Source organism: Bacteroidales bacterium, assembly GCA_031275285.1.
GTDB lineage: Bacteria > Bacteroidota > Bacteroidia > Bacteroidales > UBA4181 > JAIRLS01.
This window is the reverse complement of record JAISOY010000170.1, coordinates 1-51,915: the sequence shown is the minus strand read 5'-3', so window position 1 is coordinate 51,915 and position 51,915 is coordinate 1. Positions and strand designations below refer to the sequence as shown.

General features: G+C 40.9%; 47 protein-coding genes and 1 tRNA gene. 21 read left to right on the top strand and 27 right to left on the bottom strand.

All coding sequences use genetic code 11. The features are described from left to right. Window positions 1–321: 321 nt before the first annotated feature. Window positions 322–2,343, bottom strand: a complete 2,022-nt coding sequence (uvrB, locus tag LBQ60_17105) for an excinuclease ABC subunit UvrB (GenBank protein ID MDR2039640.1) — start codon at window positions 2,341–2,343, stop codon at window positions 322–324. Between the two features lie 249 nt (window positions 2,344–2,592). On the opposite strand from uvrB, the gene rplM reads away from it, so the two are divergent. From rplM to rfbD, 8 genes are all read left to right on the top strand, one after another. Beyond that, on the top strand, window positions 2,593–3,048 hold the full coding sequence (rplM, locus tag LBQ60_17100; GenBank protein ID MDR2039639.1) for a 50S ribosomal protein L13: 456 nt from the start codon (window positions 2,593–2,595) through the stop codon (window positions 3,046–3,048). A gap of 3 nt (window positions 3,049–3,051) precedes the next feature. After that, complete coding sequence (gene rpsI, locus LBQ60_17095; GenBank protein ID MDR2039638.1) at window positions 3,052–3,438, top strand: 30S ribosomal protein S9; 387 nt, start codon at window positions 3,052–3,054, stop codon at window positions 3,436–3,438. 173 nt (window positions 3,439–3,611) lie between these two features. Then, window positions 3,612–4,463, top strand: a complete 852-nt coding sequence (rpsB, locus tag LBQ60_17090) for a 30S ribosomal protein S2 (GenBank protein MDR2039637.1) — start codon at window positions 3,612–3,614, stop codon at window positions 4,461–4,463. A gap of 30 nt (window positions 4,464–4,493) precedes the next feature. Further along, window positions 4,494–5,333: a translation elongation factor Ts gene (tsf, locus tag LBQ60_17085; protein ID MDR2039636.1), complete on the top strand. Its 840-nt coding sequence runs from the start codon at window positions 4,494–4,496 to the stop codon at window positions 5,331–5,333. 134 nt (window positions 5,334–5,467) lie between these two features. Continuing rightward, window positions 5,468–6,418: an SDR family oxidoreductase gene (locus tag LBQ60_17080; protein ID MDR2039635.1), complete on the top strand. Its 951-nt coding sequence runs from the start codon at window positions 5,468–5,470 to the stop codon at window positions 6,416–6,418. Beyond that, window positions 6,415–7,281, top strand: a complete 867-nt coding sequence (gene rfbA / locus LBQ60_17075; protein MDR2039634.1) for a glucose-1-phosphate thymidylyltransferase RfbA — start codon at window positions 6,415–6,417, stop codon at window positions 7,279–7,281. Before LBQ60_17080 ends, rfbA begins: the two co-directional genes overlap by 4 nt. Before the next feature lie 8 nt (window positions 7,282–7,289). Continuing rightward, window positions 7,290–7,847, top strand: coding sequence for a dTDP-4-dehydrorhamnose 3,5-epimerase (gene rfbC, locus LBQ60_17070; GenBank protein MDR2039633.1), 558 nt, complete (start codon window positions 7,290–7,292; stop codon window positions 7,845–7,847). A gap of 8 nt (window positions 7,848–7,855) precedes the next feature. Next, window positions 7,856–8,722, top strand: coding sequence for a dTDP-4-dehydrorhamnose reductase (gene rfbD / locus LBQ60_17065; protein ID MDR2039632.1), 867 nt, complete (start codon window positions 7,856–7,858; stop codon window positions 8,720–8,722). A gap of 374 nt (window positions 8,723–9,096) precedes the next feature. On the opposite strand, the gene LBQ60_17060 is transcribed toward rfbD, so the two are convergent. The 5 genes from LBQ60_17060 to LBQ60_17040 are packed head-to-tail and all read right to left on the bottom strand — an operon-like array spanning window position 9,097 to window position 12,516. Beyond that, window positions 9,097–9,768 (bottom strand): DUF2490 domain-containing protein, encoded by a 672-nt coding sequence (locus tag LBQ60_17060; GenBank protein ID MDR2039631.1) that lies wholly within the window; start codon window positions 9,766–9,768, stop codon window positions 9,097–9,099. A 25-nt stretch (window positions 9,769–9,793) separates the two neighbouring features. Further along, window positions 9,794–10,501, bottom strand: a complete 708-nt coding sequence (locus LBQ60_17055; GenBank protein ID MDR2039630.1) for a DUF4956 domain-containing protein — start codon at window positions 10,499–10,501, stop codon at window positions 9,794–9,796. A gap of 7 nt (window positions 10,502–10,508) precedes the next feature. After that, window positions 10,509–11,237 carry a polyphosphate polymerase domain-containing protein gene (locus tag LBQ60_17050; GenBank protein MDR2039629.1) on the bottom strand — a complete coding sequence of 243 codons (729 nt, stop codon included), beginning with the start codon at window positions 11,235–11,237 and terminating at the stop codon, window positions 10,509–10,511. A 58-nt stretch (window positions 11,238–11,295) separates the two neighbouring features. Further along, the gene (locus tag LBQ60_17045; GenBank protein ID MDR2039628.1) at window positions 11,296–11,796 is read right to left on the bottom strand and encodes a hypothetical protein; all 501 of its coding nucleotides are present in this window, start codon (window positions 11,794–11,796) and stop codon (window positions 11,296–11,298) included. Between the two features lie 15 nt (window positions 11,797–11,811). After that, entirely contained in the window at window positions 11,812–12,516 is a 705-nt protein-coding gene (locus LBQ60_17040) for a carboxypeptidase-like regulatory domain-containing protein (GenBank protein MDR2039627.1), read from the bottom strand. A 293-nt stretch (window positions 12,517–12,809) separates the two neighbouring features. Here LBQ60_17040 and LBQ60_17035 point away from each other — a divergent pair, with 293 nt between their 5' ends. Further along, window positions 12,810–14,834, top strand: coding sequence for a CotH kinase family protein (locus tag LBQ60_17035; protein ID MDR2039626.1), 2,025 nt, complete (start codon window positions 12,810–12,812; stop codon window positions 14,832–14,834). Between the two features lie 11 nt (window positions 14,835–14,845). Here the strand turns inward: LBQ60_17035 and LBQ60_17030 are convergent, their stop codons facing one another. The 8 genes from LBQ60_17030 to LBQ60_16995 all read right to left on the bottom strand — a co-directional run bounded on the left by LBQ60_17030 (window position 14,846) and on the right by LBQ60_16995 (window position 27,354). Next, the gene (locus tag LBQ60_17030) at window positions 14,846–17,080 is read right to left on the bottom strand and encodes a GH92 family glycosyl hydrolase (GenBank protein MDR2039625.1); all 2,235 of its coding nucleotides are present in this window, start codon (window positions 17,078–17,080) and stop codon (window positions 14,846–14,848) included. A 126-nt stretch (window positions 17,081–17,206) separates the two neighbouring features. Then, window positions 17,207–17,962: a sulfite exporter TauE/SafE family protein gene (locus LBQ60_17025; GenBank protein MDR2039624.1), complete on the bottom strand. Its 756-nt coding sequence runs from the start codon at window positions 17,960–17,962 to the stop codon at window positions 17,207–17,209. A gap of 32 nt (window positions 17,963–17,994) precedes the next feature. Continuing rightward, window positions 17,995–18,309 (bottom strand): chaperone modulator CbpM, encoded by a 315-nt coding sequence (locus LBQ60_17020; GenBank protein MDR2039623.1) that lies wholly within the window; start codon window positions 18,307–18,309, stop codon window positions 17,995–17,997. A gap of 18 nt (window positions 18,310–18,327) precedes the next feature. Then, entirely contained in the window at window positions 18,328–19,233 is a 906-nt protein-coding gene (locus tag LBQ60_17015) for a J domain-containing protein (GenBank protein ID MDR2039622.1), read from the bottom strand. Window positions 19,234–19,522: 289 nt separating this feature from the next. Then, window positions 19,523–22,390, bottom strand: coding sequence for a M60 family metallopeptidase (locus tag LBQ60_17010; GenBank protein ID MDR2039621.1), 2,868 nt, complete (start codon window positions 22,388–22,390; stop codon window positions 19,523–19,525). A gap of 302 nt (window positions 22,391–22,692) precedes the next feature. Next, entirely contained in the window at window positions 22,693–23,781 is a 1,089-nt protein-coding gene (locus LBQ60_17005; protein ID MDR2039620.1) for a geranylgeranylglycerol-phosphate geranylgeranyltransferase, read from the bottom strand. A 129-nt stretch (window positions 23,782–23,910) separates the two neighbouring features. Continuing rightward, a complete protein-coding gene (locus LBQ60_17000; GenBank protein ID MDR2039619.1) occupies window positions 23,911–25,152 on the bottom strand; it encodes a glutamate-5-semialdehyde dehydrogenase in 1,242 nt (413 codons plus the stop codon). 60 nt (window positions 25,153–25,212) lie between these two features. Next, window positions 25,213–27,354 carry an RNA-binding transcriptional accessory protein gene (locus LBQ60_16995; protein ID MDR2039618.1) on the bottom strand — a complete coding sequence of 714 codons (2,142 nt, stop codon included), beginning with the start codon at window positions 27,352–27,354 and terminating at the stop codon, window positions 25,213–25,215. A 127-nt stretch (window positions 27,355–27,481) separates the two neighbouring features. Here LBQ60_16995 and LBQ60_16990 point away from each other — a divergent pair, with 127 nt between their 5' ends. Further along, window positions 27,482–27,880 carry a hypothetical protein gene (locus LBQ60_16990; GenBank protein MDR2039617.1) on the top strand — a complete coding sequence of 133 codons (399 nt, stop codon included), beginning with the start codon at window positions 27,482–27,484 and terminating at the stop codon, window positions 27,878–27,880. Between the two features lie 93 nt (window positions 27,881–27,973). Here the strand turns inward: LBQ60_16990 and LBQ60_16985 are convergent, their stop codons facing one another. The 3 genes from LBQ60_16985 to LBQ60_16975 form a co-directional block, all read right to left on the bottom strand. Next, entirely contained in the window at window positions 27,974–29,014 is a 1,041-nt protein-coding gene (locus LBQ60_16985; GenBank protein MDR2039616.1) for an alpha/beta hydrolase, read from the bottom strand. A gap of 196 nt (window positions 29,015–29,210) precedes the next feature. Then, window positions 29,211–29,798: a hypothetical protein gene (locus LBQ60_16980; GenBank protein MDR2039615.1), complete on the bottom strand. Its 588-nt coding sequence runs from the start codon at window positions 29,796–29,798 to the stop codon at window positions 29,211–29,213. Between the two features lie 5 nt (window positions 29,799–29,803). Then, window positions 29,804–30,265: an RNA polymerase sigma factor gene (locus tag LBQ60_16975; GenBank protein ID MDR2039614.1), complete on the bottom strand. Its 462-nt coding sequence runs from the start codon at window positions 30,263–30,265 to the stop codon at window positions 29,804–29,806. Between the two features lie 344 nt (window positions 30,266–30,609). On the opposite strand from LBQ60_16975, the gene dinB reads away from it, so the two are divergent. Beyond that, window positions 30,610–31,698 (top strand): DNA polymerase IV, encoded by a 1,089-nt coding sequence (gene dinB, locus LBQ60_16970; GenBank protein ID MDR2039613.1) that lies wholly within the window; start codon window positions 30,610–30,612, stop codon window positions 31,696–31,698. Window positions 31,699–31,761: 63 nt separating this feature from the next. Here dinB and LBQ60_16965 read toward each other — a convergent pair whose 3' ends face one another. From LBQ60_16965 to LBQ60_16955, 3 genes are all read right to left on the bottom strand, one after another. Beyond that, window positions 31,762–32,139 carry a VOC family protein gene (locus LBQ60_16965; GenBank protein MDR2039612.1) on the bottom strand — a complete coding sequence of 126 codons (378 nt, stop codon included), beginning with the start codon at window positions 32,137–32,139 and terminating at the stop codon, window positions 31,762–31,764. A 69-nt stretch (window positions 32,140–32,208) separates the two neighbouring features. Beyond that, window positions 32,209–32,829, bottom strand: a complete 621-nt coding sequence (locus LBQ60_16960) for a WbqC family protein (GenBank protein ID MDR2039611.1) — start codon at window positions 32,827–32,829, stop codon at window positions 32,209–32,211. Between the two features lie 76 nt (window positions 32,830–32,905). Then, window positions 32,906–33,538, bottom strand: a complete 633-nt coding sequence (locus LBQ60_16955; protein ID MDR2039610.1) for an OmpH family outer membrane protein — start codon at window positions 33,536–33,538, stop codon at window positions 32,906–32,908. A 511-nt stretch (window positions 33,539–34,049) separates the two neighbouring features. Here LBQ60_16955 and LBQ60_16950 point away from each other — a divergent pair. Together LBQ60_16950 and LBQ60_16945 are read left to right on the top strand one after the other, a co-directional pair. Next, window positions 34,050–35,420: an MFS transporter gene (locus LBQ60_16950; GenBank protein ID MDR2039609.1), complete on the top strand. Its 1,371-nt coding sequence runs from the start codon at window positions 34,050–34,052 to the stop codon at window positions 35,418–35,420. A 43-nt stretch (window positions 35,421–35,463) separates the two neighbouring features. Next, window positions 35,464–35,823: a cupin domain-containing protein gene (locus LBQ60_16945; protein ID MDR2039608.1), complete on the top strand. Its 360-nt coding sequence runs from the start codon at window positions 35,464–35,466 to the stop codon at window positions 35,821–35,823. Window positions 35,824–35,963: 140 nt separating this feature from the next. Here the strand turns inward: LBQ60_16945 and gltA are convergent, their stop codons facing one another. From gltA to LBQ60_16910, 7 genes are all read right to left on the bottom strand, one after another. Continuing rightward, a complete protein-coding gene (gltA, locus tag LBQ60_16940) occupies window positions 35,964–37,433 on the bottom strand; it encodes an NADPH-dependent glutamate synthase (GenBank protein MDR2039607.1) in 1,470 nt (489 codons plus the stop codon). Between the two features lie 30 nt (window positions 37,434–37,463). Then, on the bottom strand, window positions 37,464–38,291 hold the full coding sequence (locus tag LBQ60_16935) for a sulfide/dihydroorotate dehydrogenase-like FAD/NAD-binding protein (protein ID MDR2039606.1): 828 nt from the start codon (window positions 38,289–38,291) through the stop codon (window positions 37,464–37,466). Window positions 38,292–38,757: 466 nt separating this feature from the next. Continuing rightward, window positions 38,758–38,839, bottom strand: a tRNA-Leu gene (locus LBQ60_16930). 52 nt (window positions 38,840–38,891) lie between these two features. After that, complete coding sequence (locus tag LBQ60_16925; GenBank protein MDR2039605.1) at window positions 38,892–39,887, bottom strand: ketoacyl-ACP synthase III; 996 nt, start codon at window positions 39,885–39,887, stop codon at window positions 38,892–38,894. Beyond that, on the bottom strand, window positions 39,874–40,827 hold the full coding sequence (plsX, locus tag LBQ60_16920; protein ID MDR2039604.1) for a phosphate acyltransferase PlsX: 954 nt from the start codon (window positions 40,825–40,827) through the stop codon (window positions 39,874–39,876). Before plsX ends, LBQ60_16925 begins: the two co-directional genes overlap by 14 nt. Window positions 40,828–40,907: 80 nt before the next feature. After that, entirely contained in the window at window positions 40,908–41,096 is a 189-nt protein-coding gene (gene rpmF, locus LBQ60_16915) for a 50S ribosomal protein L32 (protein ID MDR2039603.1), read from the bottom strand. Window positions 41,097–41,113: 17 nt separating this feature from the next. Then, a complete protein-coding gene (locus tag LBQ60_16910; GenBank protein ID MDR2039602.1) occupies window positions 41,114–41,659 on the bottom strand; it encodes a DUF177 domain-containing protein in 546 nt (181 codons plus the stop codon). A 584-nt stretch (window positions 41,660–42,243) separates the two neighbouring features. Here LBQ60_16910 and LBQ60_16905 point away from each other — a divergent pair. The 8 genes from LBQ60_16905 to LBQ60_16870 all read left to right on the top strand — a co-directional run. Beyond that, window positions 42,244–43,101: a CPBP family intramembrane metalloprotease gene (locus LBQ60_16905; protein MDR2039601.1), complete on the top strand. Its 858-nt coding sequence runs from the start codon at window positions 42,244–42,246 to the stop codon at window positions 43,099–43,101. 37 nt (window positions 43,102–43,138) lie between these two features. Further along, window positions 43,139–43,741 (top strand): PorT family protein, encoded by a 603-nt coding sequence (locus LBQ60_16900; GenBank protein ID MDR2039600.1) that lies wholly within the window; start codon window positions 43,139–43,141, stop codon window positions 43,739–43,741. Window positions 43,742–44,159: 418 nt separating this feature from the next. Further along, window positions 44,160–45,197 carry a histidine kinase gene (locus LBQ60_16895; GenBank protein MDR2039599.1) on the top strand — a complete coding sequence of 346 codons (1,038 nt, stop codon included), beginning with the start codon at window positions 44,160–44,162 and terminating at the stop codon, window positions 45,195–45,197. Further along, window positions 45,194–46,255, top strand: a complete 1,062-nt coding sequence (locus tag LBQ60_16890; protein ID MDR2039598.1) for a histidine kinase — start codon at window positions 45,194–45,196, stop codon at window positions 46,253–46,255. Before LBQ60_16895 ends, LBQ60_16890 begins: the two co-directional genes overlap by 4 nt. Beyond that, window positions 46,252–46,965 (top strand): LytTR family DNA-binding domain-containing protein, encoded by a 714-nt coding sequence (locus LBQ60_16885; protein ID MDR2039597.1) that lies wholly within the window; start codon window positions 46,252–46,254, stop codon window positions 46,963–46,965. Before LBQ60_16890 ends, LBQ60_16885 begins: the two co-directional genes overlap by 4 nt. A gap of 257 nt (window positions 46,966–47,222) precedes the next feature. Then, window positions 47,223–50,468: a PDZ domain-containing protein gene (locus LBQ60_16880; GenBank protein ID MDR2039596.1), complete on the top strand. Its 3,246-nt coding sequence runs from the start codon at window positions 47,223–47,225 to the stop codon at window positions 50,466–50,468. Window positions 50,469–50,651: 183 nt separating this feature from the next. Continuing rightward, a complete protein-coding gene (gene ruvA / locus LBQ60_16875) occupies window positions 50,652–51,248 on the top strand; it encodes a Holliday junction branch migration protein RuvA (GenBank protein ID MDR2039595.1) in 597 nt (198 codons plus the stop codon). A 62-nt stretch (window positions 51,249–51,310) separates the two neighbouring features. Next, window positions 51,311–51,915: hypothetical protein (locus tag LBQ60_16870; protein MDR2039594.1), on the top strand; the 605-nt coding region annotated here is incomplete at its 3' end.

Below are 51,915 nucleotides of genomic sequence, written 5' to 3'. Positions count from 1 at the left end.
AAAATCAAATTGATAATTAACAATGTAAGAAATAAGCTTTTACAGATCATCTTCGCTTTAGTGCAAAAAGGACAGATTTATATAAATGATTACCAAAATCAGTTGGATATAAAATTTGGATAAATAATAATGAAATAATTTGGTTTTTAACATAGAATTCGGTCTCATAAGCGATAGCGAATAACAAAAAGAGTAATTAAGGTGTACTAATTTTATTCACATGAAAAACAGAACAAAAAGAGATGTAAAATATTTTCAAAAAAGCTATTATAACCTACTTTTTGACTTTATGAACATTCATGCTTTCCTACTTGTATGAGATCACTTTTTCTCATTCAATAATTTTTGCAAAGCGTACATCTCATCACGCAATCTGGCAGCCTCCATAAAGTCGAGTTCCTTGGCGGCTTTCTGCATATTTTTTTTGGTATGGAGAATCGTCTTTTCCAGCGCCTCACGAGTCATATATTTCACCACAGGTTCTGCAGCCATATTACTAATATCCTGTTCAACATAAGCGCGCGTTTTCCCTTCCTGGGATTCTATGTTTCTTTCCCCTCCCATGATAGATCCCAATGCTTTGACGATCTGCTTGGGTGTGATATGGTGCTCCTCATTATAGTCCAGTTGCTTTTTACGACGACGATCCGTTTCATCAATGGTTCGTTGCATACTCTCTGTGATGGTGTCGGCATACATGATCACCTTACCGTTGATGTTCCGTGCAGCACGTCCGGCTGTCTGCGTAAGTGAACGTTCGGAACGGAGGAATCCTTCTTTATCAGCATCCAGAATAGCGACCAACGATACCTCAGGTAAGTCGAGACCCTCACGTAAAAGGTTTACCCCTACCAATACGTCGAAACGTCCTGCGCGCAAGTCTTCCATGATCTCAACACGTTCGAGTGTATCCACATCGGAATGAATATAGCGGCAACGGACTCCCGCTTTTGCTAAGTACTTGGATAATTCCTCAGCCATGCGCTTGGTCAGTGTGGTCACTAATACCCTCTCATCACGCTCTTCACACTGACGTATATTTTCCAGCAGATCATCAATCTGATTCAGGCTGGGCTTTATCTCAATTACAGGATCCAACAGGCCGGTCGGACGAATCACCTGTTCAACGATAACTCCCTCACTTTTTTCCAGTTCGTAGTCAGCCGGTGTGGCACTCACGTATATTGCCTGACCAATCAAGGACTCGAATTCTTCAAATTTCAGGGGACGATTATCAATCGCTGCAGGAAGACGAAACCCGTATTCCACCAGATTCAGTTTCCGGGAATGGTCGCCTCCATACATGGCCCGTATTTGGGGTATAGTGACATGACTCTCGTCTATAACGGTTACAAAATCATCAGGAAAATAATCCAGCAGGCAAAATGGCCGCGTCCCGGGCAAGCGATTGTCAAAATACCGGGAATAATTCTCTATTCCGGAACAATATCCTAACTCCCGCATCATCTCAAGATCATATGTCACCCTGTTTTCTAAACGTTTAGCCTCCAGATGCCGCCCATTGGATTTGAAATAATCCAGTTGTTTCACCATATCATCCTGAATATGGTTGAATGCAGACTGTTGCCTATCTTTTGTTGTTACGAAAATATTGGCAGGAAAAATCCGGATTTCCTCAAAACGGTCTTCTATATGATTGTTGATGGGGTCGAATGTATATATTTCCTCTATCTCATCACCCCAAAAAACCACACGGCACCCCACATCGTTATATGCCAGAAAAATATCTACCGTATCCCCTTTTACGCGGAAGGTACCACGTTTGAAATCCTGTTCGCTTCGGAAATAAAGGCTTGATACCAACTGATGCAGGAATTTATTACGGCTGATAGACATCCCCTGTTTAATAAAGATCGTATTCTCATGAAAATCATTAGGGTTACCAATACCATACAGACAGGAGACAGAAGATACCACAATCACATCCCTCCTTCCTGAAAGTAAGGATGAGGTGGTGCTTAGCCTCAACTTCTCTATTTCCTCATTGATAGATAGATCCTTTTCTATATAGGTATCTGTTGTAGGCAGATATGCTTCCGGCTGGTAGTAGTCATAATAGGATACAAAATATTCGACTGCATTGTTCGGGAAAAAAGTTTTAAACTCACCGTAAAGCTGAGCTGCCAAAGTCTTATTATGGCTCAGGATCAATGCTGGGCGTTGTATATTGGCCAAAACATTAGCAATGGTAAAGGTTTTTCCGGAACCGGTCACCCCAAGCAATGTATGATGCGGCGATCCGGATTCCAAACCTTCTGTTAATTGCTGGATAGCCTCTGGCTGATCACCACTGGGAACAAAATCGGATATTAACTGATACAATTTTTTATAATATTAATTTAGGACATTGGCATATCTTATGCAATAATTGTGCAATAAGCATCCGCTATATTTCAAAACTGCCAAATTGACGATTATTTCTAAACGAACATTTTCCGACCATAAATTCTTACTGAAAAATACAAAAAAAATAGTTAATTACAAAATTAATTGTACCTTTGCATTCCATATTTTCAAGAGGAAAGTATGCTATTTTGTTGTTTTTTAAATAGTTAAATCAATAATTAATCAGTGGATACTTTAAGCTACAAAACAGTTTCGGCCAATAAAGCAACTGTTAATAAAGAATGGGTGATCGTAGATGCCCAGAATGAAGTAGTGGGTCGCTTATGTGCCAAAATAGCCATGGTGCTTAGGGGCAAACATAAACCCAGCTTCACGCCGCATGTTGATTGTGGCGATAATGTCATTGTGATCAATGCCGATAAGGTTCGTTTCACCGGAAACAAATGGGCGGAAAAAGAATATGTACGCCATACAGGATATCCGGGAGGACAACGTGTCATTACTGCAGAACAATTACTGCGTAAGAATCCTATAGCGGTAGTTGAAAAATCTGTCAAAGGAATGTTACCTAAAAACAGATTAGGAGCTGCCCTTTTCCGGAATCTTCATGTATATGCCGGAACCGAACATCCGCATGAAGCCCAACAACCTAAAGCTATCAACCTTAATTCTATCAAATAATTCATGGAAGTAATCAACGCCATTGGAAGAAGAAAAGCAGCCATCGCTCGCGTATATCTCAGTGAAGGTAAAGGAAATATTACGATTAACGATAAGGATTTGAAGACTTATTTTCCGCTTGGAACTCTTCAATACATTGTGGAACAACCCATCAATGTTCTTGAAGTAGCCGGACAATATGATATCAAAGTTAATCTGAATGGTGGGGGAATCAAAGGCCAGGCCGAAGCTTTACGTTTGGCTATCTCACGAGCTTTTGTAAAATTAGATGAAACCAATAAGCCCAAATTAAAAGCGGCTGGTTTCATGACACGTGATCCCCGTGAAGTGGAACGTAAAAAACCAGGTAGACCTAAAGCACGTAAACGCTTCCAGTTCAGTAAACGTTAATCCTGTTGCACTGAATGGTCTTCATCAAATAATTCCATAAACAATTCAAAGAATTATTGGTGTATTCGTTTAGTATCTAAATCCCCGAGACGTTTCATGTTTTTTGAAAGCTACTTCGGGATTGCATCGGAAAGTATGTAAAAAGAATGTAAACAATTGATAAAAGTAAATAAATGTCTAAAGTAACGATTCAACAATTATTAGATGCAGGTTGCCACTTTGGCCACTTGAAAAGAAAATGGAATCCTCATATGGCTCCTTATATTTTTATGGAACGTAACGGGATTCATATTATTGATTTACAAAAAACACAAGCAAAGCTTGAGGAAGCAGCCCAGGCTTTGAAACAAATAGCAAAATCAGGCAGGAAAGTATTATTTGTAGCTACCAAGAAACAAGCAAAGGATATTGTTGCCGAAAAAGTAAAACCGGCAGGAATGCCGTATGTGACAGAACGTTGGCCTGGTGGAATGTTGACCAACTTTCCCACTATCCGGAAAGCTGTCAAAAAAATGTCTACTATCGACAAGATGGTCACCGATGGCACATTTGACAATATGGCTAAAAGGGAGAAACTCCAGGTCAGCCGCCAGCGTGCCAAACTGGAAAAAAACCTGGGTAGTATTGCTGATATGGCACGGCTCCCGGCAGCGCTTTTCGTTATAGATATCATGAAAGAACGAATTGCCGTAAATGAAGCACGCCGTTTGAACATACCTGTATTCGGAATGGTAGATACCAATTCTGATCCCGAACTGATTGATTTCCCGATCCCTGCCAATGACGATGCGGCCAACTCCATCGCTATTATTGTGGACACCGTTGTTTCCGCTATTCAGGAAGGGAGCAATGAACGCAAACTGGAAAAAGGAAATGAAGATCAGGCTCCTCAACAGAAAAAAACAAAGAAAACAGCAAAACGTAATGTTGCTGAAGATGAGGATGAAGTTGTAGAAGATAAAAAATCTGCAAAAAAGATCACAAAAAAGCCAGCCAAAAAAAATGTAGCTGAAGACGAAGAATAAAAATTTTAAACAGATTATAAAATATTACACATGGCTATAAGTGCAGCAGAAGTAGCAAAACTTAGGAAAATGACGGGTGCAGGAATGATGGACTGTAAAAAAGCATTGGAAGAAACCAATGGCGATTATGAGCAGGCCGTTGCTGTTATCCGTAAAAAAGGACAATTAGTGGCTAGCAAACGTGCTGACCGTGAGGCTTCAGAAGGTTGTGTCATTGCTAAAGTATCTGATGACGCCACTAAGGGTGTTTTAACAGTATTGAGTTGTGAAACCGACTTCGTAGCAAAAGGAGCTGATTTCATTAAATTTACAGAAGATATTGCCAGCGCGGCATTGAAAGAAAATGCAGCCGATCTGGAAGCTGTGAAGAGTTTAAATGTAAACGGAATTACAGTTGCCGAAGGAGTGAATGAAAAAGTGGCTGTTATCGGAGAAAAAATAGATCTCACATTTTTTGATCGTCTAGAAGCTGCTGAAGTGGTAGCATATATCCATCCTGGAAACAAACTGGCATGTCTGGTGGGTTTTAATAAGGTGTTGGCAGACAAACAAGTCGGTCGTGATATCGCTATGCAGGTAGCAGCCATGAATCCTGTAGCAGTTGATAAGGAAAACGTTCCGGAAGATGTTGTTAAAAAAGAATTGGAAATTGCCCTGGATCAAACCAAAAATGACCCTAAAAATGCAGGTAAACCGAGTGATTTGTTGGAAAAAATTGCCAACGGTAAATTAGAGAAGTTTTTCAAAGAAATGACCCTGGTCAATCAGGACTTTATTAAAGACGGAAAGAAAAAGGTAAGTGATTACCTTAAGGAACAGGACAAAGATCTCACAGTTGTGAAATTTGTCAGGTTTTCACTTGCTGTATAGTACCCAATAAGGTTTTTAAGATTAAAGAGCCCGTGGTTTTCCACCATAGGCTCTTTTTATTTATCTGATATACCTTCAAAGATATTTTGTACTTTTGTTGTTTGGTAAATTATTGACACCCATGTTTAACTGATATGAAAAGAATTTTAGTTACCGGTGGCGCCGGTTTTATAGGATCTCATCTATGTGAAAGGCTTTTAAACGAGAAAAATGAAGTAATCTGTGTGGATAATTTTTTCACAGGAGCTAAAGAGAATATCATCCATTTAATAGGAAATCCTTATTTTGAATTGGTCCGGCATGATGTGGTCAGTCCTTTTTTTGCAGAAGTAGACGAGATCTATAATCTGGCCTGCCCTGCTTCTCCGATACATTACCAGTACAATGGGATAAAAACCATCAAGACATCTGTAATGGGAGCCATCAATATGTTAGGATTGGCCAAACGTACACGTGCAAAGATCTTACAGGCGTCTACCAGTGAAGTATATGGTGATCCGCAGATCCACCCGCAGACCGAATCATACTGGGGACATGTAAATCCTATCGGGATCCGTTCCTGTTATGATGAAGGGAAACGTTGCGCTGAATCCCTGTTCATGAATTACCATCAGCAAAATAATGTCCGAATCAAGATTATCCGCATTTTTAATACTTACGGACCAAAAATGCATCCAAATGACGGACGGGTAGTCTCCAATTTCATTGTCCAGGCATTACAGGGAAAAGATATTACCATCTACGGTGATGGCCTTCAAACCAGAAGTTTCCAATATGTGGACGATCTGGTTGAAGGAATGATCCGTTTGATGAACACCTCTGATGATTTCACTGGACCGGTCAATGTGGGTAATCCTGGTGAATTCACCATCAAGCAACTGGCAGAAATGGTGATCCGTTTAACAGGTTCAAAATCAAAATTGATATATTTACCTTTGCCTCAGGATGATCCGATCCAAAGACAACCAAATATTCAGCTGGCCAAAGATAAACTCGGGTGGCAACCGTTAGTACCCCTGGAAGATGGTTTGCTAAAAACCATCGGCTATTTTGAAAAAAAATTAAACTCATCAGATTCCTTATGAAAGGTATTATCCTGGCAGGTGGCTCCGGAACCCGCCTTTATCCTATTACTAAAAGTATTTCGAAGCAAATTATCCCGGTATATGACAAGCCGATGATTTATTATCCCTTGTCTGTTTTGATGTTGGCCGGTATTCGTGAAATATTGATCATTTCCACCCCGAAAGATATTCACTTATATGAGGATTTATTAGGGGATGGAGGGCATCTCGGACTAAAACTGACATATAAGATACAGCCTTCACCTGACGGATTGGCTCAAGCATTCATTCTGGGCGAAGAATTTATCGGAAACGATAATGTTTGCCTGGTACTTGGAGATAACATCTTCTATGGGTATGGTTTCGGACAAATGTTACTGGAAACAGCCAAAATAGAAGATGGTGCCATAGTCTTTGGCTATTATGTAAAAGATCCTGAACGATATGGTGTTGTCGAATTTGATTCAAATGGAAATGTTTTAAGCCTGGAAGAAAAACCTGAAAAGCCAAAATCGAATTATGCCGTTACAGGATTGTACTTTTATTCAAATGATGTAGTAGAAAAAGCAAAATCGTTAAAACCTTCCCTGAGAGGAGAATTAGAGATCACGGACTTAAATAAACTCTACTTGCAGGAAAATCGTTTAAAAGTGCAACTTTTGGGAAGAGGATTTGCCTGGTTGGATACAGGAACACATGACAGTTTGTTACAGGCCTCAAATTATATTTCCACCATTGAACACCGCCAGGGATTAAAAGTATCCTGCATTGAAGAAATTGCTTACCGGCGGGGATTTATCAACCAATCGCAACTCTTGCTTTTGGCTGGTGAATACAAAAACAATTCATATGGTACTTATCTGAAAACCATTGCAAATCTTTAATAGCTTTTATGAATATTATTCAAACTGATTTCCCCGGGTTAAAAATTATAGAGCCGAAAGTCTTTGGTGATTCCCGTGGATATTTCTTCGAGAGTTATAATCAGAAAGCCTTATCCGAAGCTGGAATCCAAACAATATTTTGCCAGGACAACCAATCATCATCAAAATATGGGGTGATAAGGGGATTACATTTCCAGAAAAATCCCCATGCACAGACCAAACTGATACGTGTACTTGATGGTATTATATATGATGTGGTAGTGGATCTGCGCAAAGGTTCACCAACATTCGGCAAATGGATGGGCACAGAATTATCTGCAGATAATAAACGACAGTTGTATATTCCGGGCGGATTCGCCCATGGTTTTTCAGTGCTAAGCGAGCAGGCTACGATCATGTATAAGTGCGATCAGTTTTACCATCCCGCCTCAGAAGGTGGAATTATCTATAATGATCCGGAACTGAATATTGATTGGAAAGTAGATATGAACAGGGCCACGATTTCTGATAAGGACCGTTCATTACCGGAATTAAGTAAGATAGACAGTGATTTTACCTTTGAATAACCTTGACTATGAGTAAAATATTAGTTACGGGAGCCAACGGGCAATTAGGTAATGAACTCCGGTTATTGTCGGAAAAGCATATCCCACATCATTTCTTTTTCACTGATGTGGAAGAGTTAGATATTACTGATTATGCAGCTGTTGAACATTTTTTCCTGCAGCATCACATAGAAATAGTCATCAATTGTGCGGCTTATACAGCCGTTGATAAGGCCGAAGAAGATAAAAAAGCGGCATTTTCCATTAATGCGACAGCAGTAGAGAATCTGGCCCGGGCTTGTATTCAAAGGAAGGCAAAATTGATCCATATATCTACCGACTATGTATATGATGGCACCGCCTATCTACCGTATAAAGAGGATCATCCTACAGCGCCGGTTTCAGTATACGGACAAAGTAAACTGGCCGGAGAAACAGCCGCATTGACGGTGTCTGACTGCATCATTATACGGACATCCTGGCTATACTCCTCATTTGGGAATAACTTTGTGAAAACCATGCTACGGTTGGGAAAAGAAAGGGAAGTATTAAATGTTGTCTCCGATCAGGTAGGAACCCCCACTTATGCTGCAGATCTGGCAGCCACCATTATGGTTATTGTTGAAAAAGCTGCTGCAAACCAAATGAAACTTGGGGTCTTCAATTTTTCTAACGAAGGCGTATGTAGCTGGTACGATTTTGCTCATGAAATCATGCGGTTATCCGGATTAAAATGCATGGTGCAACCTATCGAGACAAAAGATTATCCTGCTGCTGCCACCCGGCCATATTACAGCGTCCTTAACAAAACTGCTATCAAGACGGCATACGGTATAAAGATCAATCATTGGCAGGACAGTCTGGAAAAATGCTTATCAAAATTATTGGATAAATAGCGTAAATAAACTAATGTGCGTTCGAACATAATCAATGTTCATCGAAATACCGTAAGTGATTGATTCTTCATTCTTTTTATTCCCTTTGGTCATGAGATCGGCTTCACCTAAGTTGATGCCGCAAAAAGAATCAAAAACGGCTTGACGCTAAGAACTCGGTTACTTCCTCCGGTCGTGAGGGCTTCGCCGTTCGCCTAACGGCTTTGCTCAAACAGCTTAGCGTCGATAAGGTGCCTCAGGCAATTATTTACGGGCAAAATAGCCCGGCCACTTTGCGAACGGAAAGTGATATTATCCTTATTCGGTGCATAATTAATCTTTATCCTTAAGTAGAACTTAGGTTAATATATTCCCTTTTGTATGGTCGGTTAGTACTATAATTTAACTTTATAAGCAACCCCGATAGAAAAGACCCGGGGATCCTTTCCGGAAAAATATTCATCAAAACGCAAAAAAAGATCCAAAGAAGTAGCTCTGCTCAGGCGGTAATTAGTTCCACCCTGAAACCTGGCCCTATATATCTCATTCACTATCGGATCATTTATGGTGTTAGACAGGTCACAGGATAAAAAAGGCCTCCATCGGGAACCTAAGATGTGGTATTCAAGCTCCAGTTTATTTTTCAAAATATATTTGGGGTTGACCTTGTACTCACCTTTATTTTCATTCCGGTAAGTCCTTTGCAACCTTCCCCGCCAACTTAAAATAAAGTTTCCCAAAGGTTGCTTATAGGATAAAGAAAGATAAACACGGTGTCTGCTTTCATAATAAAAATCACTATTGTACACATACATATAACAATAATACAACCCAACTTTCATTCTTCTATTGAACAGGGAATAATCCGCACCTAAAGTGGTCATGCTCCTGTTAAAACCTGTATTATTCGTTATCAGGCGTACTTCTTCTTCAACAGACAAATCTAAATTCCGTGTTATTCCTTTCTTGACTTCTACAGCCAAACAGGCTCCCCCATCCATTTCCCGCTGTTGAGCAATCACAGAGACAGAAAACAAGAGTAAAATCAAAAGTAATAAACGAAACACAATATATTGATTATTCAAAAATAAATCATGTCCACCGGGTAATATTATCGATGGTATTGATCTCATCAGAATCCGGATGGTAGTATACTTTAAGATATGCCACATCACGCAGGAAATCAATATGACCAACTTCTACTTTAATGATATCCAAACCTGTCCTCTCTTTCAGATCTTCCATTAACTCTGTTTGATTTTCAGGTTTGATCAATTGTATTTTTTCATAAAGGATGATCTTGTTGGAAGTATGTTTCAGGAACTTATTGCTTTCAAGTATCCATATAATCACGACAAAAAGAACATTAGCCGTAATTACGGATGCATAAGGTACATCCATCGACAAACCATTAACAACAGAAATCCCGATGATCACAAACAGATAGGTCATTTCCCTGATTTGTACGGTTTCCGTTCGATACCGGATCATACCGAAAATGGCAAAAAGTCCCAATGCAAAACCGATTTGCATGGGAATGCTTTGTAAAAGAAAAAGCAAAAAGAATATGGTTACCCCAAAAAGCATAAATGTAAAATAATAATCTTTCCTCCGGCTTTTCCTGTAATAAAAAAACTGAATAATGATCCAACATATCAATAAGTTGAACGCAAAACGCATCAACAACATCCAAAAATTAGTAGGATCAAAAACATCGACCCCCATAAAGGTTAATCCTTTCCCTGCCAATTCCTGTGCATATTCTGCACCAATCTCCGGATCGTAATCTGCCTGAATCATATGTGTATTATATAATTTTATTAATTAAAGTCCATCTACCTTTAAACCGGTTATATTTAACATCCGGATTGGTTAAAACCGTTCCCATACAATATTTACTAAAAGAGAACTGCTTGATACGTAACCTGTTCAATATATCCCTGAAATCAGACTGTTGCCATCCATCCTGTTTCAACTCCAGGATCATCATGTTATCAAGTATTTCCTTACATTTTGTCTGATAATTGTAAAATGATAAATGAATATCTATGGTGATGCGTTCCGTTTTACGGTCATTAACCAAAGTAATGCGTTCAAATTCATTTGCCAAAGTCGGCTTCAATCCGGAAGTCTGAAAAATCGAGTTTTCATCCAGAAAACATCTTTCATCTCCTAAATCATTCACAGAATTAATATGGGTCATATTCACCGGAACCCGCATCTTCCTCGTCCTGCCCTTATTGTTCTTATTTTTCACTTCCAAAAAAGACAGGTTAGAATCAACATAGGAACGGATCCTTACCTTTTGCCGGTTAAGCTTTCCGTTCTGATGCATGACAAACATCTCAAGGCCTGATGTATCCAGATATTGTGTGGCATAAGAAGAAATACGCTGATTATCGACCTCTTGTACCTTAAAGTATGGAAGCATTTCATCTAAAAGCTGAGGGAGAACAGATATAGAAGATACAAATTTCATATCTATCCGGTCCATCAAACGGATACCTGACATTTCATCAAGTGTGATCGATTCCATATCATTTAAGACAGTATTTATCCTGGTCAGCATTTGCTTCTATACTCTATTATTGCAGTTATTTATATGAATATTCAAAAATCTTTGTTGAAAATAATTTCCCATCAGGATTATAATTGTATTGTATTTTCTTTCTCCCGGCTTCATTATATTCATACTTCCGGATACGGTACAACTTATCTTTATCATTGTATACATTTTCCCTGATACATTTCCCGTTCTCATCGTATTCAAAAGTTACCCTTTCTCTCTGGCCATAAACAGCATACTCAATTTCTTCCAGCTTAAGCCCGTTTTCGTCCCATACTGTCAAATGATCCAACCATTGCCGCTTACCTTTACTGTCGGTATTCACTTCTTTTACTACCAGATTCTTCCTCCTGTCTCTCTTTTCTTCAGTAGTAAGGAAGGATGTTTTAATCTCACGCTGCGGCAATTGAACACTTGTGTCCGGTTGCTGTTTATGTCCTTCCGGTATATTTTTCGGCGTCTGGGCATCTATATCGAACAAAGCTATCCATAGAAGCAGCGTAACAATAGCGCAAAATATTTTCTTCATGTTATTTTATCAATCTTATACCGTTGTTATGATCACGAATCTCCTGGGTAACTCATAAATTTTACCCGTCTCATCCACCTCAATCTCCATCTTGACAGGAGATAGTTTTTCCGTATCAGGGTCTTCGGTAGGAACCCATATTTCATATTTACCGGGTAGTATCTTCTGAAAGATAAAAACCCCCTGATCACCCACACGAACATCATCAAAGTGGGTTTCCTCTCCAAAATTCTTAATGTAGACACGGGTCGATATAGCCGGCCCCTCATCTACTTTTGATCCTTTATCATAATAATGCATATAAACGGAACCTTTGATCATAGAGGTTCCATTGGCTTTCCCTGTGTGAATATATATATTTTCAACACGTTCCGTACCTGAACGGACCTTTATATCTTTACTAATAGCATCCCTACTACCATCGGCATATTCGGAATAAGCATAAACGGTATAATTTCCTTTTCTCAGATAATTAAACCTATATAAGCCATTCCTGTCGGTTTCCACATCATCACCAAAATATCCATCATCACCAAATACCAAAAAAACATCTTCCTTTATTGCAGGAACAGTATCCACAGTAAAAGAAAAATTGTCATCCCTATGAACAACATTATAGACATAACCCTCTATGGAAGAAGAACCTCCCGGTCCCTCATCTTTATTACACGAAGATATTGTGACTAAAAATAATAACAGTACATAAAAAATATTCCTCATACAAATATCATTTTGATGCTCTTTGTAAAACAAGCAAATATAAATATTTTTTTCACAGAAAGACAGGTCTGAAAAAATTGACGTAACAAACTGTATGAAAGTATATCATATTACTCATCCTGATCATTAATTGATCCAATAACTAATTAAGCACTCAGTGCTATTTATTATTTCATTAAGTCACATTGAGAAAGTTGATTACGTTCAGGAAGTATAACATTAATTGTTTTATATTACTTGTATTTTCTAAAAATACGAAAAAAAATTGTATACTTGAACAAAAAAATGATTGTATGAGCAGATCCTTGAGCAAGATAAACTTAATCATTTTCCTGATTGCTGCTGGTTCGATATTGGGTATAAAGGGACAGAATACTCCGGAAAAACTCAACGGAAGGATTATCGGGACAGCTGAATGTGTAGATTATAGTACCGGGCAACAGTCTTATACGGTCAATACAGCTGCCAATGCTTTTGACGGGGATCTGCAAAACATGTTTGCTACTTATCAGAGAAGCGGAGGATGGGCTGGAATGGATCTGGGTGAAAAACACATCATCACACAAATCGCCTATTGTCCACGACCGGAATGGGGTAAGAGACTGGTACTGGGTGTCTTTGAAGGGGCCAATCACCCCGATTTCGGTGATGCCGTACCTTTATTCATGATATCGTCACGCCCTGAGGACAACCGGATGACGGCACAAAGTATCAACTGCTCCAGAGGATTCAGGTATGTCAGGTATGTCGGACCGAATGACGTCAGGTGTAATATCGCTGAAATCGAATTCTACGGACATCCGGGACAGGGAGATGATTCAAAATTAATACAGATCACTAACCTGCCAACCATCAGCATCCATACAACCAATGCAGATGATATTGTTGAAAAGGAAAAATACCTGAAAGGAATTGTATCCGTTATATCTGAAAACGGAACCCAAATATACACCGATAGCCTCAACATCCGGGGTCGTGGAAATGCCAGTTGGAATTTTCCCAAAAAACCCTACCGGATGAAGTTATATGAAAAAGCTAGTTTACTGGGACTCCCGGCTAAAGAAAAGAACTGGACCCTGATCAATAATTATGGTGACAAAACGTTGATGAGAAACCTGTTGGCTTTTGATTTGAGCAGACGGTTGGAAATGCCCTACACACCTGCGGGAGTAGCGGTAGATGTATTATTAAACGGCGAATACAAAGGGACTTATCAACTTTGTGACCAGATTGAAGTAGCTGATAAACGTGTCGAAGTGGAAAAGATGAAAAAAACAGATACTTCCCTACCCAAACTTTCTGGAGGATATCTGATAGAAATCGACGCATATGCCTCGGGTGAAACATCAAAGTTTTACTCTAAGCTAAAAAATATCCCGGTCACCATTCAATATCCGAAAGATGATGAGATTGTAAGCGCACAAAGCAGTTATATTAAATCACACTTTGAAGCCATGGAAAGTGCATTATTTTCCAGTAATTTCAGGGATCCAAATAACGGTTACAGAAAATATCTGGATATGGAAACCTTCATCCGGCATTTCCTGGTAGGCGAAATAAGTGGAAATACAGATACCTATTGGAGCGTGTATATGTATAAACAAAGGAACGAAGATATATTCCGCTTCGGCCCGGTATGGGATTTCGATCTTGCCTACGAAAACGACAACCGGACCTTCCCTATCAACAGCAATCCGGCATGGATATATAACAGTAAAGGAAGCGCGGCAACCGGGGCAAGAGATCTGGTAAACAGGATATTCTCCGACATTTTATTCCAGAATCAGTTGCGTTCTGTATATTCCCATTACCGGGATAAAGGGATATTGTCAGAAGAAGCCCTGTTAAAGGTAGTAGATGAATATGCCGAACAAATGAACCAATCCCAAATGCTTAACTTTATGCGCTGGGATATATTGAATAAAATGGTACATCAGAACTCACAAGCTTTAGGAAGTTATCAGGCCGAAGTAAACAATGTGAAGAACTATATCAGGGAACGGATAAAATGGATGGATAAGAAATTAAATTACCAGCCTGATTCTAATCCAGACCCTAACCCGGATCCCGGTCCGACTACTTCTGCTGAAGAAAAATACGGTATCGATACGTTTGTCTGGGTAGATTACAATACTGTTTATCTTAAAGGGCTGACGGATCCTGTCAAAATCGAAGTATTTGATACCACCGGACGCCTTATTTCAAGCAAACATACTTCCGACCATCAATTTTCCGTTTCCCTGAACAGAGGACTATATCTCATTCGATCCACCAACTCATCCGGAAAACACCAGACATTTAAATGCATTGTTCCGTAAAAGGAATGATATTATTCAAGGTATTTTATCTCTATTCCCTCTGATGGCGGAACAGCATCGGGAGCAATACCCCATTGCTTGTTGGGACGATCTGCCATTTCCAGCTCAAGAACACCACCACTGACAATATCATCATGGACAAACCATGGCCGGTCCAGTGATTTTTCGTTCATTTTGGCTGATATAATGTATTTATTGCTCCATGATGATCCGGGAGCTTTGATGATAAACTTCTTCCCGTTATCCAGATGAATGGTCACCTCTTCAAATATAGGACTTCCGATATTATAGGCAGGTATTCCCGCCGACACAGGATAAAAGCCCATGGCTGAAAAAACATAAAAAGCCGTCATTCCACCTCCGTCTTCATCACCGGGGATACCCATCAGGTCATTCCTGAACCAGCTTTCCATCAGCATCCGGATTCTTTTTTGTGTTTTCCAGGGTTGTCCGGCATAATTGTACAAATAAGGTATATGAAAACTGGGTTCATTTCCCATGACAAATTGCCCGACATTTCCGGTGGCATCAGGCTGCACTGCATAATACTGCCATTTCGATATTTTCAGGTCTTCGACAAACAACCGGTCCAATTTATCGATAAAAGGCTGACGGCCTCCGAAAAGATCGATCAGATCAGCAATATTGTGGTGTACATCCCATATATATGTCCAGGCGTTATTTTCATCATAGTAGGCCCTGGATCCGATCCCTCCCGAGAAAATATAATCAAAAGGCTCTATGAACTTTCCATGTTTGTCTTTAGGATGGAAAAAACCTGTTTCCTTATTGAAAAGATGGCGATAATTAAACGCCCGTTTGATGAAGAAGTTATAATCCTCCTTTTTTCCAAGATGTTTTGCCATTTGTGCAATACTCCAATCATCATACGAAGCAGCCTGTGTCACTGCAACGGCATTGCGTTGTTCAAAAGCATCGACAAGTGCCACTGTCTCTTTTTCATCAGGATGTAATGCCGGAAACCAGCCGTTTTTATGGTAAAAATCATCCAGTTCTGTTTTAGGCGCCCTTCTCCAGGGTATCATGGTTTCGGTCATCACCGTATTTTTCATTCCTTCGAATGCTTTTTCCAGGTCAAATTTAATTCCTTTGTTCCACGCATCAATAAACATGACTGCAGCATGATTACCATTCATACAATGCGCATCTCCAAAAACACCTGGAAAAGTAGGCATCCACTTCTCAGGAGATTGTTCGCACATACGGATATAGGAAGTCATCTTTTCCGCTTGATCAGCCGGATTTAAAATCGTTTGCAAAGGATGTAACGCATGGTAGTTATCCCAGATCCAATCATCTGTCCAGAAAGCAATCCCTTCGTCATCATGTACTTTTCCATCAAAACCGTTATAGTATTTACCATCTTCAGATATGTGTATCATCCGTTCATGGGCGCGGTACAAAGCGGTGTAAAAAGTTGTTTTCTGATCTTCCGTACCTCCTTTCACTTCTATTTTTCCAAGTGTTTTGTTCCATACTGAACGGGCCTGCTGGGCCAGGTTCGCTACATCATAATCCCGGATCTCCTTTTCAAGGTTCTTTTTTGCCTGCTCAACACTGATATAGGATATCCCATACCTTAATTTCACGGTTGTTACCTCATCGGAAAAACGGGCATAAGGAACAGAACGGTTTCCTGCCTCTACCTTTCCCGTTTCCACCGGCGATTGTTCAAATTCAAGATAGAAATAATGTTTGGTACCCCTGTAATTTTCATATCCGGTCATTACATTTTTTTCAATACTAAGCTCCCCGTTACGCACCGTACGAAGCATCACATACCGGGGACCTTCCTTTTCATAGGTAAAAGTATAGATGGCCGATTTCGAAGCCGGCGCAAAATCTACATAAATATCAAAATCATCCAGTAAGACAGAGTAACGGTATGGCGTAGATATCTCCTGATCATAACGATACTGGATATTGACCGGCAACGGATCGGAAGAACCGCAAAAAGGCATCAGATGCAAAACATCTCCCTGCCTGTGTGAAGGAACATTCAACGGTAAACCCGGCATACGGTCAGTCACAAATTCCGTATGAGGCGGGATCATGCGCAACATACTATTGGGTAAATGCGTGGTCGGAAAAGTAGGTACCAGCAAAATACTTATATTGCCTATTCGGGTATTTACATAGTCGACAAGTTCTTTTTCCGTAGTTTTATTTACCGTACACCCAACCAGGCAAAACAGAAGGATGAACACAAAAAAATTATTTTTCATATAATCTCAGTTAAAATAATAAAATAAAGTATTGGCCTCTCTTATTTTTAATCCTGGTCAGGATTAAAATCCCATCCTGCCAAAGATACAAAATATCTTAAGAATTCGCCTATTTTCCTGTTGCTGCTATATAAATAATAACAACGTGGATAATAATGTCAGTACATACACGACTAACCTGTAATTTTTCTCTGAAATTTTTCTCACGAAAACAATTCCCATCCAGGCGCCCACCGCAATAAAAGGTAAGACAGTCAGGTTAAACAATAAACTATCGGCGGAAATATTGTGCCAAACAAAATACTGAAGAGGAAGTTTCAGGTAGTTCACAATTAAAAAAAACCAGGCAGCTGTTCCTACAAAAGATTTTTTTGGTAACCGTACTGAAAGAAGAAAAACAGACATAATAGGCCCTGCTGCATTTCCAATCATGGTTGAAAAGCCTCCTGCTATTCCGAATAAAGCGGTAAACCACCAGGTCGAAGGGATCACTGCATCTCTGCGATGACGGTCGTTCCAAAGCATCACCACCAGCCCTGAAAGGATACATATCCCGATAAGTATTTTAAACCCTTTTTCCGGTATCAAGTGGTCTGTAAATATAGCCAGGGCAAATCCGGCCAGTGCCCACGGAAGCAACCGGATGATGTATTTCCATTCCGCATTGCGCCGATAATAAATCACAGCAAATAAGTCCGCTGCACAAAGCATTGGAAGCAACACCCCTGTAGAAAGTCTTGCACCAAATATCAGGGCCAATACCGGAACAACAACGGTTCCCAGTCCATTGATCCCTGTCTTGGACATGCCGATACACAATCCACAAAATATGATTACCCCCCATTGCCATAATGAGAACTGATAGGGAAAAAGATAATCCAATAAATCCAATTATACCGGGAATATACAGGTAATTACCAATTTTCTATTCTGGAATCAGGAGTACCTAACAAGGCCAGTTGTTGTCTCAACCGGGATATCTCCAGCTGCATTTCATCCATTTTCAGCAATAAATGCCTGATCGTATCTATTCCTTCAATATTGATGGATAAGTCGTAATGCCAGCGAACATACCGGTTCAGATCGGGTATTTGATCTGTCAGGATATAGGACACACCTTCTACGATCTGCAATTCGATGAGCCCTTCATCTGCAAGAAGCTCGATAAAAGAAGATTCCACATGGAACTCCTGACAATACTCACTAGCTATGATTAAATCGGTTTGCATAACTTAAGAAGGTTTTTGTTAAGACTTGGATAATTGGGCAAAGAGTTCTTTCTGTTTGTCGGTCAATCCTGTCGGGATTTTGATAGAAAAAGTGACAATCAGATCCCCGAATTGTCCTTCTTTCCTGTATACAGGAAACCCTTTCCCTTTAAGCCGTACCTTTGTTCCGTTCTGGGTTTCAGGCTTCACCTTCACTTTCACTTTTCCCTGCAGGGTATCCACCGTCTGTTCCCCTCCCAGCACCGCAGTATAAAGGTCAAGCGGCGCATCTACATACAAGTCGTCCCCGGCCCGCTTAAATTCCCGATCTTCTGCAATCACAAACGTTATATAGAGGTCTCCTGCCTGTCCGCCATTGGCGCCCGGAGCTCCCTGCCCGGCCAACCTGATGACCTGCCCGTTGGTAATCCCGGCAGGCACGGTAATACGTATTTTTCTACCGTTCACTTCCAATGTCTGCTTATGGGTAGTTGCTGCATCCCGGAAAGCCAGATGCAATTCGGCATTATAATCCTGCCCCCTGAAAGAGTTACTCCGGTGACTGCTTCTACCGGATCCCCTGTTTCCAAACAAAGACTCAAAGAAATCGGAAAATCCGTCGGCACCCATTCCTGAAAAATCCCCGGTAGACCAAAAATCTCCTCCCCCACCCGGCTGGGAATAAGACTGCTGGCGACGTGCTTCCTCATACTGGTCAGCATGTTTCCAGTTCTCTCCATACTGGTCGTACTTTTTCCTTTTTTCAGGATCACTTAATACTTCATTCGCCTCATTAATGGCCTGAAATTTTTTATCCGCTTCCGGATCATTGGGGTTCATGTCCGGATGGTGCTTTCTGGCCAGTTTCCTGTATGCCTTCTTTATATCGCTTTCCGAAGCATTTTTATCGAGACCCAATACCTTGTAATAATCTATAAAAGCCATAGTATAAAATTATGACACATTCATCTCTGGTTATGCATCCTTATTTTAGGTTGCTGAAACAAAGATATTCATTTTATATTTTTGAAAGACAAATTCCATAAAAATATTCCTTACCTGATATGATCAGTGCTCAATCACAGCAAGTTTATAGTATTCATGATAAAGACAGACCGAAAAAGTCCAATGTTCCGGGTTCAAAGTTCAAAGTTCACGCTACCCCCTTCCAGATCAGCATGAGGCCAGGATTTTTCACATAACATTCTAACACACCATGGCGACCGTATTTGTTTTAAGGCTGATACACCGTTGTACGGGTTCCATCCCATGCTACAGCCACGATTTTCGTTGCGCCGGCCGGATAAGGCACTTTAGTGGATGAATTATCAGTGGTCCCTGTTCCGGCCATTGTGATCCTTACCACCTCTTCACCGGCATAGGTTTCATAAACTACGGCGTTTTTCCACGTATGATGAGAGACGACCCGTGATGTACCCGAACCATTTATCCCCTGATTAATAACACCTTGTACCGGTAATCTGTTTTCATATATTTTAATGGTATTGCCACTAATATAATTGATGATCCCATCCGGTTTTTGCCACCCGTTGTCACGGACATATTTCACCACTTCATCACACATGGCCTGGGTAATTTTCAGGTTTTGTTTTCCATAATCATCAATTTCCACGTCAATCGGCTTCAACATACCTGCTTTTTCAAAAAAATCAATCAGGTCGGTTTTCGTATATTTACAGGCACGTTTCATAAAATTGATCTGATGCTGACCATTTGTAAAGCCGGCATCATTTGTAGTGCGTGTTTCTTCACAAATATCCCCAAACCAGTCAGGACGGTACCATGGAGCTTCTTTTGCCACTTTAAAATACAGGTTCAGCTGCCACATCGGAACCAGTTTGACAAAATGATCGCTTGTTCCGTCCTGACCCTGCTGGAACAACCAGTTATTACCTTTGAGGACTCCATAATGAAGATGGGAATTGAATCTGCCTCCAATCACCTTCTCTCCCCCTTCAATATCCAGGCAATTTTCATGTTCCAGCCTCAGGTGAAGGGTTGCATATTTTGATGTCAACAAGTATTGGATATAAGAAGAATAGATATTATTGGTACACTCGGCAGTTCCGACCCATTTCAAACCCGGCCTTATCTGGTTTACATGGCCATATTCATGCGCAATACCCCAACTATTATCTCCGGTTACAATAACATCCGGATTTCCGACACTGTTCATGGTATTGTTGTGAAATGCCGCTCCCAATCCGTCTGCATGCATGTAACCGCTGGGCATATTTCTTCCGAGCATATGATTTTTGGGAACTTTCTGGTACTTGAATAATCCCATTTGTTCGAACTCTATTTCTATGATCTCGTCATATAATTGGATCAGCCTCATCCCATCCCTCGGACAATTGGTTTTCAATGAAGGAATATGAAATACACAATTGGTATAATTACCCACGATATCGAGGTGGTCACCTGCCGCGTCATTCAGTATGACCTGCCATTCTTCAGCGGTATGTTTGTTACGGTCGAAATAACCGTTGATCTTCCCTCCGGCAATATGTATTTTGACGGGTAAAGCAGTTTTATAATTCCCGGTAAAATAACTGATATAGGCTTGTCCAGTGGAAGTAGGTTTGATCTGGTTCATCCCCGTCTTCAGCAGATAATTCCCTGTCTGGTCGGTAGTCCAATTCCGCGAGATCAGGCTGACTTTCTCTCCCCGGGTATCATCAACAAATACATACATCTCTTTCCCCTCTTCCATCCATATACCTGTCGGATTTTCATATTTATTGTATTCACTGGTTTTAAATTCTTTGGCCAGATCGGCAACCGGACGATAGGCTTCGTAATCCTGGATACGGAACGGAGAATAGTTCCCGGCTAATAACTGAAGCGCTAGGTTTTTGAAAAAAGGCGGTATCTCGGAATCATTTAATATATCTGACTCTGTTATTCCCGGTTTTATTCCGGAAAAAAGATGATCCGTAAAAATATGGCTCAGGTCAAGACTTAACGGGTTGTTCCTGTAGAATTCCATTTCCGCACAACTGGCAAAGCCGTTTTCATTGTCACCCGTACCCGAAAGTACTTCAAATTTAATAGCTGTCGGATTTTCCAATGCAGGGCTAAAAGTAATGTCTGTTGGTGAAGCACTTCCGGAAAAGTCATATTGTCCGTAAAGTTCCCAATCTGCTGCTGCATCACGGTTCGGATTTTCTTTATAGGATATATACAGGTTAAATTCTTTGAAATTTCCATTAGAGCCGCCGTCAGAGCGTGGATAATAAATCAGGTAGTCCATCTCACCTGCATTTTCAAAATAAAATACGGCAGTAATAGGCCATGTCGAAGTACCCCATGTAGAATGCCATATCGTTTCCATATCGCCATCAATGGCCTTCGTTACCGGATCCTGTCCATGTGCTGAGCTGGCCCACGCATTCTTCACAGGTATTTTGATATCACCTTGTAATGATGGATCCGGTTCCGAACCGTAAGATTTTTGCTGTACCTTTACCGTGGCCGTTATTTCCCCATCGGTTTGAATAAAATCAATGGTTGTTTCACGTAATGCTCCGGTATAATTAGGGGTACATTCGAAATAATGAGTTTTGTCCGTGAGGCCAGAAGTTTTTCTATCAGGAACATTCACTTCCTTCAGCCAATCAACATCATCATCGATCACTACTTTGTAGGCTACATTGCTGGAGACCAACAATTCATAAGTATTTTTTTCATAATCCATTTGAAGCACAGATATAGAAGGAATAATCCCGGCAGCAAGCCCGAACTGCGTGATATCTACGTTTTCGGAAAGGCCTCCCGAAGTAATGGTAACTGTTGTTTTCCGGATATCATCCCCTGTATGCTCCCTGGCGGTTATTGATAATAAATTATCCGATCCGGATGATGATAGCCATTCTTTCGCTTCGTTGGGAATACCGGCAGACCATTCATTATTGGCAACAATAACCACGGTTTTTGTTTCACCTTTTTGCACAAAAGAAACAGCAGTTGGTTCCACTTCAAGAACCGGCGGACGATCTTCGTTGGTTTTTGAACATTGGGTAGATGAAAGAAGCACAGATAACAGGAAAAGTCCCAGTATTTTTTTTATTACATTTCTCATAATGCTGATATTTAAATAATTGAAAACTGACAATGGGAAATTAAAAATTGGTATAATCAATATAATTATGCGGCAATGTATATATATTATTGATTTCACAAAATGATAAATCCCCATTCCGGATCAAAGGCCGGTATATCAGTAGTTATTCGAGGATATGATTTTTAATGATTGATTTTCAAAAGGATATTTTCTCCTCCTTTCACTGGATTTTCAAGCAGTCTTCCATATTTTCACCATGATCACATGTTTCATGAATGAAATATCCTCCCTGGCTTTAATTGCTGGTTTTACCAGATATTTCAGATTCCAATAACGCTACTTACAGAACCAGGTTGGTCGATATCATATAGATTCGCCGGAGTACGATTATATCCCTGTTTATCATTAGGTACGGAAATTCCGGATGTGGCACGGGTATGATGAGTATTGGCCTGTTGACACAATACACCAGGTATACTGTATAATATTCCCGCCAGCATGATCCATTTCATCCAATTGCTGATTTTCCGGTAATCATTACTGTCATTGGCTTTGCATACGTTCCGGTTTACCCAGAGAAGGGGGAAAATGATAAGTACAAGCAGGTAAAAAAAGGATAAATAATTAAAAGTACCATCTGGATCGTATCTTAGGAATTTCCAGAAAACATATCCGAGCGTAACCACCATCACCATATTGATAGAGATAATGATCCATTTGGTAGCAGATGTTCCCAACACAATGGAAACAGAGCGGCAACCATACGCTTTGTCGCCTTCGAAATCCTCCGTATCCTTGACAATCTCCCGGGATAGCGTACTCAGAAATGCAAAAATAGAAAATCCGAATATCCAGAAAATAACCATGTTCAGATTGGTACCGGCATCTAATAATTCCTGACGATAAACACGATTCAGCGAAGGAATATCCAATAGCACCATCATCGGCACCAACGATGTAAACAATGAAACGATCAAATTACCGATCAGGAATTGCCGTTTGTAAATAAACGAATATAACCAAAGCATTCCGGCAACAACGATAAACAAGATCACTAATTGGGGAACTCCTGCCCGCCATGTAACATAGCCACCCAATACAATACCGGCTATACAAAAGATAATGTGGATCATCATCACCCTTCTCCTGTTGATACTTTTTCCCACGATTACTTTGTCAGGACGGTTAATCATGTCCGTTTTCACATCAAAATAATCGTTAATGGCATATCCGGCTGCAGCAGTACATATAGTAGCTACAACAAGACAAAAAAAAGTAAAATCACTCAATTGGAATTCAAATCCGTACTGCCGGATCAAAGGCTGTACAACAGCATACCGCATCATATATTCCGTGAATGCGATGATCAACAAGTTAGGAAGACGGATTAAAGTAAGAAAAGGACGCATGAGACTGGATTTTAAGCACTCAGTGCTATTTATTGTTTTCCTTAAGTCACATTGATCAAAGGGATTACACCCAGCAAATATGACATTAAATTTTTTATATTACTTATAATATGAAGCAGATCATCGGCATCATGATCTTATCTGTCCGTTTCCTCTGACTACCCATTTATAACTGGTTAGTTCTTTCAATCCCATGGGTCCGCGTGCGTGGAGCTTTTGTGTACTGATCCCGATCTCCGCTCCCATCCCGAATTGGGCTCCGTCTGTAAAAGCGGTAGAAACATTATTGTATACAGCCGCCGCATCTACCCGGTTCAGGAAAAGTTCAATATTCTGGGCATCCTCACTGATGATGGCTTCACTATGCCTGGAACTGTAACGTTCGATATGCTCAAGCGCTTCTTCAATATTATCGACTGTCTTTACGGACATTTTATAATCAAGAAACTCCGTTCCGAACGAATTTTCATCGGCAGGGTGCAATAAATCAGCAGGATAACGTCCTTTTAACATCTGGTAAGATCGTTCATCCGCGTAGATCATGACATGTGCATCTGCCAATGGGTTCAGTAAATATGGCAGATCGGTCAGTTTTTTACTATGTATGATCAGACAATCCAAAGCATTACATACGCTCACCCTCCGGGTCTTTGCATTGTTGATGATGGCAGAACCTTTGTCGCGGTTACCCGTTTTGTCAAAATACGTATGTACGATCCCTGCACCTGTTTCTATGACCGGCACTTTGGCATTTTCACAAACAAAATCAATCAGTCCCTGGCTGCCTCTTGGTATGACAATATCCACCGATCCCCGGGCATTTAATAATGCAAAGGTCGCATCACGTTCAGGAGGTAACAAGGCGATCATATCAGGGCTGATGTTAAAATGATCCAATGCCTGATGTATCAGCGTAACAATCGCTTCATTAGAATTCTGGGCATCACTGCCTCCTTTCAGAATGCAGGCATTGCCGGATTTAATGCATAATGAAAAAACATCACAGGTAACATTCGGGCGCGCCTCATAGATGATCCCGATCACACCAATGGGTACTGATATTTTCTGAATCTGTAAACCATTAGGTCTTATTGTTTCTTCAAGTATCCGGTTCAGGGGTGAAGGTAACAGGGCAACATTCCGCATGTCGCCGGCAATATCCGTGATGCGTCTGTCCGTAAGTTTTAACCGGTCATATTTAGGATCGGTTTTTTCCATTTTATCCAGGTCCTTCTGGTTGGCATCCAATAAATCCTGTACATTTTTCTCCAGCAAATCTGCAAGATATACCAATAAGTCGTTGACTTTATCAGATTCCTGAAAAGAACGGGAAGCCTGTTTAACTTTGGAAAAAATAATAGAATAATCCATATGGTTCAATCTTTAATCGATATTTAGGTGAGCTCAAAAATACATTAAATTGAGGCAATATTATCCTGCCTGTTCTTTACCCAGTTTCATGGTGAATGCGATTCTACTGCGCGACATATCAACATCCAGCACTTTTACCTTTACCTGTTGATTTAGCTTCACCACTTCCGACGGGTGTGATACATATTTATCCGCCAACTGGGAAATATGCACCAGACCGTCCTGTTTTACACCAACATCGACAAAGCATCCGAAATTGGTAATGTTGGTGACAATCCCGGGCAATATCATGCCGGGTTTCAGGTCTTCAAGACGATGTACGTCCTGTGCAAATTCAAATACTTTTGCCTGTGACCGGGGATCGAGACCGGGTTTGGCCAATTCTTTCATGATATCGTTCAGGGTAGGTAATCCTACGGTATCTGAGATATATTTCTCCGGACGTATCTGTTTCCTAAGGTGCTCTTCTTTTAACAATTCATGGACCGAAGTGTTCAGGTCTTTTGCCATTTGTTCAACGATATGATAACTTTCCGGATGGACGGCACTATTGTCCAGCGGATTCTCTGCTTGGGGAATACGGAGGAATCCGGCACATTGCTCAAATGCCTTATCGCCCATTCTGGCTACCTTTTTTAATGCCTTTCTGGATGGGAACGGTCCGTTTTCCTTCCGGTAATTGATGATATTCTGTGCCAGTTGTGGCCCTAATCCGGATACATAGACCAATAAATGCTTACTGGATGTATTGAGATTCACACCTACCAGGTTGACACAACTTTCCACGACCGTATCCAGACTTTTTTTGAGTTTATTCTGGTCCACATCATGTTGGTACTGCCCCACCCCGATCGATTTCGGATCGATTTTTACCAATTCGGCCAACGGGTCCATCAAACGACGGCCAATGGACACGGCTCCACGCACGGTTACATCGTATTCGGGAAATTCTTCCCTGGCTACAGCCGAAGCGGAATAGATAGACGCCCCGCTTTCATTGACGATAAAGACCTGTATGTTACGGTCAAAAGCCATACTCTGGATAAAACGTTCGGTTTCACGTCCGGCAGTACCGTTACCGATAGCGATGGCTTCGATCTTATAAGCACCAACCAGAGACATGATCTTCCGTTTGGCAGCAACGATCTCACTCTGTGGCTGGTGAGGATATATGGTTTCGTTGTGTAATAAGTTACCCTGGGCATCCAGGCAAACGACCTTACATCCTGTACGGAATCCGGGATCGATGGCCAGAACATTCTTTTGTCCCAATGGGGAAGCCAGCAACAACTGACGTAGGTTATCCGCAAAAACAGTGATGGATTCATCATCCGCTTTTTCTTTGGCCAGGGCCTCAAACTCCGTTTCAATAGAGGGGCAGAGCAACCGTTTATATCCGTCTTTTACAGCGTCTTTTACTTCATCAGACGCTTCTGTCCGGCCTTTTACAAATATTTTATTCAGGATATCCAATGCTTTTTCTTCATCAGGTTCTATACTGATCCGGAGAAAAGCCTCATCCTTACCTCTCAGCATGGCCAGCAAACGGTGTGACGGACAACGGCGCAAAGGTTCGGAAAAATCAAAATAATCACGGTATTTTTCTCCATCGCTCTCCTTGTTCTTGATCACTTTGGAATAAATGACGGCATCCCTGGAAAATAATTTACGGATAGCATCACGGGCATGAATATTTTCGTTCATTTGTTCCGCAATGATATCCCGGGCCCCTTGCAATGCATCTTCAACAGTTTCCACCTGGTCATTCAGGAATTTCTGCGCAATGGCTTCCACATCATTATCCGTCTGTTTCATCAACCGGAGGGCCAAAGGTTCCAGTCCGTGCTCCCGGGCAATGGAAGCGCGGGTTTTCCGCTTGGGTTTATAAGGAAGGTAGAGGTCTTCAAGTTCCGAAAGGCTTTCAGCCGCTTCTATCTTTGATTTCAATTCGCCGGTAAGTTTACCCTGTTCCTCAATCGACCGGAGGATCGCTTCCCGGCGTTTGTCGGTCTCCAGCAACTTTTCATAACGGGACTTGATCGCTGCGATCTGGACTTCATCAAGGCTTCCGGTAGCCTCTTTACGGTAACGGCTGATAAATGGGACTGTCGCTCCGTCTGCCAGTAATTCCAGCGTATTACGTACCTGATTTTCCTGTAATCCTAATTCTTTTGAAATAACTAAAATATGTGATTCCTTCATTTTCCCGATTCTTTTGAAATGCAAAATAAACCAAAAACAGGTAACGAAACAATTATCTTGAACATCTAATTAAACCTTTTTACTTTTACATGGTCTACCATTTATAACCCTTAAAAATAATATTCGTATGAAAAAGTTTTTAGCAATCGCTACATTATTGGTAGTTACACTTACTTTTGCAACAGCGCAGGAGCGCCGGGGCGGCGGCAGGAATATGGGCACACCTGAAGAACGTGCCAAAGCGCAGACGGATCGTTTGAACGAATTGGTAAAACTAACGGATGACCAGAAAACCAAGATACAAGCTTTCGAACTGGAACAGGCCAAGAAAATGAGTACTGTGATGCAGGAAAACAGGGAAGATCGCGAGGCGATGCGGACCAAAATGCAGGAAATGGATAAGGAACGGGATAAAAAATACAAGGAAATCCTGACTGCAGACCAGTATAAAAAATATACGGAAGATAAAGCCAAACGTGAAAAAGAAAGGCAGGAACGCCAGGCACAAAGGCAAAGACAGAACTAAAATAATGTAAGGTTTATGAAAAACCGGGCAAAAAGCCCGGTTTTTTTTGCTTATTAAGGCATATGTTGCGGGCAACACGACCGGATAAAGAATTTATAATTCCTTTGCAGTATTGAAAATTTCTTGAAATCCTTCCGACCATTTTTTATGAACCAGCCAATCATGGAAATTTAAATCATGATTGTGTTTCTCGAAAATATGAACCGTAAGATTGGTCTTATTACTTACATTAAATCTCGATTGTAAATCCCGTACGCTTTCTTCCGGAACACTGGCATCATCTTCTCCATGAAAAACATATATAGGAATATTAACCCTTAGAAGCCTTGTCTTATTCGGCTCAAGCCGAAAATGCGCTTTGAACCACTGGGGTGTTACGTTAAAATAATTACTCCGTATCCACATCCAATTATTCTCTGTGATACATTTCATTAAATGATCATGAAACGGTGCTCTCATTTTCTGGATGTCCTGAACATCGATAAGGCCATTTTTAACAACATCTAAGGTATCAAACGGCATATTCCGGAATAAATATGACCTGTAAGCGGAAAGCTGTTCTACGGGATTTTCATATTCTTCACGGCTTATTGCTTTATCCCCGTTTTGATCGAAAACAGCATTGGCCATGTTCATGACCCCATGGCCTTCGTTTTGCCATTTAATAATATCGAACATATTATCATGTGCATAGCCATGTAACAATAAAGCATCAATCCTGACATTTCCCCTCTCTGCTACTATCGGAGCGATAATACTTCCCTCACTTATTCCATATAATACTATTTTACATTTATTAAACCTTTGATCTTCAGTAAGGAAATTTATCATGATTTCAATATCTTCAGCTTCCTGTAACGGGGTGTATTTTACATATTTTCCGGAATCAACTTCAGTAAAAAAAGGAGGATCATTCCCCAATTCGCAACCTCTCCGGTTATAAGTAAAAAAAGCCATACCCTGTTCACAAAATCCGTTAGCAAGCTCATCATAATAGTTGAATGTTTGTCTTTTGGTCAGATAAGTGCTGGGACCTGTTCCCGGAATACAAAAAACAATCGTCCCTGCATGGTTATCCGGCAGGCATAATCTGGCATTAATATATTCCCCGTCCACTAGTTTTATGCATTTCATTTCCGGTATAAATGCTAAAATATTTATACACATCAGGCTTATGAACAAACAAAAACAAAATCTTTTCATCTGTATAAAATTATTTTTAATGGTTAGATGAACCCCGAAGGGCTCAGTGAAACTAAATGTCCAATTTTGTTCATGACGGTGGATATACCGCTATGTTTATGGACATTTCATCATTTCTTTTTATTGATTATTCTTCTAATTGTTGGTGTATTTCTTTCAATCCCATTAATGTCTTATGGTAGTTTTTATTATCGTTATACTTGATAATCAAGATAATTACGAGTATTACGACAAAGGATACGATGGATGCTACTATGTTAAATGAATTTACCAAAAGCTGGGAAATTAAAGAAAAGCTAAATCCCAGAAGAATTGCTCCGCCATAAATGAGAAAATCGTACTTATGTTTAAACCTGATGCTTCTTTCAACCTGATCGATACGATATTCCAACCATTCTTTCACCGGTGAGCCCAGTATATATTGATTCATTTTCCGGGAAGCACGTTCATAAAGGAAATACGATCCCGATAAGATCAATAAGCCGATAAAATACAACATACGCATTTCCCATGTACTATCACCTGCCGTTATTATTATGATGAAGTAAATAATGGAGGCTACGACGACAACACGCAGAATTCCTCCCGGTTGAATGATCTTCATTGATTTTCGGGCTGATTTGACGACAATGTCATTCAGTTCGGATTCAGAATAAGGGTTGATATCTGCGTCAACTCCCGATTTCCAGATATTCTTTATATCATTGTTATTCATATTGTTTAACCTTTAAATTGTTTGTGTAACTGATTTTTTAAACGATGTATTTTTACACCCACATTTGAAATATCGATACCGATAATCCCAGCTATTTCCTCGTAAATGAAATCTTCCATATACAGCAACATGATAGATCTATCGATTTCATTTAGTTGATACAACGCCTGAATGAGCCTTTGGTAGTTTTTACTGTACTCATCATCTTCAGGTTGTTCAACAATATCAAAATCCGGAACGGAATCACAAAATTCCAGTTTACTGTCCTTTCTGATCTTTGAAATGGAAGTGTTGATCGCAACTGAATAGATCCAGGAGGCCGGTTTATCCTTATTCCTTATTGAAGGAAACGACCTCCAGAGTTGATATACTATCTCCTGAAAATTATCCTGCTTATCCACATCAGATCTGAAGTAAATCAAATTTACTTTATGGATGATTCCCTGGTAATCTGACAATATTTTCAAAAATTCCTTTTGAATAAGATCCATTTTCGTTTTTCTATATAGTCGGACTTATGATCGATTTATTACAAAATAAAAGAAAAAAATCAATACGATAAGAATAAAGTCTTAAGACAGAATACTTTTCATTATCTTGTCCGGACAATCAGCACTCAATGATATTTATTGTTCTCTTAAGTCAGGTTGACCGGATTGATTACGTTGATCAAATGTGGCATTGTATCAATTCCAATAAATATTTACACATATATCATATAAGTCACTTAAAAATATTCAATGATCAACTATCAATTATCAATTATATAATCGATGAGTATTACTTATATGTTTTTCTGTAATTTTGCCGGATGTTGTCCCGCAAAATTATCCATATTGATATGGATGCTTTCTATGCGTCTATCGAACAACGTGATTTTCCCGAACTTCAAGGTAAACCGGTGGCAGTCGGCTGGGCTGCATCCCGGGGAGTAGTGGCGGCAGCCAGTTACGAAGCCAGGAAATACGGTGTACGTTCCGCTATGCCTTCTGTAGTAGCATTGCGTAAATGTCCGCACCTTATCTTCCAGCCACATCGTTTTCATGTATATAAGTCGGTATCGGCACAAATAAGGGATATTTTCCGGGAATATACGGATCTGGTCGAGCCGTTATCACTGGATGAAGCCTATCTGGATGTCTCCTCCAACAAGAAAAACATAGCTTCTGCTACACATATTGCATTGGAAATCAAACAACGTATCCGGGAAGCGACACAACTGACCGCTTCGGCAGGAGTTTCCTACAATAAATTCCTGGCAAAGATGGCCTCTGATGTCAATAAGCCCGATGGACTGTTCGTGATAAAGCCACACCAGGCAGTTGGCTTCCTAAAGGCTTTGGATGTAGGAAAGCTTTATGGTATAGGGGAAGTCACAGCCGAAAAACTCAGGAAGATGGGTATACATACGGGCGGAGACCTTCAGGCGCTAACGCTGGATGCGATGATCAAAATATTCGGAAAGAAAGGACTCTTCTTTTATGACATCGTTCGTGGTACTGATCGCCGTGAGGTGGAACCCGAACGCATCAGGAAATCACTGAGCGTGGAAAATACCTTTGAAACGGACCTGACCTCCCGTTTTTCCGTGATTACGGAATTGTACCATCTGGAAAAACGACTTTTCGAACAGATGCAACGGCTACAGCAAACAGCCCGGACTGTGACATTAAAAGTACGGTTCAATGATTTTCAAACCATTACCCGTAGCCGGACATTGAATACCCTGATCGATAATTATCCGCTTTTACAACAAACATCCCGAAGCCTTCTCAATGAGGTCTCACTGGAAGGAAAGGGAATACGCCTGCTGGGGATCGGGCTGTCCAACCTGCATGACCCCAATGAGTCAAGGCAATTGGAATTGGATCTGATCTGGCCGGTAGACCCGAAATACTGATCCGGTTTACCCAAAAAAAAAGCGGACAATACCTGCCCGCTTTTCGCTTATATTTTTCAGCATTTATCTTTGAACGATTTGTACCATATTTCCTTCCGGATCGAAGAAATTACGGATACGGCCACCACCTACGGCTTCAAATTCAGGACCTTCCCAGGGAACATTATGTTTGTCCAGTTCAGCCATGGCTTTATCCATGTCGGCCACCCGAAATGCGAGATGTGACCAGCCGGGAGTACATACTGTACGTTGGGGACGGGCATTTTCATCTTTGGGCATCATCTCGATATAAGTGCCGTCAGCCGCTTTGATAATATATACCGGTTTATCGGTACGTGCCATAATTTCATATCCTAACACATCACAATACCATTTGGTCAGTGTTTCCACATTTTCAGCAGCCAAAGCCGGATGATCGATCCCGAGAATTACATTCTTCATATTGTACAATTTTAATGATTACCAAACATTACACATGACAAAGATAATGATTGTTGCTTCATATCCAAATCAGCCGGCCAATAATTCAACGGTTTCCGGTCCTACGTTGAACAACATATCCAGAATACTTAAATTAGGAATAAAGCCGAACCTGTCTTCAAATACCTGTGTATAAACCGGAGGAATAAAGCCGGGATCCGGTACTTGCCGGTTCACTTTGGGATGTATGCCGTCACGCAGATCGACGATATTTTCCCCGTTTCCCATATATGCTTCACTTTCCTGTACCTTTAACGGTAGACCGATCAATTGGCATACCGTGTGCATGATCCGGGTATTGAAATCGTATAAATACCGATAATGACCGGTAAAAAAGGGTATCAGGTCATCGACATAATATTCGAAAAAGGGCGATCTGCGGTAAGCAGATTCAATGGCTTTAAAATGAAGTTTCTGCCATAAAGTATCATAAGCAATTTCCACCTGTGTAACCGGGATCTTCGGATTTTCCGCTCGGACAACCGGCACGACCAGGTCAAGCGGGCCATTGGCAGTATATATGCGGCAACGATTCCGGTATGACTGCTTATTGTAATGCTCATGTTTTTCTATAATAATATTCCCCGACAGCAATTTTGAATAGTATTGTACCGGAGCAAAGTAAGCGGTGGATAACAGGATGTGTTTCATCAAACAAATATTCGTCAATAAAAAACCAGCTTAAAGCGCATTGCCCAAAGCTGGTCTTTTCCTATAATGGTAAATACTATTTTTTCTTTCCCGGGTTTTCCGCTGTGTATTTGGCATTGATCCCTTCCAGTACAGATGCGGTAACATCCAGTCCCTGATTAGCGAATAAAAGGACTCCTCCGAATGAATTACCCAGGATATATTGATATCCTTTGCTTTTATTGTACTCTTTGAGATAATCCATGATGGCCTGTAATACTTTCCGCTGAAGTACAACCTGCTCCTCTCCCAGCTGCATCCGGTAATTTTCGCTTAGTTGCATCAGGGCTTGTTCATCAGCCGCAAGCTGTTGTTGTATCTCACCAAGTTTGGTACGTGTCTCAAGGCCTTTCTGCGCCTTATTTTGAAAATCTGCAAAATCCTGCTGAAGTTTCTTTTGCTTATTGGTTAGTTCGGCATCCAGCTTTTCACCCTTTGCCTCCAATTCTTTTGCCAGTTCCTGAAAATACAGGTAATTTTGCATCAATGAGTCGATATTGACATATACAATATCCCCACTTGCGATGGCATTCACTTCTCCGCCGGATGTTATTGTTTCGATACCAGAACCAGAAGGCGATCCTTTTTTGGTAAAAACCAGGACAAAAAGTACTATTACTGCAACCAGCAGTACGCCCTCAAGCACTAAAACCAAATTGAGTTTTTTCATGGATATAAAATAAAATTAAGATTCATAAAACGGGACAAAGATATATAACCAATTGAAATATTAAAGGTAAAAAGACTGATATTAATCAAAAAAAGTCTTAAAATATATCTGATTCACCGGTATTTTTTTCGATTAAATAACATACGGTTATCGTAAATCAATAAAAAAAACGTGTAGTTTTGTTCTTTATTATATAAATTCATGTCAAAAGATATTTTATTTTATTATTTTAATCTTCTTTGGCTTGACCCAAAGAAGCAAAAGTCAAGGCTACCGACAGGCCTGACTAAAAATCCTCCATTACGGGCAAAACAAAAAATTACCTGCGGTGAGAACGCTAACGCTAAGTTCGCTATCGCTCAAACAGATTTTGTTTTTATGCCCTGCACTATGGATTTTCTTAACGCCGCCTGTCGAAGGCCGTTCGGCTTACACATGATTACACGATATGGATAAAATTTTATATAAACTATTTTTGTTACATACTTATCAATGTTAAATAACGACTAAAATGACAACAGCCATAAGAAAAAGCCTGCGAGATTCAAAATTTGCCCGTTGGACAATCCTGATATTCGTAGCATTTACCATGTTTTGCGGATATTTCATTTCAGATGTGATGGCTCCGTTGATGGAGCTGTTAAAAGATGAATTCGGCTGGAGTGCCACTGAATACGGCACATTCAACATGGCATACGGATGGCTGAATGTCGCCCTTTTTATGTTGATCATCAGCGGATTAATCCTGGACAAGGTAGGTGTACGTATCACCGGGGTAGGCGCCTGTATTTTGATGATCATCGGTTGCGGATTAAAATATTATGCGGTATCAAATGCTTTTGAAGGACATATCTTCGGTCTCAGGACACAGGTTTTTCTGGCAAGTATCGGCTTCGCCATCTTTGCCCTGGGTATAGAATCTGCCGGGATCACAGTCACCAAGGTAATTGTAAGGTGGTTCAAAGGATATGAAATGGCCCTGGCAATGGGTATCCAGGTAGCTGTAGCGCGTCTGGGCACCGGATTGGCCATGGCGACCACGATTCCCCTGGCCAAACATTTTCAGAGCTTATCGGCTCCTATATTGCTGGGATTGGTCGCGTTATGTATCGGACTGATCGCCTACCTCGTCTTTTGTGTGATGGACCGCAAACTGGATGCTTCGGATGCCGGAATAGAAGAAGAAAAAGAAGAGCCTTTCCGCGTCAGGGACATATTGTCCATTATTTCCAACAGGGGATTCTGGCTGATCGCCCTGCTTTGTGTATTGTTTTATTCCGCAGTATTCCCCTTTCTGAAATACGCTACATCACTGATGATCAACAAATATAATGTAGTTCCTGAATGGGCCGGGAATATTCCGGCGATACTGCCGTTCGGAACCATACTGCTGACCCCCCTCTTTGGCGGCATCTATGATAAAAAGGGAAAAGGAGCCACGATCATGATGATCGGAGCGACCATGCTGATAGGCATCCATTTCCTGTTTTCACTACCGGTACTGAATGTCTGGTGGTTTGCGGCATTCCTGATGATACTGCTGGGTATCGCATTTTCGCTGGTACCATCCGCAATGTGGCCTTCGGTACCCAAAATCATTCCCGAGAACAAAATAGGCACTGCTTACGCCCTGATCTTCTGGGTACAGAATATCGGATTGAGCCTGGTACCTTTTATTATCGGACTGGTGCTGGACAAATTCTGCATCATAGGGGAAAGGATCACAGAAAAAGGAGAAGCAGTAGCGCTTTACGACTACACCCTTCCCATGATCATTTTCACCTGTCTGGGGGTACTGGCCCTTATAGTCTCCGTTATGCTGAAACGTGAAGACAAAAGAAAGGGATACGGCCTGGAATTACCGAATATCAGGAAAGGGTAATTTTCATTTGTAGTTTTGCGAATTTTGATATAAAATATAATATTTGATCACAATTATGTTTGGCAACCATTCACAAAAAGGTTATACGGAGATCGCCAAGGGCATCAGGATAAAAACACTGGTCTATGGAAAAAATATGCTGATGACCGAGTTTCAGATGAATCAGGGCGCGGCTTTACCCGGACATGCACATCCGCATGAACAAACAGGGTATCTGGTTAAAGGCTGTATTAAGCTGTACATCGGAGAACAAAGTCAAATGTTAAAACAGGGCGACAGTTGGAGCATCCCTTCGGATGTAGCTCATAAAGCGGAAATCATTGAAGATTCGGTAGCTATTGAGGTTTTTCAGCCTGTCAGGGAGGATTATCTGAAGTATGTCAATGAAAATGACATCAGGTAAGATGTTTTGATTTGTCTATCTGTCAATAAGATATTTTAAATAACGAATTTATTCCGTTTGCTGGCGGACAATCATCCCCAATAAAAAACCACCAGTAATGCTGATGATCGGGTATTTCGTTTCCTGTATGTTTTCCGGTATTACTTCTGCAGGTATCCATGTATCCCGGCGGCGGCTTTTCTTCCGTCTCCCATGGCCAGGATAACGGTGGCTCCTCCCCTGACAATATCGCCACCTGCAAACAGATCAGGTACAGATGACTGCATGGTATCCTGATCGACCACCAACGTCCCCCAACGGGACACATCGAGTGAGGGCATCGTTTGAGAGATCAAAGGATTAGGGGACACACCGACACTGACGATCACCGTATCCACATCAATCAAAAATTCCGATCCTTCAATAGGTATCGGACGTCTGCGTCCTGAAGCATCGGGCTCGCCAAGGTCCATTTTCTGGACACGCATCTGGGTTACCCGTCCTTTTTTATCGGCCAGATATTCCACGGGATTGTGAAGGCACATGAATTCGACTCCCTCCTGCTGGGCATGATGTATCTCCTCCTTACGGGCAGGCATCTCTTCCATAGAGCGGCGATAGATGATCATTGCCCGTTCGGCACCTAAGCGCTTGGCGGTACGTACACTATCCATGGCTGTATTACCACCACCGATCACGGCTACATGCTTACCACTCAGGACAGGTGTGTCACACTCGGGTTTTGCCGCACCCATGAGGTTCACACGGGTCAGGTATTCATTGGAAGAAAAAATACCGATGTAATTTTCTCCCGGGATATTCATGAAATTAGGAAGTCCGGCCCCGCTTCCGATAAAAAAGGCTTTAAAGCCTTCGGCCCGGAGGTCTTCAAAAGTGCTGGTTTTCCCGACAATAAAATTAGATTCGAACTGTACACCCATTTTACGCAGATTCTCTATCTCCACGTCCACAATGATATTAGGCAGGCGGAATTCAGGAATCCCGTATTTTAGTACCCCGCCAATTTCGTGTAACGCTTCAAATACCGTAACCGCGTATCCCGATTTTGCCAGGTCGCCTGCTGCGGCTAAGCCGGCAGGACCGGAACCTACGACAGCTACTTTTATACCATTGGAAGGCGCTGTTTCAGGCACGGATATATTCCCTGATTCACGTTCGTAATCGGCGGCGAAACGTTCCAGGTTACCGATGGCTACCGGTGTTTTTTTCAGTTTTAAGGTGTAAAAACATTTGGATTCGCACTGTACTTCCTGTGGGCATACCCGGCCGCAGACAGCGGGAAGGGCATTGGTTTCTTTTAATGTTCGCGCAGCCTCAGTAAATTTACGGGCTTCAATATATTTTATAAACTTCGGAATATTGATATTTACCGGACATCCGGTAATACACGTAGGATCCGGACAATCAAGGCAGCGTGTCGCCTCGCCTACAGCCTGTTCCTCGGTAAGACCCAGATTTACTTCCAGCTGGTTAGTGGCACGGACCATCGGATCCTGTTCCGGCATGGATACCCGTTCACGTTTGGTTCTGTCTGCATTCTTTACAGATTTACGTATCTCTTCCCGCCAGGGCTGATTGCGTTCTTCTTTCAAATATTCGGATGTATTCATTTCAATTCAAGCATTCAAAATATTCGGGTGTTATCCCTGATTCAGCAGATAATTCTGATAAGTAGCCATTTCTTCGTCTTTATATGCTTCCATTCGTTGCAGCATCTCATCGAAATCGACCTGATGCGCATCAAATTCCGGACCATCGACACATACAAATTTCGTTTTCCCTCCTACAGAGCAACGGCATGCACCACACATCCCCGTCCCGTCGACCATAATGGTATTGAGGCTGGCCATAGTCGGTATATTATATTTCTGCGTGAGCGCCGCAGCAAATTTCATCATAATGGCCGGTCCGATCACCACAGCCTGATGTACTTTTTCACGTTTGATCACTTCTTCCATTCCGTGGGTCACCAAACCTTTCCTTCCACGGGATCCGTCATCAGTCATGATAATGAGTTCATCAGAGAATTCGCCCATTTCTTTTTCATAGATCAACAGATCGGCAGTACGTGCGGCCAACACTGTGATGACACGATTTCCTGCATGTTTAAATGCCTGTACAATAGGAAATAAAGGAGCTATCCCCACTCCTCCCCCTGCACAGATAACCGTCCCGACTTTTTCCACATGGGTAGCATTGCCCAAAGGTCCCACCACATCATGAATGAAGTCCCCTTCATTTAATTTCGACATTTTTGCCGATGAACATCCTACTTTTTGCACAATTAAGGTGATGGTCCCGGCATCAACATCAGCATCGGCAATGGTGAGCGGGATCCGTTCTCCCCCTTCGTCCAGGCGGACAATAATAAAATGTCCTGCTTTCCTGCTTTTAGCGATACGCGGAGCCTCGATTTCCATCCGAAAAACATTTTCAGATAAAAACTCTTTTTTAATAATTCTATTCATCGTAAAAATTAAAAATCATTGGAACAGGAATGTCATTTCCACAGAAAAATAACATTTTCCCATATTTTAAGCACTCGGTGCTATTTATCATTTCCTTAAGTCACACTAAAAAAGCAATTACATTTATTGGCGTGACATTAATTTATTGGTATTACATAAAAGCGCACAAAGATATAAAAAATATATGTATATCAAGAAATATCGTAAACTGTAGTTGAATCCTGTCATTTCCTTTCGGAATGTTATTTTCAGTCATCCGGACGGCTGACTGAAGTTTTTAACCGTTTATGTTATAATAATTAACCCTTATTTCAGCATTGTTTCAATCCGGATACTGGTTTTCATGAATAGTACCTGTTCACCTGTAATAATAAAGTCTACATCCACATCGGGAAAACCGTCACCTCTCGTTTGTATCAGAGGATAATAAAGACAAAGCCAACAACCGAAACAGTTGTTGGCTTTGTGCGGACGAAGGGACTCGAACCCCCACGCCTTACGGCACCAGATCCTAAGTCTGGCGCGGCTACCAATTACGCCACGTCCGCGTGTTTGGGCGTACAAAGATACGCAAATATTTTGATCAAAAAACTACGGTCATTATTTAGGGTCGTATCCCCATTTCATATACATGGATCCCCAGGTAAAACCTCCACCAAAAGCGGCTAAAATCAGCTTATCACCTTTCTTCAATTGATTTTCCCATTCAAACAGGCAAAGAGGAATGGTGGCAGCAGTGGTATTGCCGTATTTTTCAATATTCACCATTACCTTATCAGGTGTTAATCCCATTCTACGTCCCACAGCATCAATGATGCGCAGATTTGCCTGATGGGGGACCAACCATGCCAGGTCCTCAGGTTTGATCTGATGCCGTTCCATCATTTCGACGGCAGCATCAGCCATCCGGGAAACAGCAAACTTAAATACGGTTTTTCCGTCCTGGTGTACATAATGCATGCGTTTACTGACGGTATCGTGGGTAGCCGGATATTGGGAGCCTCCTCCTTCCAGATGAAGGAAATGACGGCCCGAACCATCTATATGGAAATTATGGTCGATGACACCGATGTCTTCGGTAGTTGGCTCCAGCAACATCGCTGTTGCCGCATCTCCAAATAAAGGACAGGTATTCCGGTCTGTATAATCAACAATGGACGACATTTTATCACCGGCTAATAAAAGGACTTTCTTATACTGACCTGATTCGATGAATTTATTGACGGTTTCCAAAGCGAAGATAAATCCCGAACATGCCGCCAGCAAGTCATATCCCCAGGCATTGTGTATGCCTACTTTATCACAGACAATTGCGGCTGTTGCCGGAAACCACATATCAGGAGTATTGGTGGCAGCAAGGACAAAATCAATCTCATCCGGAGATGTATTGGTTTTTTCCAACAATTTTTTCGCCGCTTCGGCCATCATTTCCGAAGTGCCCAATCCTCCCTTTAAAATCCTTCTCTCTTTTATTCCGACCCGTTGCATGATCCATTCGTCGGAAGTGTCAACCATCGTACTTAGCTCCTGGTTCGTTAACCTGTATTCGGGAAGAAATGCTTCTATCCCTGTGATGGTTGCTCTAATCTTGCTCATCAGTTATAAAATACTTTTTAATTTTTGACGGTAAATCGGCTTCTATCACACCTTGTGACAACAATATCATATTTTTTATAGCCACACTGTTAGATGCTCCATGACCGATAATAACATTTGAATTGATACCCAACACAGGGGTACCTCCATAATCATCAGGATTGAATGATTCAAAAAACTCATCATCAATCCCTCTTAACTTTACAATGTGACTGAAGCCTTCTGCGGCTTTCAGTATCACATTCCCGACAAAGCCGTCACAAACAATCACATCGGCCTTATCCAAAAATATTTCATGTCCTTCTACATTGCCGATAAAATTATAATCTTTCGATTCGGCCATAAGAGGATATGTGGATTTGGTCAATAAATCTCCTTTTTCAGCTTCTGCACCAATATTCAATAAAGCTACTTTGGGATTGGGGATATTATATACAAATTCAGCATATAGTGAACCCAATAACCCATATTGATACAAAATATCGGGTTTGCAGTCGGGGTTGATCCCGACATCCAACAATACACTTACATTTCCATCTGCACGAGGTGTAGCAACGGCAATAGCCGGACGAAGAATGCCCGGTATGGACTTAACAGTATACATGGCTCCGACCATCATAGCTCCGGTACTTCCTGCACTGGCAAAAGCATCAATCTTTTTCGCACTCAATAATTCATATCCTACATAAATACTTGAGCGGGTCTTTTGTGCAAAAGCTTTCGATGGATGATCCCCCATAGTAATAGTATCGGGTGCATCCACTATTTCGAACCGGGCCGGATCAAATTTTTCCCGGCGGCAAATATCAATGATGGCTTTCTCGTCGCCAATCAATACCAAACTGACGTGTTTGTGTAACTGTTCATATGCCGAAATGGCTCCAAGTACGGTTACTTCCGGAGCAAAATCACCTCCCATGACATCTAAACCTATCTTCATAGCGCGAATGTTTTGCTCGTAAGACAAATACGAGTTATTGTTTCATGAGATTTGTTTACTAGGAAATCCATCAATCGGATTTAGGCGACCATATTGTCTTTCTCCACGGCCAATTTTCCCCTGTAATAACCACAAGAAGGACAAACCCTATGATACAACACCGAACTTGAACAGTTAGAGCATTTTACAACCGTAGGCACGATTGCTTTGTCATGCGTCCTTCTTTTATCTCTTCTCTGCTTTGAATGTCTACGTTTTGGATGTGGCATTTCTTTATTATCTTAAATTAATTATCAAAAATATTTTTTAAATCATTCCATCTCGGATCAATATCCGGATTATTTTTTTCTTTAACAAGGTACTTTTCAAGATGACTGATCATATCTTCATTGCACATACTTTTTCCAGAACTATCATCAGGGTGTACCCTTTTTATAGGTAAACCCAAATGTGCATATTCATACAAATATTGTGCAACGTTTAATTTGTCTTCATCAGGCGGCAGGATAATTACATCATGACCATCTCCCGGATCTTCTTCACCGGAAGAAGCATCACCAAACTTTACGTATAATTTGGCTTCTGTTTTGATGTCAAGGGATAGCGGATCCAGACATCGGTCACACGGCACTTCTGCCCAACCTTCCAATAAAAAATCAATCTCTAAAAACTGGTCATGCTTGATCAAAGTAACCTGTACATTTATATCAGCATGATCAATTTCCGACATCTCATACGCAGTAAAAAAGCCTTTATCAATCGTCCATTCAAATAAATGTGTCCCGACAGACAATCCCTTAAATGGGATGATAAATAATTCCTGACTATTCACTTTGCATAAAATTCAAGGTGCAAAAGTACGAATTAAATCCAAAATCAATGCAATATCTCAAAAAAAAATATCATCACACCCGACGTACCATATCCATTTACAGAAGACATATATGGATCACTATTCTCAATAGCCTGAAAGTAACCTTTCATTTTATGAAAAACCCGGTAATTAATCAGGGTGTCGTTTCACCATATTTACAGCATACAGGATACCCCTGTGAGAATTAAGCAAATAGATACTGTTAGTTTTCCATACGTTCAAATAACCCTGTTGCCTGTTTACTAATAGAAGACTTCTAAAATCAATATAGTAAAGGAAACAATCAATCCAATCGTTTTTTCAGCTACAAACAAACACAAAAGAACGATCAATCATAAATATATAAGGTATTACACCTTTTCCTCGACGGAATCCTGTTCCTCCTTTTTAAGTCGTATTACATACTTTCTATACAAACCTCCCATTTTCGTCTACAAAACAGGCTCATCCGTCTCAAATAAAAATTCCTCCTTCCGAAGCCCTGTATCTTCGCAGTAGAAATAGTAGAAATAAACGAAATATATAATCAATTAACCATCATCATGGAAAAGTTAAAAACAGGAACGGATAGTTCCACCATCAACAGGTATAAAAAGCCTGCATTATTTTTCATCCTGTCCACCCTTATTCCCTGGGCATTCTGGTTTGCAGCCGGACAGGTAAGTTGGATAACTCCCTATCAGGACAAATATCTTCAAATAGCGAGCATTCTGGCTTGCATCGGATTGTTTGCTCCTTTGGTTGTAGTTTATTGGATGAGCAACAAGGACAAGGAACTGAGAAGAGATATATCAAAACGGTTCTTCAATTTCAGAGATATAAAACCGGTCTACGCTTTTTTAACATGTCTGATTATGCCTGTCAGCATTATGTTGGCACAGGTAATTTCCCTACCTTTTGGGTATAGTCCCGAACAGTTCATTATCACAGGTAATTTTACTTTTTCATCAGGAATTTTTCCTGTCTGGTTTCTGTTGATACTTGCACCTGTGATTGAAGAATTGGCCTGGCATTCCTATGGAACAGACAGTTTACGAAGCAAATTCAACCTGTTTAATGCATCACTTATATTCGGGGCTATATGGGGAATATGGCACATGCCGCTCTCAACCATTAGGGATTACTATCAAAGTAATTTGGTGAATGACGGATTGATCTACGGACTGAACTTCCTGATAAGTATTATTCCTTTCGTTTTATTAATGAACTGGTTGTACTACAAAACGGGACGTAATATCATCGTCGCCATTGTATTCCATATCACAGCCGGACTTTTCAACGAATTATTCGCTCCGCATCCCGATACTAAAATCATTCAGACGATATTGCTATGCATACTGGCTACAGTTGTAGTCCTGAAAGACAAGAAGTTCTTCTTCGAGAAAGCGATCAACAATTAAACAAAAAAATTCAAAAATCAATAAAAATTCAAAAATCATGAAACGGATTATTTTAGCAGCAATTCTTGCAATTAGTTCAACATTCGTCTTAACTGTAAATGCACAAGCCAACACTTCTTTCGGTGTGAAACTGATCGGAAATCTTACCAATGTGGAAGTATCGAACATACAAAGCAGCAGTTCCTTTAAACCCGGAGCTTCACTCGGTGGTTTTGTGAAAATCGGGTTCGGAGAGCACTTTTCCCTGCAACCGGAACTACTGTTCAGTTACACGGAAAGGAAAATAAATACTGTTGACGAAAAAATAAGATTCAAATATGCTTCGGTAGAAATCCCGGTATATGCGATAGGACAGTTCAACGTTGGCCGGGGTAAACTGTTTGCCGGTGTGGGGCCTAATATCGGTTACGGGCTCAGCATTGACTCAAAGACAGAGAAAGTGCCCGGTTGGGAAGAAGGTGCGAATAAACTGGAATTGAGCCATTGGTATTTGGGTGGAGGTATTATGGTGGGCTACGAGTTACACAATGGATTATCCATTAATGCAGGATACAAGTTAGGATATGATTTAAGCTCCAAAAACAAGAGGTCGGGAGCAGATACACAAACGATAAGTTTGGGTATAGGTTATTGTTTTTAAGCATTCCCTGTGTTCGTTCTTAAGCCTTTGGAGATCATCCAAAGGCTTTTTAATAAGACACTTAAGCAGGTATAAAATCACGAAGCATGTGTGTTTTTTGAAACTAGAATCTCTTTTTCACAATTTCATAGTTCAGCAGGAAGGAAATCAGGAGTTCACAAAATCCCATATTCTTTCTTGTATACAAATCAGGCTATTCTGTCGCAGAAAAGAAGCTGTTCGTATCATAAAATCCAGGAACCTGCTTCTAGAAACTACTTTTGAACCGGAATTGATGATCAATAAAACACTTTTCGATCATGAATACAGCCTGAAAAGCAGGAGCGACTGAACCCGGACGATTGAAGAATCCTATATTCAATATAGTGTATAGGCTTGATTTTAACGTATCTTTGTCAATCTTATTTACGTAGGAAAAATGAATCAGATAAAAGAAAATAGTTTTTTGCCCCTTTTTCTGTTCGGTTCAAAATACCGGATCTGGCGGCACCTGATTTTCATTTTTGTAGGGGCTATTATTACTTTCAATCAGGTATTCATTGCTTATCAGGACAGCCAGTCTGTTTTGGGCAACCACATCTATCTTATTTGCTTTTCATCATTTACACTGTACCTGATTGCCATGTACTTTAATTATTTTTACCTGACACCCAGGTTTCTTCTAAAAAACAAGTACATCACTTATATAATAGTCCTGTGCATCATTGTATTTTTACTGCCAACGCTATCCCTGGCAGGGGAATATTGGGTCCGTAACGCTTTGGATTTGCCGCACCGGATCACGTCGTACAGTAATCCGCTTATTTTGGTCGATAATTTATCGGCTTCAGTGATCACAGCTATTTGTTTTTGCGGGATCTCAATAATTATGTTGTTCCGTAAGTGGTTAACAGGAAACCAGCAGGTAGCCAGATTAGAAGGAGAACATATCCGATCGGAGTTGAATAAACTGAAAGGACAAATCACCCCTGTGTTTTTATCCAAAACACTTCGCAACGCCTCCGCTTCGACAGAATCAGATCCGCAGAAAACCTCCGGTATGTTGATGCAACTGGGACAATTATTAAGATACCAGCTATATGATGCGGGCAGGGAGAAAATTTTACTTAAATCTGAAATAAATTTCCTGACCAAATTTATCGAGTTAGAGCAAAAGAACAATCCCGGCATTAAATATTGTATTCACACCGAAGGAGATATAAACAATACTTTCGTTGCGCCGATGCTCTTTATATCCATTGTTCAATGTATAATTACGGATAACACCCTGTTGGATCTGTCATTCAAACTCGAAAGCCGGACACTCACTTTTACCTGTAAACCGGACAATAAAAAACCTTTGAATGAGGACGTATTTTCTTTGGTGAGACAACGGTTAGAGTTGCAATATCCTGATAAATACACATGGGCATTAAACCCGGAAATGGTGGAACTTAAAATAGATATAACGGAATGATGGGATTAAAAAGACATAAAAACGGTATATCCTCATTCTTTATTGACGATAAATACCATGTTCACCGGCATATTTTATTGCAGGTTGTTATTCTGGCGATCTCTGTCAGCATATTTTTCGATGCACCCGATAAACTGAATATTTCACTCAACCGTTTTTATGGTTGGATCAGCTATTTCCTGTTTCTTAATATGCTGGTATATGTCAACACTTATGTGTTGTTTCCCCGGTTCCTTGCGAAGAACAAAGTATTTGCCTATATAATCTCAGTGGTACTTTTTACAATTTTCGCACTATTCCTCATCGTCATATTACAAGAACTCTTTTATGATATAGCAGTAACCCATCAGCAACCCTCCGGCATAGCCATTTTTCTGAGCATTGCATCCTCTATGTGTACCATATTCCTTTTTCTGGGAGGAATTTCGACACTCCTGTTATTTAAGCAATGGATAATAAGTAACCGGAATATAAACAACCTGCAGATCGCCACATTCCAATCGGAACTAAGCTTTCTCAAAAGTCAGATCAATCCGCATTTCCTGTTTAATATGATCAATAATGCCAATATCATGGTGGATGAAGACCCTAAAATGGCTTCGCATATATTGGATAAGCTGGATGATATGTTACAGTATCAGTTCAATGATAGTATACAGGACAACGTTTCTTTGAAAGCCGATATTACTTTCCTCTCCGATTTTCTTGATTTGGAGAAAGTCCGCCGCGACTATTTTGAATATACGGTTGATATAGAAGGAAGTATTGACGGTGTGGAAGTACCGCCGTTACTCTTTATCCCGTTTGTGGAGAATGCCGTAAAACACAATCTCGATACAAACAGATCGTATGTGCACCTCATATTCCGAATGAAAAATGGTTGTTTATTTTTTGAATGTGAGAATTCAAAGCCGGTGAAACCTGTAAAACGGGATGCAGGCGGATTGGGATTGACAAATATCAAACGCCGTTTGGATTTATTATTTAAGAATAACTATGTGTTGGATGTAGCAGAAACAGAGACAACCTACACAGTAAAATTAGAATTAAATTTATGAAATGCATTATAGTAGACGACGAGCCGATTGCTCGCAAAGGAATAAAGAGATTAGTCGACCAGATCTCTCAACTGGAACTGTTAGATAGTTTCAACAGTGCGGAAACGGCTTCCCAATATATACAAACAACAGATGTCGATTTAATATTTCTGGACATTCAGATGCCTGGGATAAACGGGATAGAGTTTGCACGGAGCATACCGAAACATACACTGATCATTTTTACAACGGCTTATTCGGAGTATGCGCTTGACAGTTACGAGGTCGACGCTATCGACTATCTGGTAAAACCGATTGATGCTGCTAAATTCCGTAAAGCAGTGGATAAGGCTATTACTTACCATTCACTCTTATTGGACGAGGAAAAAAAGAGTGTGGAGAATGTAGAAGGTGAATGTATCTTTGTCAAATCCGACAGGCGTTTTTTCAAAGTAAACCTGAAAGATATCCTTTTTATCGAAGGGCTGAAAGACTATGTAATTATCCAAATGAACGAGCAACGCATCATTACCCGCATGAATGTGAAAAATATACATGACCTGCTCCCTAAGAATACATTCCTGCGAATTAACAGGTCATATATCGTCAATAAAAACCATATCGATTCCTTTGACAACAACGATGTTTTCATCAAAAATCATGAAATCGCTATCGGGAATTTTTATCGGGATACTTTCTTTGAAGAGTTTATGAAGGGTAAATCAGTGTAAGATCAGAAATAGTAATACCGAGGTTTGTTTCATTTCTTTTGCGGTAATCTATATTATTTTTTCACTATATTTGTAGAATATAGGATGCGCCTTGGACAAAATTTCAAGCAAGCTTGATTTTGCCTCTCGACTTTCACTATATTTGTAGAATATAGGATGCGGTTCGGCAATTTTTCGAAACAAACTTTCTACAATTGCTCTCACCTTTCACTATATTTGTATCCATATTTTCATATATCATATACATTATATTACTCATGAAAAAGACATTATTGATTGTTCTATTTGTTTGTTTGCTTGTTCGGGTTCAGGCACAACAGGAAACCCGTTTACTTCGTTTTCCTGCCATTCATGGAAATCAGCTGGTATTTACTTATGCCGGAGACTTGTATACGGCCGGTACTTCCGGAGGGGAAGCCAGAAAATTGACCAATGCACCGGGTTTTGAAATGTTTGCCCGGTTCTCTCCCGACGGATCACAAATTGCTTTTACCGCTAATTATGACGGAAATACGGAAGTATATGTGATGCCGGCGACAGGAGGCGAGCCCAGGCGATTAACGTACACGGCCACCTTGTCACGGGATGATGTCTCAGACCGTATGGGTCCCAACAATATCGTCATGGGATGGACTCCGGATGGAAAAAATGTGATCTATCGTTCGCGCAAGCAATCATTTAATGCTTTTGTAGGCCAGTTATTTTCCGTTCCTTCTGCCGGAGGAATGTCTACCGAACTTCCGTTACCTACAGGAAGTTGGTGTTCTTTTTCTGCAGATGGCAGTAAACTGGCTTTCAACCGTGTATTCCGGGAATTCCGTACCTGGAAATATTATAAGGGTGGAATGGCCGATGATATCTGGATCTATGATTTTGCGACCAAAGAAACCAAAAATATTACAGAGAATGATGCACAGGATATTTTTCCTATGTGGTTTGGCGATGAGGTATTTTTTGTATCAGAAAGAGACCGTACTGCCAATCTTTTTGTATACAATGTCAAAACACAGCAAACCGATAAGGTAACCAATCATACATTATATGATATAAAGTTCCCATCGGCCGGAGACAATCGGATCGTCTATGAAAACGGAGGCGATATTTACTCTTTTGATGTCAAAACCCGCCGCTCAGACAAAATCAACATACGGATCAATGATGACGGATATGCCGGGCGCAATCAACTGAAGGATGTTTCCAGGGAAATACGTTCGGTATCGATCTCTCCTGATGGCAAACGATTAGCCGTAAGTTCTCATGGAGAAATCTTTACGGTTCCTGCCAAATCGGGCATTACCCGTAATTTAACCAACTCTTCCGGAGCCCACGACCGTGAGGTTGAATGGTCGCCGGACGGACAATGGCTGGCATACCTGAGCGACCGGAGCGGAGAATATGAAATTTACATCCAGAAACAGGATGGAAGTGAACCCGCTATTCAGCTGACCCAGGGAGCCGACACCTATAAATTCGGTATTAGCTGGTCGCCGGATAGTAAGAAAATATTATGGAACGACAAAAAAATGCGGTTACAGTATGTGGATATTGCCACTAAAAAAGTAAGCCAGATAGCACAATCTTCCAAATGGGAATATAGTCAGTTTGCCTGGTCGCCTGACAGCCGCTGGGTAGTATATACCGAAACCGCCAACAACAGTTTTGGCCGTATATGGCTATACAATACTGCTGATGGCCGGAAAACAGCTGTAACAGACTTGTGGTACAAATCATCCTCACCGGCTTTTAGCCGCGACGGAAAATATCTGTTTTTTGTATCTAACCGGGATTTTAACCCTATGTACAGCGACGTTGAATGGAATACAGCTTACCAGAAAATGAGCCGTATCTATGCGGTTACATTGTCCAACGATACGCCCAGTCCCTTTGCTCCGGTAAATGACGAAGTGAAAATAAAAAAAGAGGAACAAAAAGCAGACGACAAGAAAAAAGGAAAAAAAGAAGATCCAGCTCCCAAAAAAGAGACTGCTCTTACCAAAATAGATACGGCGGGAATGGTCGACCGGATCTTCACATTGCCTGTTCCGGCTGATCGTTATTGGAACCTGCAATACCTGAATAACAAACTCTATTATAACCGCTCTTCCGGATTTTATGCATATGATCTCGAAAAGCAGAAGGAAACAGAGTTAGGACAAGGCGTTAGTTATCTTATTTCTTCGGAAGGGAATAAAATGCTTGTCCGCAGGGGAAGTGACTGCTGGGTGATCGATGTACCCGGTTCCCGGATCAGCCTGGATGAGAAAGTGGATCTGAGTGGCCTGAAGATCACTGTAGATAAACAGGCGGAATGGAAACAGATCTATGACGAATGTTGGAGGCAGATGCGCGACTTCTTCTATGTAGCAAACATGCATGGTGTTGACTGGAAAGCGATGCACGATAAATATGCGGTATTATTACCATTTGCCAAAACCAAAGATGATGTAAATTACCTGATCGGGGAAATGATCGGGGAATTGAATGTCGGACATGCTTATATCAATGGTGGTGAGCGCATTCAGGCTCCAAAAATTCCCATGGGACTATTGGGAGCTAAAATCAGTAAAGATGGGTCAGGATTTTTCAGGATCGATTCGATCCTTGAAGGAGCCAACTGGAGCAGGTCGCTCCGTTCACCGTTAACGGAAATGGGTGTAAATGCCAAAGCCGGAGAATTTATTGTTGCTGTAAACGGACAATCATTGGCCGATGTTTCAGACATCTACCAATGTTTGGTAGGAATGGCCGACAGACAGGTCGAACTGCAACTGAACAGCCGGCCGGCACTCTCGGGAAGCCGTAAAGTCATTGTCATCCCTGTTGATAATGAGTCGAATCTCTATTACTACAATTGGGTACAAAATAACATCCGCAAGGTGAGCCAGGCAACGAACGGACAGGTCGGATACATACATGTCCCGGATATGGGCGCTGACGGACTGAATGAATTTGTCAAGTATTTCTACCCTCAATTGGATAAAAAAGCCCTGATCATCGATGACCGTGGCAATGGAGGCGGAAATGTTTCTCCCATGATCATTGAACGGCTGTCCCGTGAAGTAACCCGCGCAAATATGGCCAGAAACGTAATGGTTCCCTCGCAAACTCCTGCACAAATGATGATAGGTCCAAAAGTACTGCTGATCAATCAGTATTCGGCATCTGACGGCGATCTTTTCCCCTATGCTTTCAAAAAACATCAGTTGGGAAAAGTGGTAGGAACAAGAAGCTGGGGAGGAGTGGTCGGTATCCGGGGATCTTTACCTTTTGTGGACGGTACCGATCTGAGAAAGCCGGAATATGCTTCCTATTCATCGGATGTGAGCGAGTGGATCATCGAAGGCTATGGTGTTGATCCCGATATCGTTATAGACAATGACCCTGCAAGGGAATATGCCGGTATGGATGAGCAGTTGAATAAGGCCATCGAAGTAATCCTGGAAGAACTGAAGAGCTATACTCCTCTTCCTTCTATTCCTTCACCACCGGATAAAAGTAAATAGACAGACCCGAACGTAATATTATAAGAAATAACAGAAAGGATTGTGTAAGTTTTTATGCAATCCTTTATGATAAAATATGATGGCGTTATATCCCTAAGGAAAATGATTCTTCTAATGCTCTATTTTTCTATCATTCAATATTTTTATATACTTTTGCCGATATTTTCAATATAAAGCAAACAGATGTACGATTTTCTAGAAGGCCGTTTAGTGGAATTAGATCCGATTTCAGCAACGGTACAGGTCGGTGGCATTGGATACCTGGTAAGCATTTCACTGAATACATATACTGCGCTACAACCTTCATTGGGAACGGCAACCATGTGTAAATTATATTTACATCACGTTGTACGAGAAGATGCTCAATTATTTTACGGATTCTTTGAGAAACAGGAACGTTCATTGTTTCGTTTACTGATCACTGTTTCAGGAGTGGGCGCCGGAACTGCACGTATGATCTTATCCTCTCTCTCTCCCGCTGAATTGCAGAAAGCTATTTCGGAAGGAAATGCGAATGTATTGAAAAATGTAAAAGGAATTGGCCTGAAAACGGCACAGAGGATTATTGTTGATCTGAAAGATAAAATCGGAGCAGCCATCATCGCGGAAGATAAATTTTTGATCTCAAACAATACTTCGAAGGAAGAAGCGTTATCTGCTTTAGTTAATTTAGGTTTCACGAAAGCATCCGTTGAAAAAATCCTCGATAAAATTATTGCCGCTAATCCTTCTGTAACAGTTGAAAACCTGATTAAAGAAGCTTTAAAAGTGGGCATATGATGGCTTCGGATTTTGATCATATTTGATTTTCTATCATTGAAGATGCACTGTAAAACAATTGGTTGGCTATAAAAACTTATTATACACATATATTCTGGTTGATCTGCTGCGGGATACTTCTCTGCAACAGCTTTTTATTTGCCCAGACCGGCAGGTCGGAAAACCAGTTGACACCGCTTGAATATCGTTTTCCCCAACCGGATCCCAACCCCTATTTTTATCCTTCCTCAGGAGGCGGATTATTCCTTAAGACCCCGCCAAATGTAAAATATGAAGCAGAATATGATCCTGTTCAGGACCGGTATGTATTCAGGCAAAAGGTGGGAGATTTGAATAATTCGGTACCTTACTCTATGAACCGTTCTGATTTTCTGAACCAGAAAATGACGGAACAGAAAAAATTGAACTGGGAAGGTCATTCCAAAGGTTCTATACATGGGGAATCAACCGGAGGAACCGGATTTATCCCTCAGTTCACTTTTGGAGGAGAGGCTTTTGACCGTATTTTCGGAACGAACGTAATCAGTATTGTACCGCAGGGATCTGCGGAACTGATATTCGGCCTGAACACCACACGGACCGAAAACCCAAATTTAAGTGAAAGTGCCCGGAAAAACACCACGTTTGATTTTGATACCCGTTTGCAGGTAAATGTAACCGGAAGTAT

Bases quoted from the DNA above. Each gene is read 5' to 3' on its own strand.
- rpsI (MDR2039638.1), top strand. From the start codon at position 3,052: ATGGAAGTAATCAACGCCATTGGAAGAAGAAAAGCAGCCATCGCTCGC.
- rpsB (MDR2039637.1), top strand. From the start codon at position 3,612: ATGTCTAAAGTAACGATTCAACAATTATTAGATGCAGGTTGCCACTTT.
- tsf (MDR2039636.1), top strand. From the start codon at position 4,494: ATGGCTATAAGTGCAGCAGAAGTAGCAAAACTTAGGAAAATGACGGGT.
- LBQ60_17080 (MDR2039635.1), top strand. From the start codon at position 5,468: ATGAAAAGAATTTTAGTTACCGGTGGCGCCGGTTTTATAGGATCTCAT.
- rfbA (MDR2039634.1), top strand. From the start codon at position 6,415: ATGAAAGGTATTATCCTGGCAGGTGGCTCCGGAACCCGCCTTTATCCT.
- rfbC (MDR2039633.1), top strand. From the start codon at position 7,290: ATGAATATTATTCAAACTGATTTCCCCGGGTTAAAAATTATAGAGCCG.
- rfbD (MDR2039632.1), top strand. From the start codon at position 7,856: ATGAGTAAAATATTAGTTACGGGAGCCAACGGGCAATTAGGTAATGAA.
- LBQ60_17055 (MDR2039630.1), bottom strand. From the start codon at position 10,501: ATGATTCAGGCAGATTACGATCCGGAGATTGGTGCAGAATATGCACAG.
- LBQ60_17050 (MDR2039629.1), bottom strand. From the start codon at position 11,237: ATGGAATCGATCACACTTGATGAAATGTCAGGTATCCGTTTGATGGAC.
- LBQ60_17045 (MDR2039628.1), bottom strand. From the start codon at position 11,796: ATGAAGAAAATATTTTGCGCTATTGTTACGCTGCTTCTATGGATAGCT.
- LBQ60_17040 (MDR2039627.1), bottom strand. From the start codon at position 12,516: ATGAGGAATATTTTTTATGTACTGTTATTATTTTTAGTCACAATATCT.
- LBQ60_17035 (MDR2039626.1), top strand. From the start codon at position 12,810: ATGAGCAGATCCTTGAGCAAGATAAACTTAATCATTTTCCTGATTGCT.
- LBQ60_17030 (MDR2039625.1), bottom strand. From the start codon at position 17,080: ATGAAAAATAATTTTTTTGTGTTCATCCTTCTGTTTTGCCTGGTTGGG.
- LBQ60_17020 (MDR2039623.1), bottom strand. From the start codon at position 18,309: ATGCAAACCGATTTAATCATAGCTAGTGAGTATTGTCAGGAGTTCCAT.
- LBQ60_17015 (MDR2039622.1), bottom strand. From the start codon at position 19,233: ATGGCTTTTATAGATTATTACAAGGTATTGGGTCTCGATAAAAATGCT.
- LBQ60_17010 (MDR2039621.1), bottom strand. From the start codon at position 22,390: ATGAGAAATGTAATAAAAAAAATACTGGGACTTTTCCTGTTATCTGTG.
- LBQ60_17005 (MDR2039620.1), bottom strand. From the start codon at position 23,781: ATGCGTCCTTTTCTTACTTTAATCCGTCTTCCTAACTTGTTGATCATC.
- LBQ60_17000 (MDR2039619.1), bottom strand. From the start codon at position 25,152: ATGGATTATTCTATTATTTTTTCCAAAGTTAAACAGGCTTCCCGTTCT.
- LBQ60_16995 (MDR2039618.1), bottom strand. From the start codon at position 27,354: ATGAAGGAATCACATATTTTAGTTATTTCAAAAGAATTAGGATTACAG.
- LBQ60_16990 (MDR2039617.1), top strand. From the start codon at position 27,482: ATGAAAAAGTTTTTAGCAATCGCTACATTATTGGTAGTTACACTTACT.
- LBQ60_16985 (MDR2039616.1), bottom strand. From the start codon at position 29,014: ATGAAATGCATAAAACTAGTGGACGGGGAATATATTAATGCCAGATTA.
- LBQ60_16980 (MDR2039615.1), bottom strand. From the start codon at position 29,798: ATGAATAACAATGATATAAAGAATATCTGGAAATCGGGAGTTGACGCA.
- dinB (MDR2039613.1), top strand. From the start codon at position 30,610: ATGTTGTCCCGCAAAATTATCCATATTGATATGGATGCTTTCTATGCG.
- LBQ60_16965 (MDR2039612.1), bottom strand. From the start codon at position 32,139: ATGAAGAATGTAATTCTCGGGATCGATCATCCGGCTTTGGCTGCTGAA.
- LBQ60_16960 (MDR2039611.1), bottom strand. From the start codon at position 32,829: ATGAAACACATCCTGTTATCCACCGCTTACTTTGCTCCGGTACAATAC.
- LBQ60_16955 (MDR2039610.1), bottom strand. From the start codon at position 33,538: ATGAAAAAACTCAATTTGGTTTTAGTGCTTGAGGGCGTACTGCTGGTT.
- LBQ60_16950 (MDR2039609.1), top strand. From the start codon at position 34,050: ATGACAACAGCCATAAGAAAAAGCCTGCGAGATTCAAAATTTGCCCGT.
- gltA (MDR2039607.1), bottom strand. From the start codon at position 37,433: ATGAATACATCCGAATATTTGAAAGAAGAACGCAATCAGCCCTGGCGG.
- LBQ60_16935 (MDR2039606.1), bottom strand. From the start codon at position 38,291: ATGAATAGAATTATTAAAAAAGAGTTTTTATCTGAAAATGTTTTTCGG.
- LBQ60_16925 (MDR2039605.1), bottom strand. From the start codon at position 39,887: ATGAGCAAGATTAGAGCAACCATCACAGGGATAGAAGCATTTCTTCCC.
- plsX (MDR2039604.1), bottom strand. From the start codon at position 40,827: ATGAAGATAGGTTTAGATGTCATGGGAGGTGATTTTGCTCCGGAAGTA.
- rpmF (MDR2039603.1), bottom strand. From the start codon at position 41,096: ATGCCACATCCAAAACGTAGACATTCAAAGCAGAGAAGAGATAAAAGA.
- LBQ60_16905 (MDR2039601.1), top strand. From the start codon at position 42,244: ATGGAAAAGTTAAAAACAGGAACGGATAGTTCCACCATCAACAGGTAT.
- LBQ60_16900 (MDR2039600.1), top strand. From the start codon at position 43,139: ATGAAACGGATTATTTTAGCAGCAATTCTTGCAATTAGTTCAACATTC.
- LBQ60_16895 (MDR2039599.1), top strand. From the start codon at position 44,160: ATGAATCAGATAAAAGAAAATAGTTTTTTGCCCCTTTTTCTGTTCGGT.
- LBQ60_16890 (MDR2039598.1), top strand. From the start codon at position 45,194: ATGATGGGATTAAAAAGACATAAAAACGGTATATCCTCATTCTTTATT.
- LBQ60_16885 (MDR2039597.1), top strand. From the start codon at position 46,252: ATGAAATGCATTATAGTAGACGACGAGCCGATTGCTCGCAAAGGAATA.
- LBQ60_16880 (MDR2039596.1), top strand. From the start codon at position 47,223: ATGAAAAAGACATTATTGATTGTTCTATTTGTTTGTTTGCTTGTTCGG.
- ruvA (MDR2039595.1), top strand. From the start codon at position 50,652: ATGTACGATTTTCTAGAAGGCCGTTTAGTGGAATTAGATCCGATTTCA.